The 45,710-nt window shown below is 72.4% G+C and carries 45 protein-coding genes (1 of these 45 cut by a window edge); 21 read left to right on the top strand and 24 right to left on the bottom strand.

What is annotated here, in order from left to right:
* Nucleotides 1–137: 137 nt before the first annotated feature.
* Nucleotides 138–926, bottom strand: coding sequence for a serine protease (locus tag ABZ990_RS11030; RefSeq protein WP_361228658.1), 789 nt, complete (start codon nucleotides 924–926; stop codon nucleotides 138–140).
* Between the two features lie 402 nt (nucleotides 927–1,328).
* On the opposite strand from ABZ990_RS11030, the gene ABZ990_RS11025 reads away from it, so the two are divergent.
* From ABZ990_RS11025 to ABZ990_RS11015, 3 genes are all read left to right on the top strand, one after another.
* On the top strand, nucleotides 1,329–2,234 hold the full coding sequence (locus ABZ990_RS11025) for a hypothetical protein (protein WP_361228655.1): 906 nt from the start codon (nucleotides 1,329–1,331) through the stop codon (nucleotides 2,232–2,234).
* A 269-nt stretch (nucleotides 2,235–2,503) separates the two neighbouring features.
* Nucleotides 2,504–4,033 (top strand): ankyrin repeat domain-containing protein, encoded by a 1,530-nt coding sequence (locus ABZ990_RS11020; RefSeq protein WP_361228652.1) that lies wholly within the window; start codon nucleotides 2,504–2,506, stop codon nucleotides 4,031–4,033.
* 340 nt (nucleotides 4,034–4,373) lie between these two features.
* Nucleotides 4,374–5,591, top strand: a complete 1,218-nt coding sequence (locus ABZ990_RS11015) for a DUF3103 family protein (protein WP_361228649.1) — start codon at nucleotides 4,374–4,376, stop codon at nucleotides 5,589–5,591.
* Nucleotides 5,592–5,740: 149 nt separating this feature from the next.
* On the opposite strand, the gene ABZ990_RS11010 is transcribed toward ABZ990_RS11015, so the two are convergent.
* Both ABZ990_RS11010 and ABZ990_RS11005 read right to left on the bottom strand, forming a co-directional pair.
* Nucleotides 5,741–6,616 carry an SDR family oxidoreductase gene (locus ABZ990_RS11010; protein WP_361228646.1) on the bottom strand — a complete coding sequence of 292 codons (876 nt, stop codon included), beginning with the start codon at nucleotides 6,614–6,616 and terminating at the stop codon, nucleotides 5,741–5,743.
* Nucleotides 6,617–6,618: 2 nt separating this feature from the next.
* Nucleotides 6,619–7,443, bottom strand: a complete 825-nt coding sequence (locus ABZ990_RS11005; protein WP_361228643.1) for an SDR family oxidoreductase — start codon at nucleotides 7,441–7,443, stop codon at nucleotides 6,619–6,621.
* A gap of 64 nt (nucleotides 7,444–7,507) precedes the next feature.
* On the opposite strand from ABZ990_RS11005, the gene ABZ990_RS11000 reads away from it, so the two are divergent.
* Genes ABZ990_RS11000 through ABZ990_RS10985 form a run of 4 tightly spaced genes read left to right on the top strand, consistent with a single transcriptional unit; the run spans nucleotide 7,508 to nucleotide 11,026 of the window.
* A complete protein-coding gene (locus ABZ990_RS11000; RefSeq protein ID WP_361228640.1) occupies nucleotides 7,508–8,269 on the top strand; it encodes an enoyl-CoA hydratase family protein in 762 nt (253 codons plus the stop codon).
* On the top strand, nucleotides 8,266–9,186 hold the full coding sequence (locus ABZ990_RS10995; protein ID WP_361228638.1) for a CoA-transferase: 921 nt from the start codon (nucleotides 8,266–8,268) through the stop codon (nucleotides 9,184–9,186). The genes ABZ990_RS11000 and ABZ990_RS10995 overlap by 4 nt, the downstream gene beginning before the upstream one ends.
* Nucleotides 9,183–9,983 (top strand): CoA-transferase, encoded by an 801-nt coding sequence (locus ABZ990_RS10990; RefSeq protein WP_361228635.1) that lies wholly within the window; start codon nucleotides 9,183–9,185, stop codon nucleotides 9,981–9,983. The genes ABZ990_RS10995 and ABZ990_RS10990 overlap by 4 nt, the downstream gene beginning before the upstream one ends.
* Entirely contained in the window at nucleotides 9,980–11,026 is a 1,047-nt protein-coding gene (locus tag ABZ990_RS10985) for a nitronate monooxygenase (RefSeq protein WP_361228632.1), read from the top strand. Before ABZ990_RS10990 ends, ABZ990_RS10985 begins: the two co-directional genes overlap by 4 nt.
* A 153-nt stretch (nucleotides 11,027–11,179) precedes the next feature.
* Here ABZ990_RS10985 and ABZ990_RS10980 read toward each other — a convergent pair whose 3' ends face one another.
* The 7 genes from ABZ990_RS10980 to ABZ990_RS10950 form a co-directional block, all read right to left on the bottom strand.
* Nucleotides 11,180–11,386 carry a hypothetical protein gene (locus ABZ990_RS10980; RefSeq protein WP_361228629.1) on the bottom strand — a complete coding sequence of 69 codons (207 nt, stop codon included), beginning with the start codon at nucleotides 11,384–11,386 and terminating at the stop codon, nucleotides 11,180–11,182.
* Nucleotides 11,383–11,922, bottom strand: a complete 540-nt coding sequence (locus tag ABZ990_RS10975; RefSeq protein WP_361228626.1) for a GNAT family N-acetyltransferase — start codon at nucleotides 11,920–11,922, stop codon at nucleotides 11,383–11,385. Before ABZ990_RS10975 ends, ABZ990_RS10980 begins: the two co-directional genes overlap by 4 nt.
* A 25-nt stretch (nucleotides 11,923–11,947) precedes the next feature.
* On the bottom strand, nucleotides 11,948–12,112 hold the full coding sequence (locus ABZ990_RS10970; RefSeq protein WP_361228623.1) for a hypothetical protein: 165 nt from the start codon (nucleotides 12,110–12,112) through the stop codon (nucleotides 11,948–11,950).
* Between the two features lie 132 nt (nucleotides 12,113–12,244).
* Nucleotides 12,245–13,402: an acetyl-CoA C-acetyltransferase gene (locus tag ABZ990_RS10965; RefSeq protein ID WP_361228620.1), complete on the bottom strand. Its 1,158-nt coding sequence runs from the start codon at nucleotides 13,400–13,402 to the stop codon at nucleotides 12,245–12,247.
* 200 nt (nucleotides 13,403–13,602) lie between these two features.
* Nucleotides 13,603–14,223 (bottom strand): TetR/AcrR family transcriptional regulator, encoded by a 621-nt coding sequence (locus ABZ990_RS10960; protein WP_361228617.1) that lies wholly within the window; start codon nucleotides 14,221–14,223, stop codon nucleotides 13,603–13,605.
* A 30-nt stretch (nucleotides 14,224–14,253) separates the two neighbouring features.
* A complete protein-coding gene (locus ABZ990_RS10955) occupies nucleotides 14,254–15,174 on the bottom strand; it encodes an SDR family oxidoreductase (protein ID WP_361228614.1) in 921 nt (306 codons plus the stop codon).
* A complete protein-coding gene (locus tag ABZ990_RS10950) occupies nucleotides 15,171–16,316 on the bottom strand; it encodes an acyl-CoA dehydrogenase family protein (protein ID WP_361228611.1) in 1,146 nt (381 codons plus the stop codon). The genes ABZ990_RS10955 and ABZ990_RS10950 overlap by 4 nt, the downstream gene beginning before the upstream one ends.
* Nucleotides 16,317–16,426: 110 nt before the next feature.
* Between ABZ990_RS10950 and ABZ990_RS10945 the strand changes: the two genes are divergently transcribed.
* From ABZ990_RS10945 to ABZ990_RS10930, 4 genes are all read left to right on the top strand, one after another.
* Complete coding sequence (locus ABZ990_RS10945) at nucleotides 16,427–17,608, top strand: acyl-CoA dehydrogenase family protein (protein ID WP_361228608.1); 1,182 nt, start codon at nucleotides 16,427–16,429, stop codon at nucleotides 17,606–17,608.
* Complete coding sequence (locus ABZ990_RS10940) at nucleotides 17,608–18,696, top strand: acyl-CoA dehydrogenase (RefSeq protein WP_361228606.1); 1,089 nt, start codon at nucleotides 17,608–17,610, stop codon at nucleotides 18,694–18,696. Before ABZ990_RS10945 ends, ABZ990_RS10940 begins: the two co-directional genes overlap by 1 nt.
* A 105-nt stretch (nucleotides 18,697–18,801) precedes the next feature.
* On the top strand, nucleotides 18,802–19,422 hold the full coding sequence (locus ABZ990_RS10935; RefSeq protein ID WP_361228603.1) for a DUF6058 family natural product biosynthesis protein: 621 nt from the start codon (nucleotides 18,802–18,804) through the stop codon (nucleotides 19,420–19,422).
* 87 nt (nucleotides 19,423–19,509) lie between these two features.
* Entirely contained in the window at nucleotides 19,510–19,806 is a 297-nt protein-coding gene (locus ABZ990_RS10930; RefSeq protein ID WP_361228697.1) for a hypothetical protein, read from the top strand.
* A gap of 13 nt (nucleotides 19,807–19,819) precedes the next feature.
* Here the strand turns inward: ABZ990_RS10930 and ABZ990_RS10925 are convergent, their stop codons facing one another.
* Nucleotides 19,820–20,365 (bottom strand): MarR family winged helix-turn-helix transcriptional regulator, encoded by a 546-nt coding sequence (locus ABZ990_RS10925; protein ID WP_361228600.1) that lies wholly within the window; start codon nucleotides 20,363–20,365, stop codon nucleotides 19,820–19,822.
* Between the two features lie 237 nt (nucleotides 20,366–20,602).
* On the opposite strand from ABZ990_RS10925, the gene ABZ990_RS10920 reads away from it, so the two are divergent.
* Nucleotides 20,603–22,153, top strand: coding sequence for an IPT/TIG domain-containing protein (locus ABZ990_RS10920; protein ID WP_361228597.1), 1,551 nt, complete (start codon nucleotides 20,603–20,605; stop codon nucleotides 22,151–22,153).
* A gap of 116 nt (nucleotides 22,154–22,269) precedes the next feature.
* Here the strand turns inward: ABZ990_RS10920 and ABZ990_RS10915 are convergent, their stop codons facing one another.
* Nucleotides 22,270–22,980, bottom strand: coding sequence for a chitinase (locus ABZ990_RS10915; RefSeq protein WP_361228595.1), 711 nt, complete (start codon nucleotides 22,978–22,980; stop codon nucleotides 22,270–22,272).
* A 174-nt stretch (nucleotides 22,981–23,154) separates the two neighbouring features.
* The gene (locus ABZ990_RS10910) at nucleotides 23,155–23,664 is read right to left on the bottom strand and encodes a pyridoxamine 5'-phosphate oxidase family protein (protein WP_361228592.1); all 510 of its coding nucleotides are present in this window, start codon (nucleotides 23,662–23,664) and stop codon (nucleotides 23,155–23,157) included.
* 130 nt (nucleotides 23,665–23,794) lie between these two features.
* Between ABZ990_RS10910 and ABZ990_RS10905 the strand changes: the two genes are divergently transcribed.
* Nucleotides 23,795–24,169: an aldo/keto reductase gene (locus tag ABZ990_RS10905; protein WP_361228589.1), complete on the top strand. Its 375-nt coding sequence runs from the start codon at nucleotides 23,795–23,797 to the stop codon at nucleotides 24,167–24,169.
* 66 nt (nucleotides 24,170–24,235) lie between these two features.
* Here ABZ990_RS10905 and ABZ990_RS10900 read toward each other — a convergent pair whose 3' ends face one another.
* Nucleotides 24,236–24,955 (bottom strand): VWA domain-containing protein, encoded by a 720-nt coding sequence (locus ABZ990_RS10900; protein WP_361228586.1) that lies wholly within the window; start codon nucleotides 24,953–24,955, stop codon nucleotides 24,236–24,238.
* 157 nt (nucleotides 24,956–25,112) lie between these two features.
* Between ABZ990_RS10900 and ABZ990_RS10895 the strand changes: the two genes are divergently transcribed.
* On the top strand, nucleotides 25,113–26,462 hold the full coding sequence (locus ABZ990_RS10895; RefSeq protein ID WP_361228583.1) for an MFS transporter: 1,350 nt from the start codon (nucleotides 25,113–25,115) through the stop codon (nucleotides 26,460–26,462).
* Nucleotides 26,463–26,518: 56 nt separating this feature from the next.
* Here the strand turns inward: ABZ990_RS10895 and ABZ990_RS10890 are convergent, their stop codons facing one another.
* The 4 genes from ABZ990_RS10890 to ABZ990_RS10875 all read right to left on the bottom strand — a co-directional run bounded on the left by ABZ990_RS10890 (nucleotide 26,519) and on the right by ABZ990_RS10875 (nucleotide 28,507).
* Nucleotides 26,519–26,824 (bottom strand): DUF397 domain-containing protein, encoded by a 306-nt coding sequence (locus ABZ990_RS10890; RefSeq protein WP_361228581.1) that lies wholly within the window; start codon nucleotides 26,822–26,824, stop codon nucleotides 26,519–26,521.
* 130 nt (nucleotides 26,825–26,954) lie between these two features.
* A complete protein-coding gene (locus ABZ990_RS10885; RefSeq protein WP_361228578.1) occupies nucleotides 26,955–27,290 on the bottom strand; it encodes a hypothetical protein in 336 nt (111 codons plus the stop codon).
* Nucleotides 27,291–27,464: 174 nt separating this feature from the next.
* Nucleotides 27,465–27,671, bottom strand: a complete 207-nt coding sequence (locus ABZ990_RS10880; RefSeq protein ID WP_361228575.1) for a DUF397 domain-containing protein — start codon at nucleotides 27,669–27,671, stop codon at nucleotides 27,465–27,467.
* Entirely contained in the window at nucleotides 27,668–28,507 is an 840-nt protein-coding gene (locus ABZ990_RS10875; RefSeq protein WP_361228572.1) for a helix-turn-helix transcriptional regulator, read from the bottom strand. The genes ABZ990_RS10880 and ABZ990_RS10875 overlap by 4 nt, the downstream gene beginning before the upstream one ends.
* 96 nt (nucleotides 28,508–28,603) lie before the next feature.
* On the opposite strand from ABZ990_RS10875, the gene ABZ990_RS10870 reads away from it, so the two are divergent.
* Complete coding sequence (locus tag ABZ990_RS10870; protein ID WP_361228570.1) at nucleotides 28,604–28,861, top strand: hypothetical protein; 258 nt, start codon at nucleotides 28,604–28,606, stop codon at nucleotides 28,859–28,861.
* A 548-nt stretch (nucleotides 28,862–29,409) separates the two neighbouring features.
* Nucleotides 29,410–30,357, top strand: coding sequence for a class I SAM-dependent methyltransferase (locus ABZ990_RS10865; protein WP_361228567.1), 948 nt, complete (start codon nucleotides 29,410–29,412; stop codon nucleotides 30,355–30,357).
* A gap of 195 nt (nucleotides 30,358–30,552) precedes the next feature.
* On the opposite strand, the gene ABZ990_RS10860 is transcribed toward ABZ990_RS10865, so the two are convergent.
* The 3 genes from ABZ990_RS10860 to ABZ990_RS10850 form a co-directional block, all read right to left on the bottom strand.
* Entirely contained in the window at nucleotides 30,553–31,197 is a 645-nt protein-coding gene (locus ABZ990_RS10860; RefSeq protein ID WP_361228564.1) for a hypothetical protein, read from the bottom strand.
* Nucleotides 31,198–31,290: 93 nt separating this feature from the next.
* On the bottom strand, nucleotides 31,291–31,683 hold the full coding sequence (locus ABZ990_RS10855) for a VOC family protein (RefSeq protein ID WP_361228561.1): 393 nt from the start codon (nucleotides 31,681–31,683) through the stop codon (nucleotides 31,291–31,293).
* A 93-nt stretch (nucleotides 31,684–31,776) separates the two neighbouring features.
* Complete coding sequence (locus ABZ990_RS10850) at nucleotides 31,777–32,763, bottom strand: hypothetical protein (RefSeq protein WP_361228558.1); 987 nt, start codon at nucleotides 32,761–32,763, stop codon at nucleotides 31,777–31,779.
* A 194-nt stretch (nucleotides 32,764–32,957) separates the two neighbouring features.
* Between ABZ990_RS10850 and ABZ990_RS10845 the strand changes: the two genes are divergently transcribed.
* A complete protein-coding gene (locus tag ABZ990_RS10845; RefSeq protein WP_361228555.1) occupies nucleotides 32,958–33,992 on the top strand; it encodes a hypothetical protein in 1,035 nt (344 codons plus the stop codon).
* Nucleotides 33,993–34,253: 261 nt separating this feature from the next.
* Here ABZ990_RS10845 and ABZ990_RS10840 read toward each other — a convergent pair whose 3' ends face one another.
* Both ABZ990_RS10840 and gltB read right to left on the bottom strand, forming a co-directional pair.
* Nucleotides 34,254–35,714, bottom strand: coding sequence for a glutamate synthase subunit beta (locus tag ABZ990_RS10840; protein ID WP_361228553.1), 1,461 nt, complete (start codon nucleotides 35,712–35,714; stop codon nucleotides 34,254–34,256).
* Nucleotides 35,707–40,356, bottom strand: a complete 4,650-nt coding sequence (gene gltB, locus ABZ990_RS10835; protein ID WP_361228550.1) for a glutamate synthase large subunit — start codon at nucleotides 40,354–40,356, stop codon at nucleotides 35,707–35,709. The genes ABZ990_RS10840 and gltB overlap by 8 nt, the downstream gene beginning before the upstream one ends.
* Nucleotides 40,357–41,219: 863 nt before the next feature.
* Between gltB and ABZ990_RS10830 the strand changes: the two genes are divergently transcribed.
* Nucleotides 41,220–41,840 carry a GNAT family N-acetyltransferase gene (locus ABZ990_RS10830; RefSeq protein ID WP_361228547.1) on the top strand — a complete coding sequence of 207 codons (621 nt, stop codon included), beginning with the start codon at nucleotides 41,220–41,222 and terminating at the stop codon, nucleotides 41,838–41,840.
* Between the two features lie 58 nt (nucleotides 41,841–41,898).
* Here ABZ990_RS10830 and ABZ990_RS10825 read toward each other — a convergent pair whose 3' ends face one another.
* Nucleotides 41,899–42,627, bottom strand: a complete 729-nt coding sequence (locus ABZ990_RS10825; protein ID WP_361228544.1) for a VIT1/CCC1 transporter family protein — start codon at nucleotides 42,625–42,627, stop codon at nucleotides 41,899–41,901.
* A gap of 297 nt (nucleotides 42,628–42,924) precedes the next feature.
* On the opposite strand from ABZ990_RS10825, the gene ABZ990_RS10820 reads away from it, so the two are divergent.
* The 3 genes in view from ABZ990_RS10820 to ABZ990_RS10810 are tightly spaced (each overlapping or abutting the next) and all read left to right on the top strand, a layout consistent with a single transcriptional unit that may run on beyond the window.
* Nucleotides 42,925–44,031, top strand: a complete 1,107-nt coding sequence (locus tag ABZ990_RS10820) for an ADP-ribosylglycohydrolase family protein (RefSeq protein WP_361228541.1) — start codon at nucleotides 42,925–42,927, stop codon at nucleotides 44,029–44,031.
* Entirely contained in the window at nucleotides 44,028–45,524 is a 1,497-nt protein-coding gene (locus tag ABZ990_RS10815) for an ADP-ribosylglycohydrolase family protein (RefSeq protein ID WP_361228538.1), read from the top strand. The genes ABZ990_RS10820 and ABZ990_RS10815 overlap by 4 nt, the downstream gene beginning before the upstream one ends.
* A protein-coding gene (locus ABZ990_RS10810; protein WP_361228535.1) for an ADP-ribosylglycohydrolase family protein crosses the window boundary here: on the top strand, nucleotides 45,505–45,710 show its 5' portion. 946 nt of this gene lie beyond the right edge of the window; the window shows 206 of its 1,152 coding nt (coding positions 1–206); it begins with the start codon at nucleotides 45,505–45,507; the stop codon falls past the right edge of the window. Before ABZ990_RS10815 ends, ABZ990_RS10810 begins: the two co-directional genes overlap by 20 nt.

Raw genomic sequence — 45,710 nt, 5'->3', positions numbered from 1 at the left:
TCGGAAGTGTGGTTGAGCGCGGTCTGTAAGCGTCGCTGCGCCTGATCTCTGAGGTGGCTGGGCCCGCCCGCCCTCGCGTGCGGGCGGGCGGGCGGCGTCGTGCCGTGTCGCGCGTCGTGTCGTGTCGCGGCTCGTCGCTACAGGGTGGCCGCGGCCGCCTTGATGGCGGCGGCGAAGGTGGACACCTCGCTGTAGACGCCGGGGTAGTTGGGCCGGGCGCAGCCCTGGCCCCAGCTCACGATGCCGACCTGGATCCAGGCGCCGGTGTCGTCCTTGCGGAACATCGGGCCGCCGGAGTCGCCCTGGCAGGTGTCGGTGCCGCCCTGCGGGTAGCCGGCGCAGATCTCGTCGCTGGGCACGAGGTCGCTGCCGTACGCCGTCTGGCAGTCGGCGTCGGAGACGAACGGGACGGTCGCCTTGAGCAGGTAGCGCTGCTGCGCGCCGCCCTCGCTGGCGGCGCCCCAGCCGGCGATGGTGAAGGTGCCGTTGTTGTAGGCGGTGGTCTCGGCGAGCTTCAGGTTGGCCAGGCCGCTGATGGGCGAGGCGAGCTTGATGAGGGCCCAGTCCTTGCCCATGCCGTTGTAGCCGGGGGCGCGGTAGACCTTGGTGGAGCGGACGTTGATGGCGCTGCTGGACTGGAGGTCGACGACGCCGGCGGTGGCGGTGATGCTGGTGTTGTTGCCGGTCGCGCTGACGCAGTGCGCCGCGGTGAGGACGACCTGGGGGCTGATCAGGGAGCCTCCGCAGCCCATGGAGAGCCTGACCATCCAGGGGAACTCGCCCTGGGCGGCGCGGGTGCCGCCGACGACGGGGTTGGGCGCGGCGGTGGCCGTGGTGGGCTGGAGGCTGACGGCGGCGAGAACGACGGCTCCGGTCGCGGCGAGCCTCTGGAGGGCGCGGACCAGTCTGTTCTTCTTCTGCTGCATGCGACTGCCTTCTTTCGTGGGGGGGGTTGCCCTTGATGACATGAGCCCGTCAAGGCGTGTCCCGGATTATGGACAGTGCCCGACAGGAGCCACAAGGTGGCCTTTTCGGCCAGATCGGCGAAGTCCGGGAGAGATCATCCTGAGGCTGGAGGAACAGGAGATATCGGAGGGTCCGGAGAGGCCGGGGAACGGGACGAGGTGGGGGGAGACAGAGGGGGCGGGAGAGGCAGGGAAGACGGGAGGAGGCGAGAGGATGCGGGAGGGGACAGGAGGAGACGGGAGCGGCCCGGGCGGCGGGAGGAAGGGAGGGGGACTCGGGAGAAACGACGGGGCGATCGGGTGACAAGGGCCGAGGAACGCCGGGCCACCGGCCGTACCCTGGACGGCAGGGGGTGGTCCGGCATGCCGAACGTGCCGCACAGCGAAGCAGTCTCCCGCGTCGAGCACGGGTTCCCGCATCTCGACACGGTCCGATCGTCGATCACGGCCCTCTACCGGCGCCTCTCCCCCGACGGTGTGCGCCGTTACGAGTCGAGCGTCCCGGCCTCGGAGGTGGCGGTCGGCACGGCCGAGGATCCGCACACCGGCGCCGCCCGCGCCGCCCGCACGCTCGTACAACATCTGCGACTCCCGGACGCCCCCACCCTGGTGACCTTCCATGCGATGGAACACGCGGCGAGCGTCGACCCGGCCGCGGGCCCCACGTACGCCGTCGAACTGAACGAACGCTTCCGCACCCATCGCACCGACATCGGCGCCGCGCTCGCCCACGAGATGACCCATGTGCTGCTGCACCGGCTCGGGCTCTCGTTCCCGACGACCGCCGAGAACGAGATCCTCACCGACGTCGTCACCACCTACCTCGGCGCGGGCTGGCTGCTGCTCGACGCGTTCCGGCAGGACGGCATGTCCAGCCAGAAGCTCGGCTATCTGACGCCGGAGGAGTTCGGCTACGTCCTCGCCAAACGCGCCGGGGTGTTCGGCGAGGACCCTTCCCCCTGGTTCACCAGCGCGGTGGCGTACGACGCGTGGGTACGGGGCCGGGCCGAGGCGGCGCGCGACTGGCGGCGGGCACCGCTGGCGGGCGCGGGGTGGGCCGCCCGGCGCCGCGCCCGGGCCGCCGGGGACCGGGTCTTCCCCTGTCCCGTCTGCGCGCAGCGGCTGCGGGTCCCGGACGGCGGCGCGGACGCCGGGCACGGCACCGGTCACGGCACCGGCCATGGCGGCGGGCACGGTGGTGGACATGGCGGACGCGGCGTCAGGGTCCGGTGCGGGGTGTGCCGTACGGCCCTGGAGTGCGCGCTCTGAGCCGTGTCCGTAACGGGTGTGGAGGCCGCTGATCGGGGCGAGGCGCCGGGCTCGTCGTACGGTCACACAGTCGTACGGGACTCACCTGCCCGGGCGGGGCAGCCCCGCAGGAGACCGCCTCCCGCACCCCAGGACCGGCCCAGCCGCCCGACCGGCCGCCCGACCGGCCACCTGACCGCCCTCGCGGGTCGGTGAACCCGCCGGGCCGAGGGATTTCCCGGGCCGCATCCCGAGTACGGCGCCGCTCCGGCGTGAGCCAGAATCGGCGCATGAATACGCTGTTCGACGCATTGACCGCCGGGGACGATGCGGTCGTCCGGGCCCTGCGGGCGGGTGCCGATCCCGAGGGCAGGTCCGACGGGGGCGAGACGCCGTTGTACGAGGCGGCCGTCCACAACCGGCCCGGCGCCGTGCGGCTGTTGCTGGCCGCCGGGGCCGATCCGGGGCGTGCGAGCGGCGAGGGCTCCGTCGATCTGCCGTTGTGCGGGGCGGCGTGCGGCGGGCACACCGAGGTCGTCCGGGCGCTGCTGGCGGCGGGCGCGGCGCCCGACCAGGAGGAGGAGTTCGGGTACACGGCCCTGGCCTGGGCGGCTCGGCTCGGGCACACGGAGGTGGCGCGGGAGCTGCTGGCGGCCGGCGCCGACCCCGGTCGGCCGGGTCCGGACGGGCTCGACCCGTTGACGGCCGCCGCCCGGCGCGGCTCGTCGTCCCTGGTGCGGACGCTGCTCGAACACGGCGCGGGCCGGGACCGGGAGGCGGCGGCCCGGGCGCTGGCCGAGGCGCGGCGGTGGATCGGCGCCGACATGGCGGCGGAGCTGCGGCGCGGGCTCGTTCAGGGCCGGGGCGGGGGCGCCGGGGACACCTACGAGGCGGTCGTGCGGCGGGTGCCCGAGGACGGCGGGATCACGGTGGTCGTCGAGCTGTTGCGGGAGGACGGGGCGCCGGGCAGCGGCGACGAGCGGCAGACGGGGCACGCGGCGATCGCCACGCTGCTGGAGGGCGCGCTGGGTCTGCCGGCGGTGCCGGAGGAGCTGGCCGGGCGGGCGCTGCGGTGCGGTGATCCGGAGCAGGAGGACTGGACCACGGCCGCGACCGCGCTCGTGGAGCGGGCCGGGGCGCCGGCCGCGCTGGCCGCCGCCGGTGCCTGGTGCGCGGATCCGGATCCGCTGCGCCGGGCGTTCGGGGCCCGGGTGCTGGGTGAGCTCTCCGCGGGGCCGGAGGGTGCCGGGGGTGCGGTGGAGGTGCTGCGCGCGCTGGCGGCGGGGTGCGCGCGGGCGTACCGGTCGGCGGATCCGCGGGCCCTCGGGGCGCGGGAGCCCGCGCTGTCCGCGGTGGTGGCGCTCGGGCGGCTGGCGGATCCGGCGGCCGTTCCGGAGCTGCTGGAGCTGGCCGGGCATCCCGATCCGCAGGTGCGGCAGCAGGTGGGCGCGGCGCTCGCGGGGTTGGTGCCCGCCGGGGACACGGTGGCGACCGGGGTGCTGGTGCGGCTCGCCCGCGATCCGGTGGCGCGGGTACGGGACTGGGCGACGCTCGCACTCGCCGAACTCCCCGACGACACGGCCGTGGTGCGGGACGCGCTCGCGGCGCGGCTCGCCGACCCGGATCCGGAGACGGCGGCCGAGGCGGCGCGCGGGCTGGCGATTCGTCAGGATCCGCGTGCGGTCGAGGTGTTGGCGGCGATCCTCGCCGACGGTGACGCCGAGGGGCCGGCTCGCGAGACGGCGCTGGCGGCCCTCGAACACCTCGTGGACCCGCGGGTCCGGACCCGTCTGGAGTGGACCGTGCCGCGCGGCCGGTGAGCCTCCGCCGGCTGCCACCCCCCTCAAGCCCCCTCGAACTCCCTCGAACCGCCGTCGCCTCCGGCTCGAACCGTGTTGTTTCCGGCGGCCGGTGACAAGTCGGCGGGCTCGTGTCCGACAGACCTTGTGGACATGACATGTACACGCCATCATGAGCTTCGCGGAGAAAATCTACCCGCATAGATCGCCTACGAGACCCGGGATTCCACCCCCCTTCCGGGTCTGCTTCGACACCCCTCGCACCACCCCGCCGACCGGCGGACGCCACCCCACGCACACGCGCGCACCCGCACCCCCCACCCGCACGCCCCCGACCGCTCCCACCCTGGAGGATCGAGCCGTGAGATCTCGTCCCACCCGACGCCCCCGCACCCTCGCCGCGACCGCGGCGACCCTGGTCGCGCTCTGCGCGGCCCAGACCCTGTCCGTGGCCTCCGCCGCCACCGCGGCTCCCGCCCCGGCCCCGGCCCCGTCCCACGACCGGGTGGCGGCCGCCGCGGCCCACTCCCGTACCGCCACCCGGGCCGCCGTCACCTCGGCCCAGGACCGGGCGGCGAAGGCCGTCGCGCGTTCGCTCGGCGACGCGGCCTGGAACAAGAGCCTGCGCACGGCCGCGCTGAAGTCGGCCGGGGTTCCCCTCGCCGCGAAGGCGACCGGGGCCCTGAAGACCCAACTCGCCGCCGCCGACCAGGACATCGTCCACGCCAAGGGCCTGGACGCGAAGACGGGTTCGCTGCTGGAGCTGCGTCTCGGCGACGAGTCGATGCGTTCCGCGCTGCTCGCCGGCGAGGAGCCGTGGGTGGCCGCCGCCGTCTCCGACGACGGCCTCACCACCGTCACCGCCTACGACAGCCGGGGCGTCGCGCACCGGCTGGACGCCGCCAAGGCGCCCGCGCGGCCCGTGTACGTCGTCGACGTCGACGGCGAGAAGGCGCTGGCGGCCGGTCTGGACGTCATGCGCGAGGAGTTCAACAAGGCGGGCGTTCCCTCCGCCGGACCCGGGGCCGTGAACACCACGACCGCCGCCCCGCAGTCGAAGACGGCCGGCGTGGCCGGGGCCGCGGCGGCCGGGTACTGGAGCACGAAGATCACGGCCGTCCACCTCAAGGACGACAAGGAGCCCTGGATCAAGGGCGGCGCCGAGATCTACAGCCTCGTCAGCGGCTTCGGCCAGGACGGCAAGGTCCGGGTCGACCCGGTGACCATGCCGTACATCAAGGACGACGGCGTCGTCTACTACCCGAACCAGCTCCTGGTCAACTGGTCGAACTACAAGTACAACCTGGCCGACGTCGTGATGATGGAGGAGGACGGCAGCACCAACTACCGCGACCTCGCCAAGGCGATCGCGACCGTCCTGCTCACCATCACCGACCAGGGTGCCTACATCCCGCTGGTGAACGCGATCCTGGACGCCATCCCGGACTCCTGGTGGACCGACGACCCGGACTACGTCGACAGCTGGTACACCCTGGCCAAGACGAGCAAGGGCACCCTCAACGGCGCCAGCAACAACGGCTACATGACCGTCGAGCCGTACTTCGTCTCGCAGCTCTGATCCCCCGCGCGTCCGCGCCTCGCACGGACAGGTGGAGGGCGATCGCGCGCACGGGGACACCCGAACGGGGCCCGCGGAGACATCAGTTCTCCGCGGGCCCCGCCGCGTCCGTTCCCCGGCCGTCCTCGGCCACCCCCGCCCGGCCCGTGTCAGGCTCCGTACACGGGGCCCGGCGGGGTGGCGGAGGCCAGGAGCTTCAGGGCGGCCTCGCCCACTTCGGCGGGGGTCCAGCGGGACCCCTTGTCGGCGGTGGGGCCGGAGTGCCAGCCCTCCATGACGGTCAGCCGCCCGCCCTCGGCCTCGAAGATCCGGCCGGTGACCCCGGCCGACGCGGCCGAGCCGAGCCAGACGACCAGCGGCGAGACGTCCTCGGGCGGCGCGGCGAGGTCCCCGAAGGTCCGCTCGGTCATCCGGGTGCGGGCGGCCGGGGCGATGGCGTTGACCTGGACCCCGTACCCGGCCAGCTCGGCCGCCGCGACCAGGGTCAGACCGACGATCCCGGCCTTGGCGGCGGCATAGTTGGCCTGCCCGACACTCCCCAACAGGCCCGCCCCGGATGTGGTGTTGACGACCCGGCCCGCGACGGGCCGGCCCTCCTTGGCTTCGGTGCGCCAGTACGCGGCCGCGTGCCGCAGGGGCAGGAAGTGGCCCTTCACATGGACGCGCAGCACCGCGTCGAAGTCGGTCTCGGTGAGATTGACGAGCATCCGGTCCCGCAGGAAGCCGGCGTTGTTGACGAGGGTGTCGAGCCGCCCGTACGTCTCCAGCGCGATCCGCACCAGGGACGACGCGCCCTGCTCGCTCGCGATGTCGCCGCCGTGCGCGACGGCCTCGCCGCCCGCCGCCCGGATCTCGGCGACCACGGCGGCCGCCGCCTCGCCGCCCGAGCCCCGGCCGTCGAGGCCGACGTCCAGGTCGTTGACGACGACCTTCGCGCCCTCGGCGGCGAAGGCCAGGGCGTGGGCGCGGCCGAGGCCGCGGCCGGCACCGGTCACGATCACCACGCGTTCGTCGCACAGACCCATGGTCAGTTCTCCTTGTCCGTTCGGGTGTTGACGGTCGCCGCGGCCAGGAAGGCGGGTCGTTCACCGCCTCCGTGCAGCAGCAGCGAGGCGCCGGAGACGTAGGCCGCCCGGTCGGAGGCGAGGAAGACAGCGGCCTCGCCGGCGTCGGACGGTTCGGCGAGCCGGCCGAGCGGGATGGTGCGCCCGATGGCCGTGAGGCCGTCGGCGTCGCCGTAGTGCAGGTGGGACAGTTCGGTACGGACCATGCCCAGGACGAGGGTGTTCACGCGGACTTCGGGGGCCCATTCGACGGCCATCGAGCGGGCCAGGTGCTCCAGACCGGCCTTCGCGGCACCGTAGGCGGCGGTGCCGGGCGAGGGACGGGTGCCGCTGACGCTGCCGATCATGACGACGGAGCCTCGGGTGGCACGCAGCAGAGGATACGCGGTGAGGGAGGCGGCGAGCGGGACGATCAGGTTCAACTCGACGACTCGGGCGTGTCGTTCGACCTGGCCGCGTCCTGTGTCGCCGCGCCCTGCTTCGCCGTGTTCGGCGTCGCTCCGTTCGCCGAGGAGGCGGTACGGGGTGCCGCCCGCGTTGTTGACGAGGGTGTCGAGCCGCCCGTACCGCTCGGCGACGCGGGCGAACAGAGCGGCCACCTCGTCCGGCCGCCGCAGGTCGACGGGGTGGTACGCGGCCTCGCGGCCGGAGGCGGCGATCGGGGCGTCCGGGGGGCGGCGGGCGCAGACGACGACCTCGGCACCGGCTCGCAGGAAGGCCCGGGCGATTCCGGCGCCGACGCCCCGGGTGCCGCCGGTGACGACGGCGACCCTCCCCTCCAGCTCCATCGGCTGCTACCTTCCTCCCAGAGTTACCTAACAAACGTTTGGTGGAAAGGTAGCTGATCCGCTCATGGGTGTCTCCACCTCTCGCCCGGAACCGGGCATCGCCGTCGTCACCGTCGACTTCCCACCCGTCAACGCCCTTCCCGTGCGCGGCTGGTACGACCTCGCCGACGCCGTCCGCGCCACCGGGCAGGATCCGGAGACCCGCTGTGTCGTGCTCGCCGCCGAGGGACGCGGCTTCAACGCGGGCGTCGACATCAAGGAGTTGCGGCGCGACCCGGGCCATGACGCGCTCCTCGGCGTCAACCACGGCTGCGCGGCGGCCTTCGCCGCCGTCTACGACTGCGAGGTGCCGGTGGTCGCGGCGGTGGGCGGCTTCTGCCTGGGCGGCGGTGTCGGGCTCGCCGGCAACGCCGACGCGATCGTGGCCGCCGAGGACGCGGTCTTCGGGCTGCCGGAACTCGACCGGGGCGCGCTCGGCGCCGCCACCCATCTCGCCCGTCTCGTCCCCCAGCATCTGACGCGCGCGCTCTACTACACCGCGCGCACCGTCACCGCGCACGAACTGCACGCCCACGGCTCGGTCTGGCGAGTGGTCCCGCGCACGGAACTCCTGCCTTCCGCCCTGGAGTTGGCGGGCGAGATCGCGGCGAAGGACGGCACGCTGCTCCGGCTGGCCAAGGCCGCTCTCAACGGCATCGATCCGGTCGACGTCCGCCGCAGCTACCGCTTCGAGCAGGGCTTCACCTTCGAGGCCAACCTCAACGGCGTCGCCGGCCGGGTCCGCGACACGTTCGGCTCCCCCGACGCGAAGGAGGCGCGGGCATGAGCGGCGGGGCCGAAGAGATCGACAGGCCCGGTGCTCCCGGCGGGCCGGACAAGGTGCTGACGCCCGACGAGGTCGCGGGCCGGCTGCGCTCCGGGATGACGGTCGGGATCGGCGGCTGGGGCTCCCGGCGCAAGCCGATGGCGCTGGTGAGAGCGGTGCTCCGGGCCGGGATCGGTGATCTGACGGTGGTGTCGTACGGCGGTCCCGACGTCGGCATGCTCGCCGCCGCAGGCCGGATCCGCCGGCTCGTCGCCCCCTTCGCCACCCTCGACTCGATCCCCCTCGAACCCCACTTCCGGGCCGCCCGCGAGCACGGCACCCTCGAACTGACCGAGCTGGACGAGGCGATGTTCATGTGGGGCCTGCACGCGGCCGCCAACCGGCTGCCGTTCCTGCCGGTGCGCGCGGGGCTCGGCTCCGATGTGATGCGGGTCAACCCCGGGCTGCGGACGGTGCGTTCGCCGTACGAGGACGGCGAGGAGTTCGTCGCCGTGCCCGCGCTGCGCCTCGACGCGGCGCTCGTCCATCTGGACCGCGCCGACCGCCGGGGCAACGGCCAGTATCTCGGGCCCGATCCGTACTTCGACGACCTGTTCTGCGAGGCCGCCGACACCGCGTACGTCTCCTGCGAACGGCTGGTCGACGGCTTCGGGCCGGACACCGTCCCGCAGACCCTGCTGGTCTCCCGGCACACCGTCACCGGGGTCACCGAGGCCCCGAACGGGGCGCACTTCACCTCGGCGGCCCCCGACCACGGGCGCGACGAGGCGTTCCAGAAGCTGTACGCGACCACGCCCTGGCCCGCGTTCGCCGCACGCTTCCTGTCCGGCAAGAGCGAGGACGACTACCAGGCCGCCGTCCGCGCCTGGCACGAGGAACGGAGCGCGGGCGACGCGCGCGAGGAGGGACGGGCATGACGACAGCGGACACCGGACCGGCGACCCCCGCTGCCGAGGCCACCCCTTCCGTCGAATCCGTCGAAGCCACGCCGCCGGCCACCCGGGCCGAGGTCTGCGTGGTGGCCTGCGCCGAGGCGTGGCGGGGCGACGGGGAAATCCTGGCCAGCCCGATGGGTCTCGTCCCGGCCCTCGGCGCCCGCCTCGCCCGGCGGACCTTCGCCCCCGAACTGCTGCTCACCGACGGCGAGGCGCTCCTGGTCGGCCTCGACGGGCGGCCCGAGGGCTGGCTGCCGTACCGCAGACATCTGGCCCTGGTGACCGGCGGGCGGCGGCACGTGATGATGGGCGCGAGCCAGATCGACCGGTACGGCAACCAGAACATCTCCTGCGTCGGCGACTGGCACCGGCCGACCCGCCAACTCCTCGGTGTACGCGGCGCCCCGGTCAACACCCTGAACAATCCCGTGAGTTACTGGATCCCCCGGCATTCGCTCCGGGTGTTCGTCGAGCGCGTCGACATGATCAGCGGGGTCGGCTACGACCACGCCACGGGCCCGTACCACCGGCTCCCCCGGGTCGTCACCGATCTGGCCGTGCTCGACTTCGCGACGCCCGACCACCGGATGCGGCTCGCGTCCACCCACCCGGGCGTCACCGTGGCCGAGGTGCGGGCCGCGACCGGCTTCGGCCTCGCCGTCGACGGCCCCGACGAGGAGGTACCGGTGACGCGCGCGCCGGACCCCGTCGAACTGCGGCTGATCCGCGAGGTCCTCGATCCCGGCGGGCGGCGCGAGCGCGAGGTGGGACCCCGGTGAGAACGGCCCTGACCGAACTGACCGGCGTACGGCACCCGATCGTGCAGACCGGCATGGGCTGGGTCGCCGGGCCCCGGCTGGTGTCGGCCACCGCGAACGCCGGCGCCCTCGGTATTCTCGCCTCCGCCACCATGAGCACCGGACGACTCCGGTCCGCCGTACGGGAGGTGAGGTCCCGCACCGACCGGCCGTTCGGGGTCAATCTGCGGGCGGACGCGGGCGACGCCCGGGAACGGGTCCGGATCATCGTCGAAGAGGGCGTCCGGGTCGCGTCGTTCGCGCTCGCGCCGTCACGGGAGCTGATCGCCGAGCTGAAGGACGCCGGGGTCGTCGTCATTCCATCGGTCGGGGCCCGCCGGCACGCCGAGAAGGTCGCCGCCTGGGGCGCGGACGCCGTGGTCGTCCAGGGCGGCGAGGGCGGCGGACACACCGGCGAGGTGGCGACGACGGTCCTGCTGCCGCAGGTGGTGGACGCCGTCGGGATCCCCGTGATCGCGGCGGGCGGCTTCCACGACGGGCGCGGTCTGGTCGCCGCGCTGTCCTACGGGGCGGCGGGCGTCGCCATGGGCACCCGTTTCCTCCTCACCTCGGACTCGACCGTCCCCGACGCCGTCAAGGCCCGCTATCTGGCGGCGGTTCCCCGGGACGCCCTCGTCACCACCGCCGTCGACGGGCTGCCGCACCGGATGCTGCGCACCGAGATGGTCGACGCGCTCGAACGCGCGGGCAGAGTACGGGCGTTGGCGCACGCGGTCCGGCGGGCGGCGGCCTTCCGCCGGGTGTCGGGGCTGTCCTGGACGGCGATGGTCCGCGACGGCCGGGCCCTGCGGCACGGCAAGGATCTGTCCTGGAGCCAGGTCCTGCTCGCCGCGAACACCCCGATGCTGCTGAGGGCCGCGCTCGTCGAGGGCCGCACGGATCTGGGGGTGATGGCCTCGGGGCAGGTGGCGGGGGTGATCGAGGATCTGCCGAGCTGCCGGGAGCTGGTGGACCGGATCATGACGGAGGCGGCGGAGGTGCTGCGGACCCTGCCCTGCCCGTAGGGGACGCGGGCCCGCAAGGGACACGCCCGCCCCTGACCCGTAAGGGCCGTAAGGGCCGTAAGGGCCGTAAGGGCCGTAAGGGCCGTAAGGGCCGTAAGGGCCGTAAGGGCAACGCTCCCCTACGGCCCCTGGTCTCCCCGAAGGGGCCGAGGACTACGCCTCGGTCTCCTCCGCGTCGCCCGGCTCTTCCGGCCGGTTCTTCGCCTCCTCGGCCTCCGTACCGTTCTCGGTCTCGGCGTCGACCGGCGCGATGCGGTTCGAGACGCGGCCCGGGTCCACCATGTTGTCCTCCTGTGGGTTGTGTCCGCGCGGGGTGCGCGGGGTGTTCACCGGGAACCGGTCGATTCCCGGCAGGTTCACGAAGTGCGGCGCAGGCGCTCGTTCGACATCGCGAACAGCAGATAGTCGGCGTGGGTGCCGCGCTCCGCCGCGTACTGCTTCTCCCGGCCCCACTCTTCGAAGCCCACCCGCCGCAGAAGCCTCGCGGACGCCGTGTTGCGGGTGTCGCAGGCGGCGGTGATCCGCCGGACACCCCGGGTGAAGAGCCGGTCGGCCACCGCCGCCATCGCCTCGGTGGCATAGCCGTGCTGCCGCACGTCCGGGGCGAGCGTGATGCCCATCGCCGCCTGGCCGCCCCCGGCCTCGATCGCGACGGCGAGGTCGCCGATCAGACCGGGACGCCGGTTCCGCTCGATCGCGTACTGGAAGAAGCCCGGCCCGTCGGGGTTCTCCGCGCGGTAGCCCGCGACGATCTTCTCGGCCTCCGCCCGGCCGATCGGCGAGCGCCAGGTCTGGTAGCGGGCGACCGACGGATCGGAGCGGTACCGGGCCAGGGCGGGCGCGTCGTCGGTGCGGAAGCGGCGCAGCCGGAGGCGGCGCGTCACGATGTCGGTCATCGCCGGTCCCCGTCGTACGGCCGGGCTAGACGCAACCCATGGTGTTGCCGCTGCATCCCTTGGGCGCCGTCACCGCGGGGGCGGGCGTCGTGGACACGGCGTGGGCGGACGCGGTCGGCACGGCCACGGCGCCGAGCACCAGGGCCGCCGCCCCGCCGATGATCACTCGAAGAACTGTCTGCCTGAGCACGAGGGGCCTCCAGGGTCGTCGCGAAGAGAACGTCGACTCTCAGTAAGCAGCCCTCCGATCACCTATCGGTCGACAACCGATATACGGTCCCGTAAGACCCGTATATCGGGTACAGCCCGTAAGGGATCCGTCCTACAGCCGTTCGATGATCGTCACGTTGGCCTGGCCGCCGCCCTCGCACATGGTCTGGAGGCCGTAGCGGCCGCCGGTGCGTTCCAGTTCGTTCAGCAGGGTCGTCATCAGCCGGACGCCGGTCGCGCCGAGCGGGTGGCCGAGGGCGATGGCGCCGCCGTTGACGTTGACGCGGTCCGGGTCGGCGCCGGTCTCCTTGAGCCAGGCGAGGACGACCGGTGCGAACGCCTCGTTGATCTCGACCAGGTCGATGGCGTCCATCGTCAGCCCGGTCTTCTTCAGCGCGTGCGCGGTCGCCGGTATCGGCGCGGACAGCATCCGGATCGGGTCCTCGCCGCGTACGGAGAGATGGTGGATCCGGGCGCGGGGCGTCAACCCGTGGGTGCGGAGCGCCCGTTCGCTCGCGAGCAGCATCGCGGCGGCTCCGTCGGAGATCTGGGAGGAGCAGGCGGCGGTGATGGTGCCGCCCTCGACGACCGGCGCGAGGCCCGCCATCTTGGCGAGGCTGGTGTCCCGGCGCGGCCCCTCGTCGGCGGTGACCTGCCCGTACGGGACGATCTCGCGCGCGAACCGGCCCTCGTCGCTCGCGCGGACCGCCCGCCGGTGCGAACGCAGGGCGAACTCTTCCTGGTCGCGGCGGGTGATGTGCCAGGTGGCTGCGATCAGTTCGGCGCCGTGGAACTGGTCGACGGGCGCGTTCCCGTACCGTGCGCGCCAGCCCTCGGATCCGGCGTACGGGCCCTCGGTGAGGCCCAGTGGTGCGGCGGCCCGCCGGGAGGCGAAGGCGATCGGGATCATCGTCATGTTCTGGGTGCCGCCCGCGACGACCAGGTCCTGGGTGCCGGACAGGATGCCCTGGGCGGCGAAGTGCACGGCCTGCTGGGAGGAGCCGCACTGGCGGTCGACGGTGACGCCGGGGACCTCCTCGGGCAGTCCGGCGGCCAGCCAGGAGGTGCGGGCGATGTCACCCGCCTGCGGGCCCACGGTGTCGAGGCAGCCGAAGACGACGTCCTCGACGGCGGCCGGGTCGATGCCGGTACGCCGGACCAGGGCGGTCAGGACGTGGGCACCGAGGTCGGCCGGGTGGACCGCGCCGAGGCCGCCCCTGCGGCGGCCCACCGGGGTGCGGACCGCGTCGACGATGTATGCCTCGGCCATGACTGTTCCTCCTGTGCCTGGTGGACTGCGGGCGTTGACGGCCCTTGGACGTCCGGGGCGCTCGTCGCCCAGGGCACGCGTACGCCCAGGGCACTGGTACGCCCAGGGCGCTCGTACACCCAGGGCACGCGTACACCCAGGGCGCTCGTCGCCCCGGGCGCCGGCCGCCCCGGGCACGGCCCCTCAGGCCCCTCGGACGTCTAGGGCATGCGTACGGCGATCCCGTCGAGCACCATCGACAGGTACTGGCGGGCGATCTCCTCCGGGCTGTGCTGCCCGCCCGGCCGGTACCAGCTCGCGGCGACCCACACGGTGTCGCGGACGAAGCGGTAGGTGAGGCGGATGTCGAGGTCGGCGCGGAAGACGCCGGCCGCGACCCCGCGTTCCAGGGTGCCGAGCCATGCCTGTTCGAACCTGACCTGGGATTCGGCGAGGTAGTGGAAGCGGGGCTGGTCGGTGAGGTGGCGGGCTTCGCGCTGGTAGATCGCGACGGCGGCGCGGTGCCGGTCGATCTCGCGGAAGGATTCGGTGACGAGGGCCTCGATGGTCTCCCGGGGGCCGAGGCCGGCGGCGAGGACGGTGTCGTAGCCGTCCCACAGTTCGGTGAGGAAGGTGGAGAGGATCTCGTCGAGCATCGATTCCTTGGAATCGAAGTGGTAGTAGAGGCTGCCGGCGAGCAGGCCCGCCGCGTCGGCGATCTGGCGGACGGTGGTGGCGTCGTAGCCCTGGGCGGCGAACACCTCGGCGGCGGTGCCGAGGAGTTCCCCGCGCCGCGCGGGCGGGGTGGGCGTCACCTGCGTCTTCTTCTTGGTGGATGGCACCTGTCCATTCTCGCGCCCCCGTACGGGTACTCAGGGGTGCCGGCTGCTGACGGAGACCGTCTCGCCGGTCATGTAGGAGGTGTAGTCGCTGGCGAGGAGGACGATGACGTTGGCGACCTCCCAGGGTTCGGCGTGCCGGCCGAACGCCTCGCGCGCGGTGAGCTCCTGGAGGAGTTCGGCGGAGGTGACCTTGACCAGGTGGGGGTGGAGGGCGAGGGAGGGGGCGACGGCGTTGACGCGGACGCCGTACGCGGCGGCCTCGACGGCGGCACAGCGGGTCAGGGCCATCACGCCCGCCTTGGCGGCGGCGTAGTGGGCCTGGCCGGCCTGGGCACGCCAGCCGACGACGGAGGCGTTGTTGACGATCACGCCGGTACGCCGAACCCCTTGGGCCCTTTGGAGCCCTTGGATGTTGTGCGCGTCGCGGAAGTGGCGCAGGGCGGCGCGGGTGCAGCGCATGGTGCCGGTGAGGGTGACGTCCAGGACGCGGTGCCATTGGTCGTCGGTCATGTCGGCGAGTTCGGCGGTGCCGCCGAGGCCGGCGTTGTGGACGAGGACGTCGAGGCCGCCGTGGAGCCGTACCGCCGTGTCGTACAGCGCCTGGACCTGCGTCTCGTCGGTGACGTCGCAGGGCTGGGCGGCGACCCGTCCGGCGCCGAACTCGGCGGCGAGGTCGGCCTCCGCCTGCGCGAGGCGGCGGGTGTGGGTGTCGCTGACGAGGACGCGGGCGCCTTCCTCCAGGAGGCGGCGGGCGGTGGCGCCGCCGATGCCGGCTCCGGCGGCGGCGGTGACGACGGCGGTGCGGCCGGCGAGCAGCCCGTGCCCGGGGACGTACGGCGGAGGGGGTACGGGGGTACGGGGTGGCGAGCCGGGCGGGTTCGGGGCACGGGGGCCGTCCGGCGGGCCGGGCGTACGGGGGGTGTCCGGCGGGTCCGGCGTACGGGGGGTCATGGGCGCGGCTCCTTCGGGAGGCCGAGTACCCGCTCGGCGAGGAGGTTGCGCTGGATCTCGCTGGATCCGGCGTAGATGGTGTCGGCACGGGAGAAGAGGAACAGCCGCTGCCAGTCGTCGAGTTCGTACGGTGCGGCGGTGGCCAGGGTGGCGGCGGCGCCTCGGATGTCCATGGCGAGTTCGCCGAGGTCGCGGTGCCAGTGGGACCAGGCGAGCTTGGTCAGGGAGGGGTCGGTGCCGCACAACGCGTGGGCGCGCAGGGTGCGCAGTCCGGCCCAGGCCCGGACGAGCCGGTCGTGGACGAGCGGGTCGGCGGCGGTGCCGTTCGCGCGGGCGAGGGCGGTGAGGGCGTCGAGTTCGCGGCGGAAGCCGACCTGTTGGCCGAGGGTGGAGACGCCGCGTTCGTGGCCGAGGGTGGCCATGGCGATCTTCCAGCCGTCGCCGGGGGCGCCGACGACATGGCCGGCCGGGGTGCGGGCGCCGTCGAAGAAGACTTCGTTGAACTCGCTGGTGCCGGTGAGCTGGGTGAGGGGCCGGATGGTGACGCCGGGCTGGTCGAGCGGGACGAGGAGGTAGGACAGTCCGGCGTGGGGGCGGGCGCCGGGGGCGCGGGGCGTGGTGCGGGCGAGGACGAAGCACCACTGGGCGTGGTGGGCGAGCGAGGTCCAGGTCTTCTGGCCGTCCACGATCCACTCGTCGCCGTCGCGGACGGCGCGGGTGCGGACGGCGGCGAGGTCGGAGCCGGCGCCGGGTTCGCTGTAGCCCTGGCACCACAACTCTTCCACCGCTCGGATGCGGGGAAGGAATCGGGCCTTCTGCGCCTCGGTGCCGTGGTCGAGGAGGGTGGGGCCGAGGAGTTGTTCGCCGATGTGGTTGACGCGGGCGGGGGCGTCGGCGAGCGCGTACTCCTCGTGGAACGCGATCTGCCGCGCGAGGTCCGCGCCGCGCCCGCCGTACTCCTCGGGCCAGCCGACGCAGGTCCAGCCGTGGTCGGCCATGTGCCGTTCCCAGGCGAGGCGTTCGGCGAACGCCTCGTGCTCCCGGCCGGGGCCGCCGAGGCCCTTCAGGGCGGCGAACTCGCCGGTGAGCCGGGTCTGCAGCCAGTCGCGTATCGCGGCGCGGAACTCCTCGACGCTGCTCATGGCCGTACGTTAACCTACCAAACACTTGTTAGGGAAGGATGTGCAGCCGCCATGCCGGACATTCCCGACCCCCTTCAACTGCCCTGTGTTTCACGGGGGTTGATGCACTGATGGACCTCTCGTACAGCGCCGGGGAGGAGGAGTTCCGCGCCGAGGCCCGCGCCTGGCTGCGCGCCCACGTACCGGCGGAGCCGCTGCCGTCGCTGGAGACCGCGGAAGGGTTCGCCGCCCACCGTGCCTGGGAGGCCGAACTGGCCGCCGGGGGCTGGTCGGTGGTGTCCTGGCCGGAGCGGTACGGGGGCCGGGACGCCGATCTCACGCGCTGGCTGCTCTTCGAGGAGGAGTACTACGCGGCGGGCGCTCCCGGCCGGGTCTCGCAGAACGGCGTCAGCCTGCTCGCTCCCACCCTCTTCGCGTACGGCACCGAGGAGCAGCGGGCCCGGGTGCTGCCGTCCATGGCGACGGGCGGGACGATCTGGGCGCAGGCGTGGTCGGAGCCGGAGGCGGGTTCCGATCTGGCCTCGCTCACCTCGCGCGCGGTGCGTACGGACGGCGGATGGCTGCTGTCCGGGCAGAAGACCTGGTCGTCACGGGCCGCCTTCGCCGACCGGGCCTTCGGGATCTTCCGCAGCGACCCCGGGCCGGCGGCGGAGGGCCGGCCGCACCGGGGCCTGACGTATCTGATGTTCGACCTGCGGGCGCCCGGGGTGACCGTACGGCCCATCGGCCGGCTCGACGGCCGCCCGGCCTTCGCCGAACTCTTCCTGGACGAGGTGTTCGTGCCGGACGAGGACGTCGTCGGCGACCCCGGGCAGGGCTGGCGCATCGCGATGTCCGCCACCGGCAACGAGCGCGGGCTCACGCTTCGCTCCCCCGGGCGCTTCCTGGCCGCCGCCGACCGGCTCGTACGGCTGTGGCGGGAGCGGTCCGGGGAATCGGAGGGGGCGGAAGGGCTCGTGGGGGCGGGCGCGGGCTTGGGCGACCGGGTGGCGGACGCGGTGATCGGGGCGCGCGCGTACCAGTTGTTCACGGTGGCGGGCGCGGCGCGGCTCGCGGAGGGCGGGGATCTCGGCGCGGAGTCGAGCCTGAACAAGGTGTTCTGGTCAGGGCTCGACCTCGCCCTGCACGAGACGGCGCTGGACCTGCTGGGCGAGGAGGGAGAGTGGGCGGATTCACCGTGGGCCGAGGGATACGTCTTCGCCCTCGCGGGGCCGATCTACGCGGGCACCAACGAGATCCAGCGCGACATCATCGCCGAGCGCCTGCTCGGCCTGCCGAAGGGCCGCCGCTGATGCGTTTCCTGCCGACCGGTGAACAGCGCGCCTTCGCGCGTTCCCTGGACGCGATGCTCACCGCCGCCGGTACGCCGGGCGTGGCACGGGCCTGGGCGGCGGGCGACCGCGCGCCGGGGCAGGAGCTGTGGAAACGGCTCGGCGCGGCAGGGGTGTTCGCGCTCGCGGCCCCCGAAGAGTACGAGGGGGTGGGGCCGCTGCCGGTCGAACTCGCCTACGCCTTGGTGGAGTCGGGCCGACACGCGGTACCCGGTCCGCTGGTGGAGACGGTCGCGGCGACGGTCCTGCTCGCGGAACTCGCCCGACTCGCCGAGCCGGACGGGGGTGAGGGTGGAGGCGGGGGCGGGACCGGAGCCGGAGCCGGAGCCGGAAGTGGTACGGCCGGCCCGGCGAAGCGGCTGCTGCCCGGCCTCGTCGCGGGCGAGACCGTCGCGACGCTCGTCCTGGCCGCCGAGGGCTCGCCGTACGCGCTGGACGCCGACGCCGCCGATGTCGTCCTGGTCGTCACCGGCCCCGGGGACGAGCTGTGGCTCGCGCCGGGGCACGGGGAGGTGCGGATCTCGGCCGATCCCGTACGGCGTCTGGCCCGACCCCTGCCCGGGGGCGAACTCCTCGCCGCCGGACCGGCGGTACGCGCGGCGGCGCGGCGGGCCCGCGACTGTGCGCTGCTCGCGACGGCGGCCCAATCACTGGGCGTGGGGCTCACGTTGCTCGACCGGACGGTGGCGTACGCCTGGCAGCGCACCCAGTTCGGTGCCCCGATCGGCTCGTTCCAGGCGGTCAAGCACCGGCTCGCGGACACCTTGATCGGCCTGGAGTTCGCCCGCCCGCTCCTCTTCGGGGCGGCGCTCACCTTCGAGAGCGGCGATCTCGCCGCGGCCAAGGTCGCGACCGGCGAAGCCGCGTACGCGGCGGCCCGTACCGCCCTCCAGATCCATGGCGCCCTCGGCTACACCGACGAACTCGATCTCTCCCTCTGGCTCCGCAAGGCCCGCCCCCTCCGCGACGCCTGGGGCACCCCGTCCTGGTGCCGCGCCCGGGTCCTCGCCGCCCATCGTTCGGCGAGCGCCGAACCGTCCGGCCTCTAGCGTGCGAAGTCCACGCGGAAGACCCCGCGCCGACGCCACCGAAGGACCCCCGTGCCGCACATTCCGACCCAACCGACCCAGCCGACCGTGCCGACGGCACCGCCCATGACCACCGTGTCCGCCGCACCGGCCACCGATCCGAAGCGGCGAATCGTCGACAGGTTCCACGAGGTCAACGGCGTCCATCCCATGACCGAGGCCGATGACGCCTATGTCAGCGCGCAGTTCGTCACCTTGGAGCGGCTGTGCGAGGTGCGGGGCCGTGACGCCGACGCGGTCCGCGGACTGATGCTGGCCGGGCGCTTGCCGCTTCCCGGCTATCTGCGCTCCGACGGCGCCGAGATGGTGCCGGCCGACCTGTTCGCGCTCGCCGACGAGGCCGGGGGCGTCGATCTGCTGGAGGCGTGGTTCACCGCGCACTGGCCCGCCGACCCGGCCACCGGACAGGCGGAGTGGGACGCGTATCTCAGCGGGCAGTACGTCTGTCTGCACACCGTGACCCCGGCCACCATCCAGCGCAAGGAGCGGCTGACGGGCGCGATCGACGCGGCCATGGACGAGCCGGACGCCGGTTCGGCGCCGTGGTCCGCGCGCCTCCACGCCCTGGTCGACGAACTCGACGCCCTGGAACCGGCGTTCACCGCGTACGACCGTATCCGGTTCGGCGGCCCGACCTCCCGGGACACCTGCGTCGACGCGATCCGCGCCCGCCACCCGCGCCGTTGACCCGGGGCCGGGCGAAGAATTCGGGAGGTGCCCACGGCAGGACGTGCTCTACTTCCGGTCGTGACCACCCGACACTGTTGCGACTCGATGGCCCGCCACGTGAATGTGCGCTGTGACCTGCACGACGACCCGTTCGACTGCCCGGACGCGCTGATCGATTTCAGCGCCAAGTTCCAGGAGTACGGACTGATCATCCACGACGGCGGAACGTCGAGCTCCTCGATCGACTTCTGCCCCTGGTGCGGAGCCCGCCTTCCCGAATCTCAGCGGGACCGCTGGTTCGAGGAGCTGGAGCGGTGCGGGATCGACCCGTGGGAGGACGAGGTGCCCGCCGAGTTCGAGGACGAGCGCTGGCTGACCGCACCCGAGAACGCCACGTCGTAGCGCCGCTCCCGGCTCAGCCCTCGGCCGTGTGGGCCTCGACGTTGGCGATCATCCGGCGCAGCACCTTGAGCGCGGCCACGTACTCCTCGTCGCTGACGCCCTCGTGGACCACGGCGCGCAGCTCGGTCGCCAGTTCGCGCACCCGGACCCGGGCCGCTTCCCCCGCCTCGGTGAGGTGCAAGCGCTGCCCGGCGCCGGACGACTCCGACTGCTCGGACTGCTCCGGCCCCTCCGCCCGCAGCCAGGCACGGTGGATCAGCTGGTCCACGACCCGGCCGATGTCGTGCGGTCCGTCGGCGAGCGGGGTCAGCGCGGCGACGGTCTCCTCGCGGCTCGGCGCCTCGGGCCGGTACTTCACATGGTTGAGCACCCAGTACTGCGGCTGTGTCGCGTCGATCCTGGCCATCGCGTCCCGCAGGTGGCGGGTGACGGCGGCATGAGCGAGGCCCGCCCAGTAGCCGACGGGCTGGGTGGCGAGCATGTCGTCGGCCGCGACCGGATCCGCCGGCGCCTGGTCGGTGGAGGGCGTGTCCGTGCGTAAACCCGTCGTCGATTCCATGACGGTGACGCTACCTTCGGCCCGCTCCGGTGATCAACGCCCCCGGAACGGCCCCCCGCCAACTGCCCCACCGACGTCCCACCGACCACCCCGCCATCCGCCCCACCGGCCTCCCGATCGGCCGCCCGCGTGACGCCCGGCGCCGTCCGGCCACCGGTCCCCTCCCCCGGGCCCGCCGCGCCCTAGATTGCGCACGACCCGCCCGGTCAGGTCGGGCACGAGGCGAGGGAGTGGTGGATGTCGGCCCAGCAGATCACACCGGCGACGAAGCAGGTGGCGATGACCCTCGCCGCGATCGCGGCGACCGCCGCCACCCCCCGCCCCTCGGGCGAGTCGGTCGCCGAGCAGTGCGCCCGGATGATCCTCGGCATCAATCAGCAGCTCACCGTCCCCCTGCTCGCCACCCAGGGCGGCTGGAGCCTGGTGTGGGCGGCGCTGAGCGAGGACAACGCGAACATGGCGTACCTGGCCAAGACCAACGACCGCTTCAACCAGTTCGCCGTGGTGCTGCGCGGCACGGTCGCCAGCAGTGTGACCGATCTGCTGGAGGACCTGGACGTCGGCACGGTGGTCCCGTTCACCGCCCTCCGTACGTCGTCGAACACGGCACCGCCGTACGTGTCCAAGGGCGCGATGGAGGCGTTCTGCCAGATCATGGCGATGAGCACGCAGGGAATCACCCTGGTGCAGGCCCTCGCCGGCGCCCTCGCCTCCGCCCCGCCGAACCCGACGGTCCTGGTGACCGGCCACAGCCTCGGCGGCTGTCTGGCCACCATGGTCGCCCCATATCTGCGGACGCTGACCTGGCCCGGCTCCTCCGCCCCCGCCTTCGGGCTCTACACCTTCGCCGCCCCGACCGCCGGCGGCCCGGACTTCGCCAAGTACGTCTCGTCCGGTCCGTCCTGGGTGGTCAACGAGCGGTACGTCAACAACTACGACGTAGTGCCGCTGGCCTGGACGAGCGTCGACACGGCCAAGAGCTGGTACCCGGACGGCGGGCCGGCGGCGGACTTCGACACCAAGGCGGTCATCTCGGCGATCGCGGGGCTCCCCGGCCCGAACAAGTACGCCCAGCCCGGCCCCGCCATCCCGCTCAACCCGAACTACGACACCAGGAACACGGCCGTGATGCGGAAGTCCGTCCAGGACTTCATGGCCCAGGCCGCCTACCAGCACTCGAACGACGTCTATCTCCGGCTGCTCCAGGCGCCCGCCGTCCTCCCCGGCCCCGTGGTCACCGGGATCGAGCCGAACGCCGGGCAGGCCGGTTTCCAGGTCACCGTCTCCGGCAGCGGCTTCACCGGGGGTGTCGCGGTCGACTTTGGCCCGGTCGCGTACACGGGCCCGATCATCGTCGAGGACGACTCCACGATCACCGTCTGGGCCCCTCCCGGCATCGGGGTGGTCGACGTACGGGTCACCACCCGCCTCGGCACCTCCCCCGCCGTGCCGACCGCCCAGTTCGCGTACGACGGCCCGCCGCCCGTCCTCGTCACCGGCATCAACCCGACGCGCGGCAAGAGCGGCACCCAAGTCACCATCAGCGGCGTCAACTTCACCGCCGACGCCACGGTCTCCTTCGGCAGCGTGCAGGCCACCGGCGCCCTGGTCGCGCCACCCAGCACCATCACCGTGAACGCGCCGTCCGGGGTCACCGGCCCGGACAAGCCGTCGACCGTCAATGTCACCGTCCTGTCGAACGGCTACTCGTCGCCGTCGGGCCCGGCGGACGAGTACTCCTACCCGGATCTGGCGTCGGACGAGGAGCGACGTCCGGAGGAGCAGTGACGGAGGGGGATGAAACGGAGGGGCATGAAGGGGGTGAAGGGGGTGAAGGGGGGAGAGACGGAAAGGGGAGGGACGTCGGCGGACCGGCCGGCGTCCCTCCCCTTCTCACGCGGGCCTCAGCAGGACAGGTTGCCGCCGGCGTCGGTGCCCAGGATGCCGACGAACTTCTTGTAGAGGTTGATGCGGGAGTCACGCTGGCCCGGGTTCTTCCCGTCGCACTCCAGCGCGCCGTTGATGCTGCGGATGGTCTCGCCGAAGCCCTTGTTGTTGGCCATGGCGTCGTGCGGGGTCATCCGCCCGGCGCCGCTCTGGGTGTTCCAGAACCAGAGCCCGGTCTTCCAGGAGACGGCCGCGTCCTTCTCCACCTTGTACGGGTCGTGGAGCAGGTCGATGCCGAGGGCGTCGCCCGCGGCCTTGTAGTTGTAGTTCCAGCTCAGCTGGAGCGGTCCGCGCCCGTAGTACGCGGACTGCCCGGCCGGGCAGCCGAACGACTGCGACGGGTCGCAGTAGTGCGAGTAGTTGGCGGTGTTCTGCTCGACGATGTACTTCAGCCCGCCGGTCTCGTGGCTGACGTTGGCGAGGAAGGCCGCCGCCTCGCGCTTCTTGGTGGTGTCGTTGCCGCTGTTGGCGAACTTCGGGTACGCGCCCAGGGCCTTGATCAGCCCCTGATACGTGTAGAAGGAGTTCCGGCCCGGGAACATCTGGTTGAACTGGGACTCGCTGACCACGAACGACGCGGCGGAGGCCGGTGCCGTCTGGCCGGCCACGGTGAGAGTGCTCAGTACGGCGGCGGAGGCCGCCAGGGACAGGACGCGGGCAAGTTTCATCGTTCCTCGGATTCCCTTCGGCGCGATGGCGGTTCGGGGGTGAAGCGCCGAGGGGATCCTGGTTGGCGCATCCGGGATTCATGTCACATGAAGCGTTGAATCGCCCTTTCAGGGGACAATCGCGTCAATGATCTGACGGTCATTCGACAGGACGAGTGCCCGCCGCGCCCCTCACTACGCGTCCTCGCGCGGCGGGCTGTCGTCGTTGCCGCGGCGCAGGACCCGGGTGCGGCGGCCCGGGTTCCAGACCTGGAAGACGATCTCCTCGCCCTCGACGCGGGTGCGCACCACCTCGGCCGGTTCGGCCCGGAAGAGATGCAGCGGCTCCGGCGCCCCGGACTCCCCCACGTACCAGGCGATCCGCTCCGGGTCGGTGATCTCGACCGCCCGCCCGGACACCCGGACGTCCCCGCCGCCCATGTCCGTGCCGTCCCCGGGGTTCGCGAGCAGCGCGAAGCGCGGATCGCGCCGCAGGTCGCGCGCCTTGAGCGAGTTCACCATCATCCCGAGCCACAGCTCCCCGTCCCGGAAGTCGGCCTCGATGCCGCTGAGCCGGGGCGAGCCGTCCGCGCGGAGGGTGGCGAGGACGTGGTGGGTGTACTGCCCGAAGCGCTCGCGCACGGTGGCGGCGAGCCCGGGGTCGGCCGCCTCGAAGGCGGACCAGCTGATTCCGGTGTCTTCCATACGTTCAGGAAACACGGGAATCCCGACACCCTCCGTCGGGATTGCGCGGACTGTACGAGCGACGTCACCCGGTGGGGGCCGCCGGAGCCATGGGGGCTGCGGGGGTCGCGGGGGTCGCGGGCTCTCGGAGGTGACCGTCGCGGAGCCGGCGGAGGCGGAGCGGACCGTGTCGGTCGGCGCCGTGCAGAACCTCTACAACCTGGCCGCCCGTGACCACGACCCGGTCCTCGACCACACGGCGGAACGCGGCATCGCGTTCGTGCCGTACTTCCCCATCGCCATGGGCGAGCACGCCGGCCCCGACAGCCCGGTGGCGCGGATCGCGCGGGAGATCGGCGCGACGCCCGCGCAGACGGCGCCGGCCTGGCTGCTGCGTCGCGGCCCGCACGTGGTGCCGATCCCGGGCACCACCTCGGAGCGGCACTTGAAGGAGAACATGGCCGCGCTCGAAGTCCGGCTCACCGACGAGCAGTTCGCCCGGCTGGACGCGGGCGATGCGGTCTGACCCGTCGACATGGTCAGGACAGCCGGGGCAGCCGGGACACCCCGGGCCTGTGATCAACCGGGGCGGTCAGGGCCGGACGATGCCCTGGGCCCGGGCGGCGGCGAGCCATACGGGGAACTCGGCGACGAGACGGTCGTACAGCTCCTCGTCCGGCATCCGGCGCGGGTCCTTCCCGGCGTGGAAGAAACCGGCGTTGTCGACCAACCGCTTCTCCGGCACCGGCAGTTCGTCCAGCTTGCGCAGGAAGTCGAGCTGCCGGCTCGCCGGGTCGCCGAACCCGATGAACTGCCAGAACATCGGCAGCCGTGCCGCCTTGCACAGATACCGCTCGGCGGCGGGCCTGCTGGTCGGCCCGCCGTCGGTCTGGAAGACGACGAGCGCGGGCGCGGTCGCCCCGCTGTCGAGGTAGTGGTCGATGACCGCGTCCATCGCCACGTGGTAGCTGGTCCGGCCCATGTGGCCGAGTCCGGCCACGATCCGCTCGATCCGCCCCTCGTGGTCGTCGAGCGCGATCTCCGTCTGGGCGTCGATGTCCGTGGAGAAGAACACCACCGGCACCTGTCCGTCGTCGTCGAGGTGCGCGGAGAGCCCGAGGACGCGGTCGGCGAGGGCCTGCACGGTGCCGTCGGCGTAGTACGGGCGCATGGAGCCGGAGTAGTCGACGACGAGGTAGACGGCGGCCCGCTGCCCCTCCATCCCGTGCCTGCGGAGCGAGTCCCCCGCCTTCTTGTACAGGCTGACCAGCGCGGGCGCGCGCTCCTCGACCTTGCGCAGACTCAGGACCACGACCGGGCCCTCCTCCCTCTCGCGTACCGTCCGCCGACCGTCCGCCGAGCGTACGGGACCGGCCGACGGGAGCGCGCGGCCGTGGCATCCATCGGACTCCGCCGCACCGACCATGGGCACAACAGCCCTGCTCCGGGCCCTTGTTAGCCTCACCGCTATGACAACACGGGGGTTCGGCATACGGGGTGGCCGGGGCGCGCGGACGGCCGGGAGCGCGGACGCGGGTCCGCAACGCGCGCTGATCGTGGCCAGTTTCATCAACCGGGTGGGCAACGGCCTCTTCAACACCGCCTCGATCCTCTACTTCACCTTCGTGGTCCATCTCCCCGCCACCCAGGTCGGGTTGGGCCTGACGATCGCCGGTCTTCTCGGCCTGGCGGCCGGGATTCCGGCGGGCAATCTGGCCGACCGGTACGGCCCCCGCACCATCTGGCTGACGGCCTTCGCCATCCAGGCCGTCGCGATGACGGCCTTCGTCTTCATCGACAGCTGGCTCGTCTTCACCCTGGTCGCCACCGTGGACCGGCTGGCCGCCTCGGCCGGCGGCGCCGCGGGCGGCGCGGTCATCGCGCAGGCGAGCGGCGCACGCCCCGCCGCCTTCCGCGCCAAGCTCCGTACGTACGTCAACCTCGGCGTCGTCCTCGGCACCCTGGGCGCGGCGGTCGCCATCCAGCTCGACACCCGCCCCGCGTACACCGCGCTGATCCTCGCGAACGCCGCCAGCTTCGCCCTCGCCGGGCTGGTCGCGTTCCTCGGCGTCCCGAACTACCGGCCGCTGCCGCAGCCCAAGGGGCACCGGCAGTGGGCCGTCCTCGCCGACCGGCCGTACGTGTCCTTCGTCGCCCTCTACAGCGCCATGGGCTTGCAGTACCAGACCGTGTCCCTGCTCCTGCCGATCTGGCTCACCGCCCACACCGACGCGCCGCGCTGGACGGTGGCGGCGGTCTACGCGGTCAACAACGGCGTGTGCCTGCTGCTCCAGAGCAAACTCGGCTCCAAGGTGGAGACCCCGCGCCAGGGCGGCCGCGCCTTCCGCCTCGCCGGGATCCTGTTCCTGGTGAGCTGCCCGCTGATGGCGCTGTCCGCCGACGTGCCGTCGTGGATGGCGCTCGTGCTCGCGCTCCTCGCCGTGGTGATCCACAGCATCGGCGAGGTGTACGAGTCCTCGGGCGGCTGGACGCTCGCCTTCAGCCTGGCCCCGGACCACGCCCAGGGGCAGTACCAGGGTTTCTTCGGCACCGGCTTCAACGCGGGCCAGGCCCTCGCCCCCGCGTTCCTCACCGGCGTGGTCCTCGCGCTCGGCCACCCGGGCTGGATCCTCCTCGCGGTGCTCTTCGCGGGCGTGGGCGCGGCGGGCCCGCCGGTGGCCGCCTGGGCGGAACGGACCCGACCGGGGCAGACGGACGCGGGAGCGGGTGAAGGGGCGGGAGCGGGCGCGGAGGGGTCCGGGGAGGGGGCTGGGGAGGGTCGGCAGGGTGAGTCGTCGCTGACGGAGGCGGACCGCTGACCCGCTCCCGGTTCGGGGGGCGGGTCAGCGGTCGTACGGGTGGTCAGGCGATACGGTCAGGCGCCGAGCCGACCGCCCTTGACGCCCGCGACGAACGACGAGAACGCGACGGCGGAGACGCAGAGGGACGGCCCGTCGGGCACCTTGGAGTCACGGAGATGGGCGGCGGCGAGGTGGGAGGAGACTTCGACGCAGTCGCCCCCGTTGGAGCTGTACGAGGACTTGAACCAGTCGGCGGCAACTTCCACGCAGTTGCTGGTGGCAGTGCTGTAGGAGGACTTGACCCATTCGGCAGCGACCTCGACGCATTCACTGGTCGTGCCGCTGTAGGAGGACTTGAACCAACGCAGGGACTCGGTCATCGGGGATGCCCTTTCGAACCTGTGCGGGACACGGATTCAGCCTGGACCGATGCTAGTGGCGGGAGGCGGGGGTGGTCACGGGGTAGCGGGCGGCCATGGCCTGATGCCGGACCCGGCGCCCCGAGCCGCCTCACTCACCGGTCTGCGTATGCGCCGGTCCCGAGTCGTAGCGGTCGAGGAACTCGTGCGCCGGGAGGTCGAGGGCATGCAACTGGGAGAAGACCTCGGTACCCGCGCCCACTTCCTCGTCGCCGTCGTCGGAGATCCGGTACGCCTGCACCAGGTCGAGAACGTCGAGACCGTTCTCCCCTGCGTACGTGGCCGACTCCCGCTCGGCCAGTTCGACGGCCTCGTCGAGAGACCAGGCCCGGAACAGCACGACCCGTTCCTCGTAGGGCTGGTTCTCCCAGGTCGGCCATCTGTAGAACGTCCTGGCGCTGAACCACGCCTTCGGCTCCCGCGTCATCGCCCCTCCACCATCCCCTTGCCCCGAGCCATCATCGTCGCCGCCCGGGCGGTCACTCCAGGCCCGCGAGAGGCCAGTGTGCCAAGAGGGTTATAGCCAGGGATTCTTCTCGGATTTCCAAGAGGAAGCCCTGCCCGCCCCAGAGTGGGGCGAGGCAGGGCTGGGTGTTGCCGGTTACGCGCCGAGCCGGCCGTCCTTGACGCCCGCGACGAACGACGAGAAGGCGACGGCGGAGACGCTGAACGACGGCCCGTCGGAGACCTTCGAGTCACGGACGGGGACAGTGCCGCGCGAGGCGACGAGGTTGGTGGCGACCTCGACGCAGTCACTGGTGGCGCTGCTGTAGGAGGACTTGAACCATCGAGGGGATGCGGTCGTCACAAGGTGCCCTTTCGTACCTGCTCGATCATGGCCACGGAGTCTGCCTGCGAAAGGCATTCAGCCTGAAGCTGATGGTAGGCCGTCAGGATCGGTGTGACCGACGCGATTTCCCGGTCAACAAACCCCTGAGCATGGGATTCCGTGTACGAGACCATCGACCGGTCCGGCAGCGTCAGCAGGTTGACCGGGAGGTCAAACGCTCGCCGCTCGCCCAGCGCGTAGGGAGCTATCTGGAGCACGCTGTTGGACTTCTGAGCGAACTCGATCAGGCTCCGCAGTTGCGCATCCATGACCTCCGGGCCACCGACGGGGCGACGGATGCAGCTCTCGTCCATCACCACGAGCAGCATGGGCGGACTTTCCCTCGTCAGCCCCTCCTGCCGCGAGGCAAGGAGCGCAAGGCCCTCGTCCTCTTGCTGCTGGGTTAGGGAGCCTCGGTGCACACGACCGCTGGCCAGCACCCGGGCGTACTCCGGGGTCTGCAACAGTCCCGGAACAACCCCGATCTGGAACAACCGGATCTCCACGGCGCGCGCCTCGTATCCGACGTACTCCGGGAAGCCCTCCAGCAGCATGCCGTGCCGCATCTCGTGCCACGACCGTTCAAACGAATCGGCCGTGTTCGTGGTGCCGCAGACCTGATCCGCCTTCCGCGCAAATGGAAGGGTTGGCGGTTTGCGCGCAGTTTCGACGGCGGAGATGTGCTGACTGGAACACCCGATCCGTTCGGACAGGTCTTCCTGCTTCCAGCCCCGACTTTCCCGCACTCTGCGCAGTTGTGCGCCGAAAGCGGCCCGGGGGCTGCTCTCCGGCTGCAATTCCTTGAGATTGGCCACAACTCGTCCTTCGGTTCTCGCCAGTTGAAGGCGCTTCCGACTCTAAGCCAATCTGGCGACGCCTCGTAGTGAATCCACTACAGAAAGGAACGGGTGATGGCCGAACACACGCCCCAAACAAGCCCACAGCCTGCGACGATGCCCCCCGTCGGCTCCTACATGGTCGATACCCGCATGGCGACAACTCGCCCCGGCCGGGTGATGGATTACGAAAACGGCCTCGTCGTCCTGCGCCCTGTGACCGGCGGAACCGAATGGACCGCCCCCACCACCGATCTCCGCCCGCCCACCGCCACCGAAGCCGAACGCATCCGCGTCCTCACCACCCCCGTCCCCCCGGTAGTGAAACCGTGACCGGCCGAATAGAGCTCGCCACCGACCACGGACTCCGACGCCACCCCCAGCCCTCCCCCGGCTGCACGGTCTGCGCCCTCCTCGTCGCATGGTTCACCCACTACACGACGACCGGACCCCACCGCGACGAATCCGCCGCAGTCGACTGCGCCGTCGAAATCCGCAACCACCCCCACGACCCACCCAAAATGACCCTCAAACGCTCCTTACCCCCGACCCCCCACACGACCCACTGATGTGGCGCACCACCGCAGCCGTCCTCGCCACCGCAGCCTGGATCATCCTCCTCACCACACTCATCACACACCCATAGAACCCCCGCCCCGCCCGGCCTCCACCCCAGGCGGGGCGGGCCACATCCACCCCCGGCCAGGAACACGGCGGCGCGACGGGCGGCGCGGTTCCCGATGAACGTTCATTACCAGGGTTTCTCCTATGAGTTGTTGCATGCGGCGGATGTGCCACCTAGGTTCGTTCGCAGGCTATGAAGTCCCTGTGCAGAGAGGCTGTGCGGCGGACCGAGTCATGTTTCGGAGGATGACCGCTCCATGTCCCAAGATTCCGCCGCCGCGCTGACGGCACCCACCCGGCTTGAAGACGTCAAGGGGTGGTTCTGGGCCGTCGACCAACTGCTCTTCGACTGGTTCCTGAAGAAGCAGAACGACGACTCCGACACGCGTGGCGACCTTCTGGAGATGGGCGCCTACATGGGTAAGAGCGCCATTCTCATAGGGTCGTACCTCCAGTCCGGCGAACGGTTCACGGTGTGCGACCTCTTCGACGCGCCCGCGCCGGACGCGTCGAACCTGGTGGAGATGGAGACCTCGTACTCCACCCTCACGCGTCGCGCCTTCGAGGCCAACTACCTCGCGTTCCACGACGAGTTGCCGACCATCGTCATGGCGCCGACCTCGGTCGTGACCGACGAGGTGAAGGCGGACAGCTGCCGGTTCATCCACATCGACGCCTCGCACCTGTACGAGCACGTGCACGGTGACATCGCCGCCTCCCGCGCGGTGGCGACGGAGGGCGCCGTGGTCGTCTTCGACGACTACCGCTCCGAGCACTGCCCGGGCGTGGCGGCGGCCGTCTGGGGTGCCGTGGCCCGTGACGGTCTTCAGGTGATCTGTGTGACCGGTTCCAAGCTGTACGCCACGTGGAGCGACGCGGAGCCGCTGCGTGAGGAGATGCTGGCCTGGCTGGCGACCCGCGAGGACCTGTGGCACGGCGTGGAGGAGGTCGCCGGCGCGCCGCTGATACGCATAGGCGGCAAGCGCGCCATAGCCCCGGCGCTGCCGCAGTCCCGCTACAAGGCCCCGGAGCCGGCCCCGGCCCCCGTCGCCCCGAAGCCCACCCCCGCGCCCGCCCCGAAGCCGGCGCCCAAGCCCGCCGTGGCCGCCGCGCGCCGTCCGCAGTCCAAGGTCAGGAAGCTGGCCAAGGACGTGCTGCCGCCCATCGTCACCCGCGCGATCGTCGCCCAGCGCCGTTCCCGCTGACGCGCCCGCCCCATCTGCCCCACTCGCCCCGCCGAAGCCGCCGAAGCCGCCGAAGCCGCCGCACGCCCGTACCCCTGAGGGTCCGGCCGTCCGGCGGCTTCGCGCCTGGCACCGGAGAGATCAAGTACTCGCCCTCACCCGACCACCTCCGAGAGGAGGTCGGGTGAGAGGGTCAGGGCTGCCCGGACGCGGCGATCACGCCGGTTCCAGCAGGACCGCCGGAAGGGTGCCGTCGACGATCGCTGTGCGCGGGAGCGAGAGGCCGAAGAACTCCTCCACCACACCGAGCGCGATACGGTGCGCTTCTCTTCCGCCCAATTCCGGGTCGGGGAGACCAGCCTCGGTCAGCCGCTGCTGGAGACGGGCGGCAGTGCCGGGGTCGCCGTCCACTCCCTGGTAGCCCCAGGAGGCGTCGAGATGCAGATTGCAGGCGCTGAGGAGTCGGCCATCACGGTAGTAGGCGAACTGTGGCGGGACCGGCTTGCCGTTCTCCTCCTCGTACTCCAGGAGGCAGACGTCCGCGCCGTCGCGTGAGACCGCGTCCAGGTCTCCGAACTCTCCGGGCCAGCCGCCGTACGCGACCGCGTACGTCCAGTGCTCCGCGCGGCCGAGGCGCAGCCCGATGCCGTCCCAGTAGTCACCGTAGGTGTCCTCCAGGAGCTCCAGGAGAGACTCGCTGGTGTGCTCGCCGGCCTGCTCGACGACGCGCTCTCCGTAGCGCATCGCCACCGAGAGACGGCCGGCGAGTTCCTCCGGGGAGAGTCCTTTGGCGAGCACCACGCTGTAGCCGCCGTACGCGATGCATCGAGGGGCCGCAAGCCAGGCAATTCCGTCTGTCATACGACCATCCTGACCGACCCCTCTGACAACGCGGCTCGGCCCGACCGCCTTGGCGGTCGGGCCGAGCCGATGGTGCCTCCGGGGCCGCGTGAGCTACTCGGCGGGCCGCTGCGTGGCCTCGTGCTCGGCTTGGCTGCGCTCGACGCAGAATTCATTACCTTCAGGGTCCGTGAGGACGGCCCAGCCCGTGCCGTCCGGGCGGCGGCGGTCGTCGACGAGGGTGGCGCCGAGGGCGATGACGCGTTCCACCTCCTCGTCGCGGGTGCGGTCCAGGGGGCGGAGGTCCAGGTGGATACGGTTCTTCACCGTCTTGCCCTCCGGGACCTGGAGGAAGAGGAGGCTGGCGCCGGGCGAGTCCACCACGGCCTCGGGGTCGCCGGGCTTGTCGTCGTCGGCGAGCTTGGCGTCGAGGACCCGGGCCCAGAAGGAGGCCAGGGCGTAGGCGTCGGAACAATCGATGGTGACGTGTCGTACGAGAGAAGACATGGGGTCACTATCTCGGTCCGACAAGCCCCCGGCCACTCCTTATCGAACGCGGGATCGACCGCCATCCGCCCGCAGCCGGGTTCCCCGACTCCCCTACCACGCCTGGTTCGAGGGCGGCGAGGACGGCCTCGGCGGAACCGGCGGCGTCCGGTGTCCCGTCGCGTAGGGGTTGCCGGCCGGGGGCATGTGGCCCTGCGGCGCCGCGTACGGATTCCCGTACGGGTTCCCGGCCGGCGGGCCGTCCTGGTGCGGCAGGTGGGCGTGCCCGGACGGGGGCGCCGGGTGGTCGCCCAGGCGGATGCCGAGGCGGCTGCGGAGGCGCTTCATCTCCAGCAGGGAGATCGCCGTGACCGTGACCGGCGCGCCCAGGATGAAGACGATGCCCATGGTGAGGCTGAGGCCGTGCAGGTCGCCGCCGACCAGGTCCGGGATCGCCACCAGCCAGGTCGTCACGGTGGCGAGCAGCGGGGGCAGGCAGCGGTGTACGGCCGCCGTGCCGAAGAAGTTTCCGGACACGTGCACGGTGCCGATGGCCACGAACGCGGTGAGCCACAGCCCCAGCAGGAAGCACAGCAGCGTCATGAGGAGGCCATTGCCCAGCCCCATCCGCCAGGTCGTCACCATCAGCACGACCGAGCCGATGAAGAGCAGCAGCAGCTTGAGCGAGTTGAAGAGCGGGGTGCGCAGGTGGCGGCCGACGGCGCCGGCGCGGCGCCGCCACACGAGGAGCATCACGCCGACCGTCAGCGGGGTCAGCACGAGCAGGACGAGACTGGCCGTCAGCACGTTCTCCAGCATCTCGTCGAAGGCGAAGCCGCCCTGCACGAAGGTGTAGACGCCGACCGCCGTGATCGCGCCGACGATGACCCGGGCGCGCTTGAGGCTCTCCACGGTGGGGTCGACGCCCTCGGGCACCCATGCGGGGTGGAAGACCGCCCTCGCCACGGTCTTGGGGTTACGGAGCGACGCCACGTCCAGCCGCTCGCTGAGCCACCGCCCCCGCCCCGGCGCCCGCCCCTGCCCCTGCCCCTGTTCTCCCGTCTGCACGTACGTGAACCGGTGCTCGTGCCCGTCGTTCAACTCGCCGTCCCCCATCCCTCGGCCCGTCAAGATCGTCGGCGAGTCTACAAAAGAGGCCACCGCCCACTCTTTGGCCCCCTTCCCCCAGCTCAGCGCCCGAATGACACTGGGACGAAAGGGACTTGCCGACCCGGGCGCCCGCTCGCGCGCGAACCCGGGAGACGGTCCGCCGCGCGCCCCGTACCGTCGTGGTCATGGCCTTCCACACGCCGTATCGCCCCCTCGACGTCACCGTCCCCTTTCCCGAGCTGATCCCGTGGGCCCGCACCGGCACGCGGCTGCACCCCCGGCCCGGCGCGCCGACCGCCGGGGAGAGTTCGGTGGGCGGTCCGCTGCTGTGGCCGGCGGGCGAGGCGTGGCCGGGGTGCGCGGAGCACGAGCGGGTGTACGGGATGTCGCCGGAGCGGGTGCGGCGCCACCGGCGGATCCTGCGGGAGGTCCGGCAGCGGCCGCGTACGGCGGACGGGCAGCCCGCCTACACCGCCGAGGAGCAGGTCGAACTCGACGAGCTGACGCGCGCCGAGGGGCGGCCGGACCGTCGCGACGGCGGGCCGCTGCCGCTGCTCGCTCTGGCCCAGTTGTACGTACGGGACGTCCCGGATCTGGCGCCGTTCGCCCCGCCCGGGACGGATCTGCTCCAGGTGCTGTGGTGTCCCTTCTCCGAGCACGAGGACGGGCCGTTCGCCCACCGGTGCCCGTACACCCGGCTCTTCTGGCGACGGGCGGCGGACGTGACGGAACCGCTCGCCGTCATGCCCGAGCCGGGCGTCGTGGGCCGCGAGTACTACGTGCCGGAGCCCTGCGTCCTGCATCCCGAGCAAGTGACCGAGTACCCGTACGCCGACTATCTGCCCGCCGGACTCGTCGCGCGCATCGACGCCTGGGAGGACGAACTCATCGTGCGGATGGGCGACTTGGCACCCGGCTACCAGTACGACCTGTCCCTCGCGCCCGGTTGGAAGGCCGGCGGGTGGGAGTCGTGGCACAAGACCGATCTGGTCCGGGTGTTCTGTGACGTCTGCGGAACGGAGATGCGGGTGCTGCTGACCATAGACACGTACGAGAAGAACCGGCCGGACTGTAGTTGGGAGCCGTTCGACCTGCCGTTCGACCTGCCGTTCGACCGGCTGAACGGGGCGACGGGGATCAAGGTCGGACGAGACGGCGAGTACCGCGCCTTCGTCTGCCCCACCGACCCGGCCCACCCACACCGGATGCGCCTCCAGTAGCCCACACCGGGCCGCCCCCACCCCGCCCCGCCCAGAACAGTCCGCGCCCCCTCCCGCCCGCACCCGGAAACCGACAGCGACCGTACGCGCCGCCGTCGGCCGCGCGCCGCACCCACCACGGACCTTCGCGCACCCGCACCACGAGCGCCGCGGCGCCCACCCAGGTCGTCCTTGGTCGGGGACAGTTCGGGCGAGCGCCGCGCTCAGTTCCGCACGTCGTTGTACGGGACGATTCAGGGGCCCCGGGTCCGGGGCGGTGGGTCAGACCGTCAGCGCGCGATCCGTGGGGCGGATCGGGGCCGGCAGGGAGCTGGCTCCGGTCAGGTGCCGGTCGACCGCGCGGGCGGCGGAACGGCCCTCGGCGATGGCCCATACGATGAGCGACTGGCCGCGGCCGGCGTCGCCGGCGACGAAGACGCCATCGACGTTGGTGGCGAAGTCCTTGTCACGAGCGATGTTACCGCGTGCGTCAAGGTCGAGACCCAGCTGGGCGACGAGTCCGTTGGCGGTGTCCGTGCCGGTGAAGCCCATCGCGAGGGTGACGAGCTGGGCGGGGATCCGCCGCTCGGTGCCGGGCTTCTGGACCAGCTTGCCGTCCGTGAACTCGACCTCGACCAGGTGCAGGAACCGCACATTGCCGTCCTCGTCACCCTCGAAGTGGGTGGTGGAGACGGAGTAGACCCGCTCGCCACCCTCCTCGTGGGCCGAGGTGACCTTGTAGAGCATGGGGAAGGTCGGCCACGGCTGGCCCTCGCTGCGCTCCTCGCCCGGCCGGGGCATGATCTCCAGCTGGGTGACGGAGGCCGCGCCCTGGCGGTGGGCGGTGCCGACGCAGTCGGCGCCGGTGTCGCCGCCGCCGATGACGACGACGTGCTTGCCCTCGGCGGACAGGGGGGTGGTGACGTAGTCGCCCTCCTGCACCTTGTTGGCGAGCGGCAGGTACTCCATCGCCTGGTACACACCGCGCAGTTCGCGTCCCGGGACGGGCAGGTCGCGGGCGGTGGTGGCGCCGGCGGCGACCACGACGGCGTCGAAGCGCTTGCGCAGATCGGTGGCGGTGAGGTCGCGGCCGATCTCGATGCCGGTGCGGAACTTGGTGCCCTCCGCCCGCATTTGCTCGATGCGGCGGTTGATGTGCCGCTTCTCCATCTTGAACTCGGGGATGCCGTACCGCAGGAGACCGCCGACGCGGTCGGCCCGCTCGTACACGACGACCGTGTGCCCGGCCCGGGTGAGCTGCTGGGCGGCGGCGAGACCGGCCGGGCCGGAGCCGATGACGGCGACGGTCTTGCCGGACAGCCGCTCGGGCGCCTGCGGCCGTACGCCACCCGCGTCCCACGCCCGGTCGATGATGGAGACCTCGACGTTCTTGATGGTGACGGCCGGCTGGTTGATGCCGAGCACACAGGCCGCCTCGCAGGGGGCGGGGCACAACCGGCCGGTGAACTCCGGGAAGTTGTTGGTGGCGTGCAGCCGCTCGGAGGCGGCTTCCCAGTCCTCGCGGTAGGCGTAGTCGTTCCACTCGGGGATGAGGTTTCCGAGCGGACAGCCGTTGTGGCAGAACGGGATGCCGCAGTCCATGCAGCGGCCGGCCTGCTTGCCGATGATGGGCAGCAGGGAGCCGGGGACGTAGACCTCGTTCCAGTCCTTGACGCGGGTGGCCACCGGCCGGGTCGGGGCGACCTCGCGCCCGGTGGTCAGGAAGCCCTTGGGGTCAGCCATGGGTCGCCGCCTCCATCATCTTCTCGGTGGTCTCGGTCTCGGAGAGACCGGCCAGCTCGGCGGCGTCCTTGGCGGCGAGCACGGCCTTGTACGTGGTCGGGATGATCTTGCTGAAGCGGGTCGCGGCGGTGTCCCACTCGGCGAGCAGCTTCTCGGCGACCGTCGAGCCGGTCTCCTCGTGGTGACGGCGGACGATGTCGCGCAGCCGGTCGGTGTCGGCGGCGGACGGGGTCTCGACGGCGGCGAGGTTGCCGGGGTTGACGCGGCTCCGGTCGAGGTCGACGACGTAGGCGACGCCGCCGGACATGCCGGCCGCGAAGTTGCGGCCGGTCTCGCCGAGGACGACGGCCGTGCCGCCGGTCATGTACTCGCAGCCGTGGTCGCCGACGCCCTCGGACACCACCAGGGCACCGGAGTTGCGGACGCAGAAGCGTTCGCCGGTGCGGCCGCGCAGGAACATCTCGCCGCCGGTCGCGCCGTACGCGAGGGTGTTGCCCGCGATGGTGGAGTACTCGGCAAGGTGGTCGGCGCCCCGGTCCGGGCGGACCACGATCCGGCCGCCGGACAGGCCCTTGCCGACGTAGTCGTTGGCGTCGCCCTCCAGGCGCAGGGTGATGCCGGCGGGCAGGAAGGCGCCGAAGGACTGGCCGGCGGAGCCGGTGAAGGTGATGTCGATGGTGTCGTCGGGCAGGCCCGCGCCGCCGAACCGCTTGGTCACCTGGTGGCCGAGCATGGTGCCGACGGTCCGGTTGATGTTGCGGATGGCGATCTGGGCCCGGACGGGGGCGGCGCTCTCGGCGGAGGGCGCGTTCAGGGCCTCGGCGGCGAGTTCGATCAACTCGTTGTCGAGGGCCTTCTCCAGGCCGTGGTCCTGCGGGACGAGGGCATGGCGGACCGCGCCGTCGGGCAGGTCTGGGACGTGGAACAGCGGTTCCAGGTCGAGCCCTTGGGCCTTCCAGTGGGTCACGGCCCGGCTGGTGTCGAGGAGTTCGGCGTGGCCGACGGCCTCCTCCAGGGTGCGGAAGCCCAGTTCGGCGAGGATCTCGCGGACCTCTTCGGCGATGAACTCGAAGAAGTTGACGACGAATTCGGGCTTGCCGGCGAAGCGGTCGCGCAGCACCGGGTTCTGGGTGGCGATGCCGACCGGACAGGTGTCGAGGTGGCAGACGCGCATCATGACGCAGCCGGAGACGACGAGCGGCGCGGTGGCGAAGCCGAACTCCTCGGCGCCGAGGAGGGCGGCGATCACGACGTCGCGGCCGGTCTTCAGCTGGCCGTCGGTCTGGACGACGATCCGGTCGCGCAGACCGTTGAGCAGCAGCGTCTGCTGGGTCTCGGCGAGGCCGAGCTCCCAGGGGCCACCCGCGTGCTTCAGGGACGTCAGGGGCGAGGCGCCCGTACCGCCGTCGTGGCCGGAGACGAGGACGACGTCCGCGTGGGCCTTGGACACACCGGCGGCGACGGTGCCGACGCCGACCTCGGAGACCAGCTTCACATGGATGCGGGCCTCGGGGTTGGCGTTCTTGAGGTCGTGGATGAGCTGGGCGAGGTCTTCGATGGAGTAGATGTCGTGGTGCGGCGGCGGGGAGATCAGGCCGACGCCGGGGGTGGAGTGCCGGGTCTTCGCGACCCACGGGTAGACCTTGTGGCCGGGCAGCTGGCCGCCCTCGCCGGGCTTGGCGCCCTGGGCCATCTTGATCTGGATGTCGTCGGCGTGGACGAGGTACTCGCTGGTGACGCCGAAGCGGCCGGAGGCCACCTGCTTGATCGCGGAGCGGCGCTCCGGGTCGTACAGCCGGTCGGAGTCCTCGCCGCCCTCGCCGGTGTTCGACTTGCCGCCGAGCCGGTTCATGGCGATGGCGAGGGTCTCGTGGGCCTCGCGGGAGATGGAGCCGTACGACATGGCGCCGGTGGAGAAGCGGCGGACGATGTCGGCGGCCGGCTCGACCTCGTCGAGAGGGAGGGGAGTACGGCCTTCGGCGGCGAAGCCGAACAGGCCGCGGAGCGTCATCAGCCGCTCCGACTGCTCGTTGACCCGGTCGGTGTACTTCTTGAAGATGTCGTACCGCTTGGTGCGGGTGGCGTGCTGGAGCCGGAAGACGGTCTCCGGGTCGAACAGGTGCGGTTCGCCCTCGCGCCGCCACTGGTACTCGCCGCCGATCTCCAGGGCGCGGTGCGCCGGGGCGATGCCGGAGGCGGGGTACGCCTTGGCGTGGCGGGCGGCGACCTCCCGGGCGACGACGTCGATGCCGGCGCCGCCGATCTTGGTGGTGGTGCCGTTGAAGTACGTCTCGACGAAGGCGGTGTCGAGGCCGACGGCCTCGAAGACCTGGGCGCCCCGGTAGGAGGCGACCGTGGAGATGCCCATCTTGGACATGACCTTCAGGACACCCTTGCCGAGGGCGTAGATGAGATTGCGGATGGCCTGCTCGGGCTCGGTGTCCGTGATGAAGGTGCCGGCCCGGACCAGGTCCTCGACGGACTCCATGGCGAGGTACGGGTTGACGGCGGCGGCACCGTACCCGATGAGCAGGGCCACATGGTGGACCTCGCGGACGTCGCCGGCCTCGACGAGCAGCCCCACCTTGGTGCGCTGCTTGGTGCGGATGAGGTGGTGGTGCACGGCGGCGGTGAGCAGCAGCGAGGGGATCGGGGCCTGCTCGGCGTCGGAGTGCCGGTCGGACAGGACGACGAGGCGGGCGCCGGCGTCGATCGCCTCGTCGGCCTCGGCGCAGATGTCGCGGATCCGGGCGGCGAGCGCGTCGCCGCCGCCGGAGACCCGGTAGAGACCGGAGAGGGTGACGGCCTTCATGCCGGGCATGTCGCCGTCGGCGTTGATGTGGACGAGCTTGGCCAGCTCGTCGTTGTCGATGACCGGGAAGGGCAGGGTGACGCTGCGGCAGGACGCGGCGGTCGGGTCGAGCAGATTGCTGCCCGGGCCGAGCGAGGAGCGCAGCGAGGTGACCAGTTCTTCCCGGATGGCGTCCAGCGGCGGGTTGGTGACCTGCGCGAACAGCTGGGTGAAGTAGTCGAAGAGGAGACGCGGGCGCTCGGAGAGCGCGGCGATCGGCGAGTCCGTACCCATGGAGCCGATGGGTTCGGCGCCGGTGCGGGCCATCGGGGCGAGGATGACGCGCAGCTCTTCCTCGGTGTAGCCGAAGGTCTGCTGGCGGCGGGTGACCGAGGCGTGGGTGTGCACGATGTGCTCGCGCTCGGGGAGGTCGGAGAGCTCGATCTCGCCGGTCTCCAGCCACTGCTCGTACGGCCGTTCGGCGGCGAGACCGGCCTTGATCTCGTCGTCCTCGACGATGCGGTGCTCCGCGGTGTCGACGAGGAACATCCGGCCGGGCTGGAGGCGGCCCTTGCGGACGACCCGGGCCGGGTCGATGTCGAGGACGCCGACCTCGGAGGAGAGGACGACGAGACCGTCGTCGGTGACCCAGTAGCGACCGGGGCGCAGACCGTTGCGGTCGAGGACCGCGCCGACCTGGGTGCCGTCGGTGAAGGTGACGCAGGCGGGGCCGTCCCAGGGCTCCATCATCGTGGAGTGGTACTGGTAGAACGCGCGCCGGGCCGGGTCCATCGAGCCGTGGTTCTCCCACGCCTCGGGCACCATCATCAAGACGGCGTGGGGCAGCGAGCGGCCACCGAGGTGCAGCAGCTCCAGGACCTCGTCGAAGGAGGCGGAGTCGGAGGCGTCCGGGGTGCAGACCGGGAAGACGCGCTCGACGCCCCGGCCGTCCGGGCCGGTGCCGAAGACGTCGGAGGCGAGCTGCGCCTCGCGGGCGGTCATCCAGTTGCGGTTGCCCTTGACCGTGTTGATCTCGCCGTTGTGGGCGACGAAGCGGTACGGGTGGGCGAGCGGCCAGCTCGGGAAGGTGTTGGTGGAGAACCGCGAGTGGACCAGCGCGAGGGCGGTGGCGAAGCGGGGGTCGGACAGGTCCGGGAAGAAGGGCTCCAGCTGGCCGGTGGTCAGCATGCCCTTGTAGACGAGGGTGCGGGCGGAGAGCGACGGGAAGTACGTCCCGGTCTCGCGCTCGGCGCGCTTGCGCAGCACGAACGTCTTGCGGTCGAGGGCGATGCCGGTGGCGGGGCCCGCGGGGGTGCTGGTGGTGACGGTGGTGCCCGTGGTGGTGCCGGTGGTGCCCGTGGGGGTGCCGGTGCCGGTGGCGTCCGCGACGAAGAGCTGGCGGAAGACGGGCATGGTGGCGCGGGCGGAGGCGCCGAGCAGTTCGGGGGCGACGGGGACGTCGCGCCAGCCGAGGACGGTCAGGCCCTCCTCGGCGGCGATCGCCTCGATGCGGGCGGCGGCCGGGTCGGGGTCCTCGGCGGACAGGAAGGCGATGCCGACGGCGTACGCACCGGCCTCGGGCAGCTCGAATCCGGCGACCTCGCGGAGGAACGCGTCCGGGACCTGGAGCAGGATGCCGGCGCCGTCACCGGAGTCGGGCTCGGAGCCGGTCGCGCCGCGGTGTTCGAGATTGCGCAGGACGGTCAGCGCCTGCTCGACCAGCTCGTGGTCGGCCACACCGGTGAGGGTGGCCACGAACCCGACACCACAGGCGTCGTGTTCGTTGCGGGGGTCGTACAGCCCCTGGGGGGCGGGGCGACCGTCCAGGGGCGACCAGGCGTGGGTACGCATCGGCTCTCCCGTCGTCGTCGTGGCATATGCAGCAGCCGAGGGACGACGTTGGCCCTCCGCGAAAGTTCGTGCAGGTTACATGATGGCTTTCTTCTCGCCAGTCGGAAAGAAGATTCCACTATGCGGACATTGCAGGGGTGGGGCGAACAGGTTCGTTCCGGTCCCGCCCGTCCTGCGTGTCCTGTCCGCCTCGGATACGGCACATCGCGCGGGCACCGGACGGGGGCGCCACGGGGTCGCCGTGGGTTGTCCGCGGGGGTGCCCACAGGAGGTCGGGGATCGCGGGGATCCCCGGATGCCTGTCGGGGTCTGCTCAGGGGTCCGTCAGGGCGCCCGCGGGATGTCCGGGGCGTCTGCGGAGGGTGTCGCTGATTCTCGTTCGGCTCTCGCGGGCTTCCGCTGGAATGCCCGCCGGGGGACGGATTCGACGGTGGGGTCTCCATCGACCCGTCGCAGGGCGGGCGTCCTTGCCCGCGGCGCTTACGCCTCATGCCCAGTGGTCGAGCAATCGAAACCGCCGGGTAACCGGCTCGTTATGGGGCGCTGCGCATAGTCTCCCACCCGATCGGCGGATCCGCTCAGGGAGATAGATCACAACGCACCCTCATAGCCTCCACCTGCGACGACGCGTAAGACGCGCGGATCTTGGAGGGGCGGTCCCGGACGGAATCCCGACAGAATCCGGACAGAACGGCGGGCCCGCGCGGGGCCTGCGCACGACCTCGCGACAGTCACCCGTCCGGCCTATGGACCTGCCCGGGGGCCTGCTCTGGAACCTGCCCGGGGACCTACCCGGCGGGTCGGGGTCGGACCGGCCCCGGGGGGGGTGACATCACCCTCGGCGAGGCGCGAGGCTGGGCGCCATGAAGATCAGAACGGGGACATCGAACGACGCCGAGCGGGTCGCGGCTCTGCACACCGAGAGCTGGCGCACGGCGTACGCGGGCATCATGCCGGACGGCTTTCTGCGCGGCCCGCTCCTGGAGGACCGGCTGAAGCTGTGGCGTGGCCGGCTCGACGAGCCGCAGCCGGGGGCGGCCCTGTTCGTGGTGGAGAGCACGGGCGAACCTGCCGGGGCGGATGGGGCGGATGGGCTCGACGGGGGCGAAGGGCTCAGTGGGGGCGATGGGGCCGATGCGCCGGATGGAGCCGCAGGGCTCGACGGATTCGTTTACGTACTGCCCCGGCCCGACGGCCGTCTACTGCTCGACAATCTGCACGCCAGGCCCGGCCGGACCGGGTCCGGGATCGGCGGCCGGCTGCTGCGGCACGTCTTCGCCTGGGCCGGCCGGGAACACCCGGGCCGGCCCGTCTATCTGGAGGTACTGAGCGCCAACACGCGCGCCATCGCCTTCTACGAACGGCACGGCGCCCTCCGTACCGACGAACGGATCTGTGTGTTCGAGCAGGGCTTCGAGCTGCCCGAGTTGGAGTACACCTGGCCGACGGCCACCTTCCGCGCGCAGGCCGCGTCGGGCATATGACAGAAAGACCGCCGCTTCTTTACGAAGCGGCGGTCTTCTCGCGTGGAACGGACGGGCGCTACAGCGCCGCCCCGAAGAGCATGCCGAGACCGTAGGTGACGGCCGCGGCGGCGCCGCCGAGGACGAGCTGGCGGATTCCGCTGAACCACCAGCTGCGGGCGGTCACCCGGGCCACGAGCGCACCGCAGCCGAAGAGCCCGATCAGGGCGAGCAGCAGGGCCGGCCAGAGCACGGTGGCACCGAGCAGATACGGCAGCAGGGGCAGCAGCGCGCCCAGCGCGAACGAACCGAAGGACGACACCGCGGCGACCAGCGGCGACGGCAGGTCGTCGGGGTCGATGCCGAGTTCCTCGCGCGCGTGGATCTCCAGCGCCTGCTCCGGGTCCCGGGACAGCTGGAGGGCGACCTCGCGGGCGAGCGCGGGCTCGACGCCGCGGGAGACGTAGAGCGCGGCCAGCTCCTCCATCTCGTCGACCGGGTGCTTGCGCAACTGGCGGCGCTCGACGTCGAGTTCGGCCTGGACGAGATCGCGCTGCGAGGCGACCGAGGTGTACTCGCCGGCCGCCATCGAGAAGGCGCCCGCTGCGAGACCGGCGAGACCGGTGATGACGATGGTCTGCGAGGAGACCGCGCCACCCGCCACACCCGTCATGAGCGCGAGATTGGAGACGAGTCCGTCCATCGCGCCGAAGACGGCGGGGCGCAGCCAGCCGCCGTTCACGTCGCGGTGGGTGTGGTTGTCGCGGTGAGCCTCGTGCAGTGGCGCGGCGGTCTCGATGATGGACATGCGGGTCCCCTTTGACTCCCCTGGGGTTCGGCGTGTCCGCCCCCTCCATGTCCTCGAACATACGCTGAATGTAAGGGGCGTGCCAGCAAGGCAGGCCGTACTTACTAAGGCTCACCTTGCCCCGCCGCCCGCCGTCCCGCCTGCTCCCGAGCCTGCTCGCGAGGCGCCCCGGGGCCGTGGCGCGGCGCCGCTTCCGGAGCCGTTCCCTGAAGTCGTGTCATCCACGTCACGGTCCCGATTCCGTGCGGGGCCGCCCACCGGGTGGAACAGATGCAACGACCATGAAAGGGGAGCGACATGACCGATGGGACGAACCCGAGGACCCGCGAGCACGACTGTGATGGTGAGGGTGACGGCGACGGTGACCGTGGCCGGGAGGTCGGACGACGCGACCGGGCGAGGGGGGCGCTGCTCGGTCTCGCCGTGGGCGACGCGCTCGGCGCGCCCGCCGAGAATCTGCGCCCCTCGGAGATCCGCCGCCGCTGGGGCCGGATCGAGGGCTTCGTGACGGACCGTCCGGCGGGCACGGACGACACCGAGTACGCCGTCTTCTCCGGGCTGCTGCTCGCCCGGCACGGCTCCGCCCTGACCGTCGCCGACGTCGAACGGGCCTGGCACCGCTGGATCGCCGACCTCGACGAGCGCCCGTTCCGGGGCGCCGGATTCTCCGAGCGCGGCACCCTGGAGAACCTGCGCCGGGGCCTGGCCGCGCCGATCTCCGCCCAGCACCGGCACGCCTGGAGCGACGGGCTCGCCATGCGCGCCGCGCCGTTCGGCGTCTTCGCGGCCGGCCGGCCCGCCGAGGCGGCGCGGCTGGTCGCGGTCGACGGCAGCGTCAGCCACGAGGGCGAGGGCATCTACGGCGGGCAGGCGGTCGCGGCGGGGGTCGCGGCGGCCATGGGCGGCGGATCGGTCACCTCGGTCGTCGCGGCGGCGCTCTCGGCGATCCCGATGGACTCCTGGACCGCGCGCTCGATCCGCCGCGCGGTGGTCGCCGCCGGGCGGGCCGGCACCGACCCGCCGGAACGCGAACGCGCCGTCCGTTCCGCCGTCGTGATCGGCGGCTACCCCTGGACCGACCTCGCCCCCGAGGCCGTCGCCCTCTCCTTCGGCGCCTTCGCCGCCGCACGGGGCGACTTCCGCACAGCGGTGCTCACCGCCGTCAACATGGGCCGCGACGCCGACACCACGGCGGCGGTCGCCGGCGCGCTCGCGGGCGCGCGGTGCGGTGCCGCCGCGATCCCCCGGGAGTGGGCCGACGCCATCCCCCCGGTGGCGGGCAGCTGCCTCCCCGCGATGCGCGGCTACCACGTCCTGGACATCGCGGATCTGCTGACTCCGGAGGACCACGGGGACCACGAGGGGTGCGGAGAGTACGAGGAGTGCGAGGAGAACACGGTATGAGCGCGGACCTGACGACACCCGGGCCCGCCGACCCCGGAGCGGGCACGGACACGGGCAGGGGTACGAGTGCGGGTACGGGCACAGCCGCGGGCCCGGCGGCCGGTGGCGCGGGCGCGAAAGGCGGCTCGGCTCGCACGGGCACGGCGGAAGGCGGCCGTACCTCAGGAGGTGGCCCCGCGCCGGGCGACCGTACGCCAAGAGGTGCCCGTACGTCGGGAGGCGCACGTACGTCGGGAGGCGCACGGACATCGGGAGGCGCACGGACATCGGGAGGCGTCCGTACACCCGAAGGCCCCACGCCCGCCGACGCACTCCTCTCCCACCCGGCATCTGCGGCCGGGACCCCGTACCGCGACCGGGTCGAGGGGCTGCTGCTCGGGATCGCCGCCGGGGACGCCGCCGGCTGGCCCGCCGCGCGGCACCGGGCGGCGCGGCTGCCGGAGTGGACGCGGCGGCTCACCCGGGAACTCGACGCCTTCGCCGACGAGAACGCGACGACCACTCTGCCCGTCCCCCTCGCCCTCAACCAGCCGCCCGCGCCGCTCGCGCTCGGGCCCTCCGACGACGCCGAGTGGGCGGCGTTCACCGCCGAGGTGCTGCTGGCCCGGCCCGGCCCGGCCGCCACGGCCCTCGCTCCGGAACTCCGGCGGCGGGCCGCCGTCGACCTCGCCTGGAACAGGCTCGCCGTGCAGGTGGCCGCGGCGGCGGAGCGGGCGCCCGAGGTCGAGTCGGCCGTGCTCCCGTTGCGGGCCCGGATCTCGGTGCGGGCCGGGCTCGGCAATCTCGCGGCCGGTCTGCGCCCGCCCGCGACCGGGCACGACAACCCGCATTACTTCGACGACGCCGCCTGCGTCCGCGCCGCCGTCCTCGCCCTCGCCCACCCCGGGGATCCGGGCCCGGCGGCGGCGCTCGCCGAGTTCGACGCCCGCTACACCCAGGACGGCGACGGCGTCCACGGCGCCCGCGCGATGGCCTCGGCCGTCGCCGCCGCGCTCGGCGGGGCGGGCCCGGACGAGGCGGTGGACGCGGCGCTGGCCGAACTGCCGCCCGGTACGGAGATCGGCCGCAACGGCCGGTACGCGGTCGGGCTGGCCCGCGCCGCCGCCTCGGCCTTCGAACTCGTCCCGCTGCTCGAACACCGGATCGTGGACCACGTCTACAGCTACGGCGTCGCCGCGGCCGAGACGGTGCCGGTCGCCCTGGCGCTGACCCTGGCCGCGCGGGGCGAGGCCGCCTCGGCGCTGCCGGCCGCGGCCTGTCTGTCCCGGGTCGCGGACTCCGCCCCGGCGCTGGCCGGGGCGCTCACCGGGGCGCTGGGCGGCGGGAGTTCGATCCCGGCGACCTGGCGGGAGGCGTGCCGGACCCTCGCGGGCTGCGCGCTGCCCTGGCTCGCGGGCACCGATCTGGTGGAACTCGCCGGTCGGCTCGCGGCCATGGCCGAAGAACCGGCCACCCCAGGTGGACAATCCGGACATGACTCCCCTTCTGGATGACCGGATCGCGGGCAGTGTCCTCGGGGCCGCCGTCGGCGACGCCCTCGGCGGCCCCGTCGAGGGCTACACCCCCGAGCAGATCCTGGAACGCCACGGCGGCCGTGTCACCGGCATCGTCGGCCCCTGGAACGGCGACGCCTGGCGCACCGCCCGGCCCCTCGCGCCGTACCACAAGGGCGATGGGCA

The sequence above is a fragment of the Streptomyces sp. NPDC046203 genome (assembly GCF_040646255.1).
In the GTDB taxonomy this organism is placed as follows: domain Bacteria; phylum Actinomycetota; class Actinomycetes; order Streptomycetales; family Streptomycetaceae; genus Streptomyces.
Note: the sequence above shows the minus strand (reverse complement) of the source record. Positions and strands in the feature narration are given on the sequence as shown.

Coding starts and splice junctions, on each gene's coding strand:
- ABZ990_RS11030 (WP_361228658.1), bottom strand. CDS start 926: ATGCAGCAGAAGAAGAACAGACTGGTCCGCGCCCTCCAGAGGCTCGCC.
- ABZ990_RS11025 (WP_361228655.1), top strand. CDS start 1,329: ATGCCGAACGTGCCGCACAGCGAAGCAGTCTCCCGCGTCGAGCACGGG.
- ABZ990_RS11020 (WP_361228652.1), top strand. CDS start 2,504: ATGAATACGCTGTTCGACGCATTGACCGCCGGGGACGATGCGGTCGTC.
- ABZ990_RS11010 (WP_361228646.1), bottom strand. CDS start 6,616: ATGGGTCTGTGCGACGAACGCGTGGTGATCGTGACCGGTGCCGGCCGC.
- ABZ990_RS11005 (WP_361228643.1), bottom strand. CDS start 7,443: ATGGAGCTGGAGGGGAGGGTCGCCGTCGTCACCGGCGGCACCCGGGGC.
- ABZ990_RS11000 (WP_361228640.1), top strand. CDS start 7,508: ATGGGTGTCTCCACCTCTCGCCCGGAACCGGGCATCGCCGTCGTCACC.
- ABZ990_RS10995 (WP_361228638.1), top strand. CDS start 8,266: ATGAGCGGCGGGGCCGAAGAGATCGACAGGCCCGGTGCTCCCGGCGGG.
- ABZ990_RS10990 (WP_361228635.1), top strand. CDS start 9,183: ATGACGACAGCGGACACCGGACCGGCGACCCCCGCTGCCGAGGCCACC.
- ABZ990_RS10975 (WP_361228626.1), bottom strand. CDS start 11,922: ATGACCGACATCGTGACGCGCCGCCTCCGGCTGCGCCGCTTCCGCACC.
- ABZ990_RS10965 (WP_361228620.1), bottom strand. CDS start 13,402: ATGGCCGAGGCATACATCGTCGACGCGGTCCGCACCCCGGTGGGCCGC.
- ABZ990_RS10955 (WP_361228614.1), bottom strand. CDS start 15,174: ATGACCCCCCGTACGCCGGACCCGCCGGACACCCCCCGTACGCCCGGC.
- ABZ990_RS10950 (WP_361228611.1), bottom strand. CDS start 16,316: ATGAGCAGCGTCGAGGAGTTCCGCGCCGCGATACGCGACTGGCTGCAG.
- ABZ990_RS10945 (WP_361228608.1), top strand. CDS start 16,427: ATGGACCTCTCGTACAGCGCCGGGGAGGAGGAGTTCCGCGCCGAGGCC.
- ABZ990_RS10940 (WP_361228606.1), top strand. CDS start 17,608: ATGCGTTTCCTGCCGACCGGTGAACAGCGCGCCTTCGCGCGTTCCCTG.
- ABZ990_RS10935 (WP_361228603.1), top strand. CDS start 18,802: ATGACCACCGTGTCCGCCGCACCGGCCACCGATCCGAAGCGGCGAATC.
- ABZ990_RS10930 (WP_361228697.1), top strand. CDS start 19,510: ATGGCCCGCCACGTGAATGTGCGCTGTGACCTGCACGACGACCCGTTC.
- ABZ990_RS10925 (WP_361228600.1), bottom strand. CDS start 20,365: ATGGAATCGACGACGGGTTTACGCACGGACACGCCCTCCACCGACCAG.
- ABZ990_RS10920 (WP_361228597.1), top strand. CDS start 20,603: ATGTCGGCCCAGCAGATCACACCGGCGACGAAGCAGGTGGCGATGACC.
- ABZ990_RS10915 (WP_361228595.1), bottom strand. CDS start 22,980: ATGAAACTTGCCCGCGTCCTGTCCCTGGCGGCCTCCGCCGCCGTACTG.
- ABZ990_RS10910 (WP_361228592.1), bottom strand. CDS start 23,664: ATGGAAGACACCGGAATCAGCTGGTCCGCCTTCGAGGCGGCCGACCCC.
- ABZ990_RS10895 (WP_361228583.1), top strand. CDS start 25,113: ATGACAACACGGGGGTTCGGCATACGGGGTGGCCGGGGCGCGCGGACG.
- ABZ990_RS10890 (WP_361228581.1), bottom strand. CDS start 26,824: ATGACCGAGTCCCTGCGTTGGTTCAAGTCCTCCTACAGCGGCACGACC.
- ABZ990_RS10885 (WP_361228578.1), bottom strand. CDS start 27,290: ATGACGCGGGAGCCGAAGGCGTGGTTCAGCGCCAGGACGTTCTACAGA.
- ABZ990_RS10870 (WP_361228570.1), top strand. CDS start 28,604: ATGGCCGAACACACGCCCCAAACAAGCCCACAGCCTGCGACGATGCCC.
- ABZ990_RS10865 (WP_361228567.1), top strand. CDS start 29,410: ATGTCCCAAGATTCCGCCGCCGCGCTGACGGCACCCACCCGGCTTGAA.
- ABZ990_RS10860 (WP_361228564.1), bottom strand. CDS start 31,197: ATGACAGACGGAATTGCCTGGCTTGCGGCCCCTCGATGCATCGCGTAC.
- ABZ990_RS10855 (WP_361228561.1), bottom strand. CDS start 31,683: ATGTCTTCTCTCGTACGACACGTCACCATCGATTGTTCCGACGCCTAC.
- ABZ990_RS10845 (WP_361228555.1), top strand. CDS start 32,958: ATGGCCTTCCACACGCCGTATCGCCCCCTCGACGTCACCGTCCCCTTT.
- ABZ990_RS10840 (WP_361228553.1), bottom strand. CDS start 35,714: ATGGCTGACCCCAAGGGCTTCCTGACCACCGGGCGCGAGGTCGCCCCG.
- gltB (WP_361228550.1), bottom strand. CDS start 40,356: ATGCGTACCCACGCCTGGTCGCCCCTGGACGGTCGCCCCGCCCCCCAG.
- ABZ990_RS10830 (WP_361228547.1), top strand. CDS start 41,220: ATGAAGATCAGAACGGGGACATCGAACGACGCCGAGCGGGTCGCGGCT.
- ABZ990_RS10825 (WP_361228544.1), bottom strand. CDS start 42,627: ATGTCCATCATCGAGACCGCCGCGCCACTGCACGAGGCTCACCGCGAC.
- ABZ990_RS10820 (WP_361228541.1), top strand. CDS start 42,925: ATGACCGATGGGACGAACCCGAGGACCCGCGAGCACGACTGTGATGGT.
- ABZ990_RS10815 (WP_361228538.1), top strand. CDS start 44,028: ATGAGCGCGGACCTGACGACACCCGGGCCCGCCGACCCCGGAGCGGGC.